Origin of the sequence: Aeromonas sp. Y318-1 (assembly GCF_027706125.1) — a bacterium.
GTDB classification, from domain to species: domain Bacteria; phylum Pseudomonadota; class Gammaproteobacteria; order Enterobacterales; family Aeromonadaceae; genus Aeromonas; species Aeromonas hydrophila.
The window spans coordinates 111,970-166,852 of sequence record NZ_JAPDCM010000009.1; the positions used below are offsets into that span (position 1 = coordinate 111,970).

Consider the following 54,883-nt stretch of genomic DNA (forward strand, 5'->3'; position numbering starts at 1 on the left):
GGTGGTCGTTACTGGGATCGAACCAGTGACCCCCTCCTTGTAAGGGAGGTGCTCTCCCAGCTGAGCTAAACGACCTGAGAATTCTTGTGGCCAGATTGGTGGGTCGTGTAGGGATCGAACCTACGACCAATTGATTAAGAGTCAACTGCTCTACCGACTGAGCTAACGACCCACACCGACTTGCCTGGCACACTGCTTGCCTTGGCAAACAGTTTAAAACTGGTGGTCGCTACTGGGATCGAACCAGTGACCCCCTCCTTGTAAGGGAGGTGCTCTCCCAGCTGAGCTAAGCGACCTGGGAATGCTGTCTCCACCTGGTGGAGAAATGGTGGGTCGTGCTGGATTCGAACCAGCGACCAATTGATTAAAAGTCAACTGCTCTACCGACTGAGCTAACGACCCTCACCACGACCAGAACCGACTGCAATACCGCACCGGCTCTGACGGCGGCCTATATTACGGATTTATCATCCTGGCGCAATAGAAAAATCTTAAATTCAATCTGTTTGTTCATTGCGCATACAAAGCGGGGCTGTATTTACAAGACTGTTACGAAAACAGTGACATGCAGCAATGTTACAGTTTGCTCAAACTCTGCTTGGCCAGTTGGGCCGGCGAGGTGTTCGGGTAGCCCTTGATCACCTGCTCATAGAAGTTCTTCGCTTCCGCCTTCTTGCCGTCAAGCTGTGCCAGCATGCCCAGCTTCAACAGCGCATCGGCTCGCTTGGGCGACTTGCTGAACTTGGTTGCCACCGTGGTGAACTGGGCAGCAGCGCCGGTCCGGTCACCCTTGTTGAACAACAGCTGACCCAGCCAGTAATGGGCATTGGGGACATAGCTCGAGCTTGGATACTGTTTGATGAACCCTTCGAAGGCGGGGATGGCCTTGTCGTAGTTCTTCTCCTTGAGCACCATGTTCACGGCCGCATCGTAGGCCTGGTTCTCATTCAGATTGGTCGAGTAGTTGGCCGCAGCAGCCGGTGTCGCGCTCGCAGCGGCGGCGGCCGGGGCTGCTGGCGTAGCAGCAGGCTGGCTGTTGGCCACCTTGTCGAGCTCCTGATAGAGCTGACGCTGACGCTCTTGCGACTGTTCCATCTGGTAGGTCTGCTGTTCCAGCTGACCGCGCAGCTCGGAGACTTCCCCCTGCAGGGAGTCGACCTGCTGCTGCAATTCGGCTTGCAGCCGCAGACGGGCATTGAGGGTGCGCTCCAGCAGGGCAACCCTGTCTTCCAGGCTGCCGGTGGGCACGATTGCGCCGTTGTTGCCGCTAAGGACAACGCCGCCACCCGAGTCACCGCTCAGATCGCTGACGGGAGCCGCCGCCTGCGCATTCAGAGCAACCAATACGGCCAGCGCAACAACAGCTTGCTTGTACACAGATTTCATTCGGATCAAACCTTAGCGTTTAGGGCAAATAAAACGGCCAGCGCCATCGTCGCTCGCTTATGCAGATTTCATTCGGATCAAACCTTGGCGTTTAGTGCAAATAAAACGGCCATCGAAATGGCCGCTTGCATATAAACGAACTTCGTTCGGTTTAAACCTTAGTAAACCAGAACCGCACGGCGGTTTTTGGCAAAGGCATCCTCGGTGTGGGACATGTCCAGCGGCTTCTCTTCGCCATAGCTGACGATGGAGAGCTGCTCGGCCTGCACACCCAGGGTTTGCAGATACTTGGCAACGGCCTTGGCACGACGCTCGCCCAGGGCGATGTTGTACTCCGGAGTACCGCGCTCGTCGGCGTGACCTTCGATCAGGACTTTAACGCTCGGGCGCTCGCGCAGGTAGCTGGCGTGGGCATCCAGCAGATCAGCATACTGACCCTGGATATCGTAACCGTCGAACGGGAAGTAGATCACGTTGTCACGTTGCAGCGCTTCGAACTTCTGACGCATCTGCTCTTCCGGGGACAACATGCCGTTGGCGCCGCCGGTTTGTACACCGCCCATGCCGTCGGTCATACCTGACTCAGCGCCAGCGGCGTCAGAATCAGAAGAAGAGCTACAAGCGGCCAGGGTGAACAGTGGCAGTGCGATGGCCAAACCCTTGAGCAGTTTATTGAGTTGCATGCTATTTCCTTAAACCTTTATAACAAAACAAAAAACAATTGGATTTTTATCAATTCAAGAAGGGCGACCAAGCTGGTGCACGAATTTCACCGCTACTGGTCGGAAGCACAGCCTTGAAGCGACCATCAGTCGACACCAACGCGAGACTCTTACGACCCTGATAGATGGTGGCATAAATGATCATGCTGCCATTGGGAGCCACACTTGGCGACTCATCCAGCGCACTCTGGGTAAGGACCAGCAGGGCATTGTTTTCCATGTCCTGGCGGGCAATACGGTACTGCCCCTGAACACGAGTCACCATCACCATGATTTTGCCATCAGGAGTGATGGATGCGCCCTGGTTGGATTCACCTTCCCAAGTCATCCGGCGAGTCATACCAGTCGCCAAATTTACGCTATAAATCTGGGGTTTGCCACCACGTTCAGAGGTGAACAACAAATTTTGCCCGTCCGGCATCCAGGAGGGCTCGGTGTCGATCACCCGGCTGGTTGTGACGCGGGTCAGCTGCTTGCTAGCGACATCAACCACATAGAGGTTCGGTGAACCATCCTTGGAGAGAACGATAGCCAGACGACGACCATCCGGAGACCACTCAGGCGCGCCGTTGATCCCGCGGAAACTGGTGATCAGGCTGCGCTGCTGGGTGTAGATATCCTGCACGTAGATCTCGGACTTCTGGTTCTCGAAACTCACGTAGGCCAGCTTGCTGCCATCCGGCGACCAGGCCGGGGACATCAGCGGCTCGCGGGAGCGCAGCAGGGTCTTCTCGTTGTAACCATCGTAGTCGGCGATGCGCAGCTGATACGGGAACTGGGTGCCCTGCTGGACGGAGACATAGGCCAGACGAGTCAGGAAGGCCCCACGCTCGCCGGTCAGGCGCTCATAGACGATGTCGGAGATGCGGTGAGCGAACTGACGCATCTGGGCACCCGGGATGGTCGCCATGCGGCTGTCCAGGATGTAGCCGTTGCTCTCGCCACCTTGCGCCTTGGCCAGCTGGCCCTTCAGCACGTCGACCAGCTCGAAGTTGATCTTGTAGGTACCGTCGCCGACCGCGGCAATGGAACCGACCACCACAGCCTCGACCCCTTGCGAAGCCCAGGGTGCGAAGTTGATTTCGCCGCTGGTGCTCGGCGTCTGCGGCATCTGGCCACGAGCCAGCGGCTTGAACTTGCCGCTACGCATCAGGTCGTTGGAGACCACTTCCGCGATGTCCTGCGGCAGCTGGCCATTGCCTTCCCACTTGAAGGGGGCGACCGCAATGGGTCGGGCACTGTCGATACCGCCGGTGATGACGATGTCCAAGGCCGCCTGGGCGCTCTGGCCCAGCAACAAACAGCCAACCAAAGCAAAAAACACTTTTCTTATCATGGCTTAAATACTCGGTTCCAAAAAAATGAGAGATTAACTTCCTTTCTCGGCAAGATGCTGCCAACCACGCTACACGATTTACCTTACCCAGGCCTTAGATGCTCGGTTCCAACTTGAGGTTGAACTCCTTCAACATCTCAAACGCCGCAGGATCCTTCGGCACCGGCAGTTGGTTGGCCTTCAATACGGCCGCCTTGCCGGAACGACATACCGCCGGGTCACCCTGGCCGTTATCTACCGAAATGACAAAGCCAGTGCTCGCAAGACGTACGCCGATAGTACATGTTTTGCCCCGCATGGTGGGATCCAAAATCATATATCGCTCAACAGTCGCCTTGATGAGTGCCGCGTATTTGTCGACCTCGCCCTGCGCTGCAGCCGATGCCGCCTGACTGCGGGCATTGGCCTCAGCCGCCAGCTGCTGCTGCATCATGTCTTCCATCTCTTTTTGCAGCTTGGCCTCCTCGGCCGCCTTGCGCTTGCGCTCTGCCGCGATCTTGGCCTGCTTGTCGGCCTCCGCCTTGGCTTTCTTCTCTGCGTCAGCTTTTGCCTTCTTGGCGGCCTCTTCCTTGGCCTCCTTGGCTTTCTTGTCGGCTTCGGCCTTGGCCTTTTTCTCGGCCTCCGCCTTGGCTTTCTTGTCCGCTTCGGCCTTGGCTTTCTTCTCAGCCTCCTGCTTGGCCTTCTTCTCGGCTTCCGCCTTCTTGGCTGCGTCCGCCTTGGCCTGCTTCTCTTCGGCCTCTTTCTTCTCTTGTTCCTTTTTCTTCTTCAGCGCCAGCGCCTTGCTCTCTTCTTCCGCAGCCTTGCGCTCGGCTTCCACCTTCTTGGCTTTCTGCTCTTCCAGCTTGCGGGCTTCCTCGGCCTTCTGGGCCTTCTCTTCCGCCTGCTTCTGCTCGGCTACCTTCTTCTGCTTTTCAGCCTCGGCCTTGCGAGTGGCCTCTTCGGCCTCCTTGCGCTTGGTCTCGGCGATACGCAGCCGCTCCTGCTGCTGGGCCAGCTCGCGCTTGGCGATGTCCGTGTCTTCCTTATCCTTCTCTTTCTCTACCTTCTGCGGCTTGGGCTGAGACTTCTGCTGCTGGATCTGCTTGGCCTGCTCGTTGAGGAAATTCTCGTCGAGCATGACGGCATTGACGATCTGCCCCTTCGACTCGGGTCGCTTCGGCTTGCTGAAGTCGAGCCCGACAAACAGGATGATGCCGATGATCAGGTGCAGCAGAAGCGACGCGATGAGATAACCGGAAATACCACGCTTCACATCCATCTCCGTCAGTTCACCGGATCCGTCATCAGGCCGACCTGAGGCACACCCGCTTTCTTGAGGGCCACCATCAGCAGGATCACCTCTTCGTAGCGCACCGACTTGTCGCCGGCGACCACCACGGGGGCGTTCTGATTGATGGCCAGATAGCCCATGGCCTTCTCGGTGATGTATTGCTGCATCGCCTCGGGAGTACCGGCTGGCACCGGCTCGTCATCGGCCTCGCCGGCCTTGATGACGTACTCGCCTTCGGTGTTGACGCTGACGATGAAGGGCGGCTTGGCATCTTCCGGCAACTGCTCGGATTCCGCCTGCGGCAAGTCAACCTTGACCCCTTGCGTGATCACGGGCGTCACCGCCATGAAGATGATAAGCAGCACCAGCATGACGTCGATATAGGGAACCACGTTGATCTCGGCCACCTTCTTGCGCCGGATCCGCTGATAGGTTTGCATTACTGATCACCCTGCTGCTGAGCAATTTGACGGTTCAGAATGGTGGTGAACTCGTCCATGAAGTTCGCGTAGGCGTTTTCCAGCCGCTCGACCTTGTTGGAGAAGCGGTTGTAGAAGATAACGGCCGGGATGGCGGCAAACAGACCCATGGCGGTGGCGATCAGCGCTTCCGCGATACCGGGTGCCACCATCTGCAGGGTGGCCTGCTGCACCTGACCCAGGGCGATAAAGGCGTTCATGATCCCCCAGACGGTACCAAACAGACCGATGTAGGGGCTGATGGAGCCGATGGTCGCCAGCACCGGCAGGTTGGATTCCAATTCGTCCACGGCGCGGGAAAGGGAGACCCGCATGGCGCGGTAAGTACCGTCCATCACCGCATCCTGACCACGGGCACCGGCCTTGAGCAGACGGGCGTACTCCTTGAAGCCGGAGTAGAAGATGTCTTCCATGCCTTCGATGTCGTCGCGACGGGAGGAGGACTCCTGGTAGAGACGGTTCAGATCGACCCCGGACCAGAATCTGTCTTCAAATTGCTCCGATGCGAGATTGGCTGCCTTGATGGCCTTGGAACGCTGGATGATCAGCGCCCAGGAGACTACCGACATACCCATCAGGGTCATCATGACCAGTTTTACCAGCAGGCTGGCTTGCCAAAACAGGCCAATAAACGAAATTTCAGCGTGCACTTAACAGCACTCCCTTCACATTTTCAGGTATTGCAACAGGTTTCATATGCGGATGACTGACACAGGCTATCTGTACCATGGCCTGGGTGATCAGTCGTCCATCAGCCGCCAGTATCCGTTGTGAAAAACGCATGGAGGCGCGTTTCACTTCAGTCACTTGCGTTAATACAGTCAAAAGCTCATTAAATCGGGCCGCCGAGCGGAAATCGATCTCTGTTCGACTCACCACAAACGCGAACCCGTCGCGCAGCATGACATCCTGTTCGATGCCGCCGCAGCGCAGGAACTCGGTGCGAGCACGTTCCATAAACTTGAGATAATTGGCGTTGTAGACGATGCCCCCGGCATCGGTGTCTTCGTAGTAGACCCGTACCGGAAACTCAGAGACTTCCCCCATAACAATCTGTGATCCATTCGACAGTCAGATGGGGGGCTATCATAGCGCAGGGCTGAATAGGAAAGAAGCAGGGGGAAGCAGGGAAATCCTGCCTCCCCCCGTTTTTTATGAAAGGAAATAGCCTTGGGTCAACCAGAGCCCATATAACAAACTGGGCCAGGCGAGCCAGGGGCAAAACAGCACACGACCGATGAGGCTGCGGGGATGAAATCCCAGCCCGTGCATGACGCCACAACAGACCGCCCACATCAGCCAGGGCGCGAGCCAGAGCCCGTGCTCGCTGGTATTGGCGGCCACCAGGTTGGGAGCCTGTAAAATGGCGACGGCCAACAGGGCCGCCGCCAACAGCATCAACCCCTGCCAGGGTTGGCGCTCCAAGGGAGCGGCCAACCGGGCGAGTCGATCACTTGTTCTCATCGATCTGGCGATCCATGTTCTCGGTGTGCTCCAGCCAGAGCGCATTGATGATGCCGAATGCGCAAGCCAGCAACAGACCCAGGATCCAGGTGAAATACCACATATCAGGGCACCTTCTTAGTAGAGCGATTGTTGGTTGTCTTCGATGTGCTTGCTGGTCACCCGGCCGAACATCTTGATGTAGGTCCACAGGGTATAACCCAGCACAATCGGTACGAAGATGGCAGCCGCCACCGTCATCACCTTGAGGGTGTTGAAGGAGGCAGTGGCATCCCACATGGTCAGGCTCAGTGACGGCTCAAGACTGGAAGGCATCACGAACGGGAACATGGAGAAGCCTGCGGTCAGGATCACGCCGGCAACCGCCAGGGAGGAGGTAGTGAACGCCAGCCAGCCCTTGTTCAGTTTGGCGAACAGTGCGGTCAGCAGGCTCATGGCCAGACCCAGCACAGGTGCTGCAACCATCCAGGGATAGAGGCTGTAGTTGTTCATCCAGGCTCCGGCCTGACGCACCACTTCCTTGTTCATCGGATTGGAAACGGCATCGGTCGCGGCCGCCTTGACCACCACATAGCCTTCCATGCCGCTGACCCAGAAACCGGCCAGACCGAACAGCACCAGCGTCAGCAGCGAGCAGATCATGGCGGCAGTGCGGGAGCGGGCCAGCACTTCACCGTCGGTCTTCATCATCAGCCAGGTCGCCCCCTGAGTGACCAGCATGAACAGGCTCACCAGGCCGGCCAGCAGGCCGAACGGATTGAGCAGACCGAAGAAGTTGCCGTGATAGGTCAGCATCATGAACTGGTTGAAGTCGAACGGTACGCCCTGCAGCAGGTTGCCGAATGCCACGCCGAACACGATGGGCGGTACCGCACTGCCGATGAACAGCGCCCAGTCCCAGTTGCTGCGCCACTTGGCGTCTTCACGCAGGGAGCGGTACTTGAAGCCGACCGGGCGGAAGAACAGGGCCATCAGCGTCAGGATCATGGCGATGTAGAAGCCGGAGAAGGCTGCGGCATAGACCATGGGCCAGGCGGCAAACAGGGCACCACCGGCAGTCACCAGCCATACCTGGTTGCCTTCCCAGTGCGGGCCCATGGTGTTGAGCATCACCCGACGCTCGACATCCTTCTTGCCGACGAAGGGGAGCAGTGCGCCCACCCCCATATCGAAGCCGTCGGTGATGGCGAAACCGATCAGCAAGACACCGACCAGCACCCACCAGACCAGACGCAACATTTCGTAATCAAACATGGGTTACTCTCCTTATGCCTTGCTCTGTTCGAAGTGGTACTTGCCCGTCTTCAGGCTGCTTGGGCCCAGACGCGCGTACTTGAACATCAAGTACATCTCGATGATCAGCAGTACGGTATAGAACAGGCAGATCCCGATCAGGGAGAACCAGATCTCGGACGCCGGCACATTGGATGCAGAGACGGAGGTCGGCAGCACTTCGGCGATGGTCCAGGGCTGACGGCCATACTCAGCGACGAACCAGCCGCACTCGATGGCGATCCAGGGCAAGGGGATACCGTACAGCAGCGCCTTGAGCAGCCATTTGCGCTCGCCGATCTTGTGGCGGGTGCTGTCATAGAAGGCCAAACCGATCAGCAGCAGCATCAACATGCCGCAGGCAACCATGATGCGGAAGGCAAAGAACAGCGGCGCAACCTGCGGGATGGAGTCATCCACGGCAGCCTTGATCTGTTCGTCGGTGGCATCGGTGACGTTGTTGGTGTAGCGCTTGAGCAGCAAACCGTAGCCCAGATCCTGCTTCACTTCATCGAAGCGGGCACGGGTATCGTCGGACTTGTCGCCGGATTGCAGCTTGGTCAACAGGTCGTAGGCGGTCATGCCGTTGCGCACGCGCAGCTCATGCTCGCTCTTCAGATCCTTGAGGCCGGTGACCTGACCATCCAGGGAACGGGTAGCGATGATGCCGAGCGCATAGGGGATCTTGATGGCGTAGTCGGTGCGCATCTCTTCCTGATTCGGAATGCCGAACAGGGTAAAGGAGGCAGGTGCCGGCTCGGTGTTCCACTCGGCCTCGATGGCCGCCAGTTTCACCTTCTGCACTTCACCGGTCTCGTAACCGGATTCGTCACCGAGGATCAGCACGGAGAGGATGGAAGCCATGCCGAAAGCGGCTGCGATGGCGAAGGAGCGACGGGCAAAGGCCACATCACGATTCTTCAGCAGGTAGTAGGAAGAGATACCCAGCACGAACATGGCGCCCGTGGTGTAGCCGGCCGCGACGGTATGCACGAACTTGACCTGGGCAACCGGGTTGAACACCAGCTCGGCGAAGCTCACCATCTCCATCCGCATGGATTCGAAGTTGAACTCGGCACCGACCGGGTTCTGCATCCAGCCGTTGGCCACCAGGATCCAGAGGGCGGAGAGGTTGGTCCCCAGTGCCATCAGCCAGGTCGCAGCCAGGTGCTGACGCTTGGAGAGGCGATCCCAACCGAAGAAGAACATACCGACGAAGGTGGATTCCAGGAAGAAGGCCATCAAGCCTTCGATGGCCAGCGGGGCCCCGAAGATATCGCCGACGTAGTGGGAGTAGTAAGCCCAGTTGGTACCGAACTGAAACTCCATGGTCAGCCCTGTGGTGACCCCAAGGGCAAAGTTGATACCAAACAACTTGCCCCAGAACTTGGTCATGTCCCGGTAGACAGGGTTGTTGGTCATCACATAGACAGACTCCATGATCGCCAGAATGAAGGCCATTCCGAGCGTCAGGGGCACAAACAGGAAGTGATAAAGGGCCGTCGCAGCGAATTGGAACCGCGATAGGTCTACCACATGCTCAGCAATCATGATGTTTCCTCACCGATTATTGGCACGGCTATTTTAAGTTTTAAGGACAAAGCTTCCGTAGGAAGTCCCCGAATTATCGGTCATGTTCCAGTTTTGCACTGACGACCGGATTCGACTGCCACCACATTAACAACAAGGCAACAATAGGGAACAAAAAAAGCTAATGTTTAACAATTGCAAAACAATCCAGCTTGCTTTATTCCCGCCCATAATGACCTGCGTTTTATATCACCTTTATTTGATTGAAATCAATGTAAAACCATCATGAATACATGCCTTTTAAAGGCATTTTCACGACCGATGAGATTTATTTTAGAGAGCTGCGTCACAAAAAAACAAAGATCGCAAATCATTGATTTAAATCAAATTTATATTTATCACCAATTAGTAATGGTTCTGTTAAAAAACAACTGACAAGGTCGTTTTCATAATGTTTCCTGTGGCTGTGCCGGGCCCGAATAAAACTAATTAAAAAGCACTAAAAACGCATGTTCATGCTAATTCCACAAGCCAGCAAAATGATTAGTTAATCTAATCTGAGATAGGTAATTTTTCTTGTTTGTCCGAGTCCGATAGAGCTCCTACAATGCGCCTCGCAGTGAGGGCATACCCTTGGATACAGGCCGGTCAATCTGGGTTCCCGGTACGTATTCGATGAACATTTCGAACCTGTTTATTGGAATCAAAGATGAAAAAGTTTGTTGCTAAAACCATCCGTTACTACAAGCTTTCGTTCGTGCAGCTCTATCAAATGAACCGACTCTGAGGCCTCGCGACGGCTCCTCTGTTTTTTACCGGTCTGTCTCCAGACGCACTCACTGTCTGTGAACATCCATCCTGAATTGTCTTTGCCCACCGCATCCGCAGTGGGCTTTTTTTTTGCCCGGATAACAAAAAACCGCCTCTGGCGGCGGTTTTTTGTTCAATCAGCTATTTTCACCCTTCATCTGGCCGTTGCAGGCCAAAATGCGCATAAGCTCTTGGTGTCGCGATCCGCCCTCTGGGCGTACGTTGCAGATAGCCCTGCTGGATCAGATAAGGCTCGAGTACATCCTCGATAGTGTCCTTCTCTTCCCCGATGGCAGCCGCCAAGTTGTCGAGCCCCACTGGCCCGCCCAGAAACTTGTCTATCACAGCCAACAATAGCTTGCGGTCCATGAAGTCGAAGCCTTCATTATCCACGTCCAGCATGTCCATGGCTCGGGCCGCTATGGGTCCATCAATGCGGCCGTCAGATTTCACCTGGGCAAAATCGCGCACCCGGCGCAACAAACGGTTAGCAATTCGCGGCGTACCACGCGAACGACGCGCCACCTCCAGTGCACCGTCTTCCGTCATGTCGAGCCCGAGGCAGCGGGCGCTGCGCGCGACGATGTCGGTCAGATCCTTGACGTTGTAGAACTCGAGCCGTTGCACTATGCCAAAACGATCCCGCAGCGGACTGGTGAGGGAGCCAGCCCGGGTAGTAGCACCGATCAGGGTGAAGGGGGGCAGATCGAGCTTGATGGAACGGGCGGCAGGCCCCTCCCCGATCATGATGTCGAGCTGGTAATCCTCCATCGCCGGATAGAGCACCTCCTCCACCACCGGACTGAGGCGGTGGATCTCGTCGATGAACAGCACGTCGTTCGGTTCGAGGTTGGTGAGCAGTGCCGCCAGATCGCCGGCCTTCTCCAGCACCGGGCCGGAGGTGGTCTTGATGTTGACCCCCATCTCGTTGGCCACGATGTTGGCCAGCGTGGTCTTGCCAAGCCCCGGCGGGCCGAAGATCAACAGATGATCTAGCGCCTCGCCGCGCTGGCGCGCCGCCGCGATGAAAATCTCCATCTGCTCGCAGACGGGAGCCTGACCGGTGTAATCGGCCAGCAGCTTGGGCCGGATGGCCCGATCGATGACTTCCTCTTCTCGCCCGCCGGAGGCGGAGATGAGACGATCCGCTTCAATCATTGTCTACCTCACACCAGGCTGCGCAGTGCTTCACGGATGATATCTTCCACCGACATGCCGTCGACAGCGACCTTGCTGACGATCTGACTGGCCTGCTGCGGCTTGTAGCCGAGCGCTACCAGCGCGCTGGCTGCCTCTTCGCTCGAATCCGGCGCCCGCAGGGCACTCTCTCTGGCAGGCAGGGTGATCTCGGCCGGCGAGAAGAGATCGTGGCTGACCCAACCCTTGAGCCGGTCCTTCATCTCCACCACCAGCCGCTCGGCGGTCTTCTTGCCCACTCCCGGCAACTTGACCAGGGAGCTTATCTCTTCGCGCTCGACGCTCAGCACGAACTGGGTGGCAGTCATGCCGGAGAGGATGGCCAGCGCCAGCTTGGGACCGACCCCGTTGGTCTTGATCAGCTCGCGAAACAGCGCCCGCTCCTGCTTGTGGTTGAAGCCATAGAGCAGCTGGGCATCTTCCCGCACCACGAAGTGGGTGTGGATGGTCGCCTCCTTGCCGATCTCGGGCAGATCATAGAAGCAGCTCATGGGCATCTGTACCTCATAGCCCACACCCCCGACCTCCAGCAGTACCTCGGGGGGTTGTTTCTCAATGACTACGCCTCTCAAGCGACCAATCACGGCTCTCTCCTCGCCAAACCAGCTATCTGTAAATTGGCTCATAGCATAAAGAATAACTGGATAAGTATCCAGCATAGGGCGGTGAGGAGCGGGGCGGATTCTCGGCACGTTCGCCCGTTGCCAGCCATGCTTGGATCCGGGCATGGCAACAACTTTATTTTTCATCGGGAATGGCGGATTCCCGCCATTGATAAAACACTGAATTGGGTTTGTTCGGAGCCAAGGAAGGTCCTGCATCATGAAAATTGTCACCACATCGAATCTCGGGCTGACCATTCTGCTCAGCTGCACGCTGGGGATGGGCATCGTCGGCTGGTATGGCAGCCAGCGACTGGCGGATCTGCTCTCCTATGTATTGGGCGCCGCCTGGCAGACTGCCGACGGCGCCATGGAAGGGTCCATCGAGCTAGGCAACCAGTCGCTCTACATCCAGAAGATGCTCAGAGGCATGCCGCTCGACGAGCCGGAACTGCAACGCGCCAGAGCGGCCACCGCCGATGCCATGCGCCGGGTGGGGGAAGGCCGGCTGATCGACGCCACCGCCATCGGCACGATGGAGCAGCAGCATCTGGCCTATCAGCAGCAACAGGAGCAGTTGCTGGCACTCTACCGGGCCTTTACCAGCGTCGATCAGGCGCTGCGCGCCAGCTCGGAGCGCATGTCCCGCCTCTCGACTCAACTTGAGGTGGTGGGGGACGGCGCGGTCGAGAGCCTGACCCAGTCGCCGGATCAGGCCATCAGCTGGAATGGTGGTCTGGCTACCCGCTGGCATGCTGCCGATGGTGGCATGGAGGCCAACATCGGCTTCCTGCGCCAGCTCTATGCACTGGAGAAGATGCAGAGCGAGGGGCCGACTCCCGCCATCCAGGCCGAGATGAAGGAGGCAACCCGCTTCTACCAGGAAGCGGTCGACGCCATGCTGGGCAGCGGCATGTTTGATGTGCCCGGCGAAGGGGAATTTGCCGGCCAGTCGCTGGCAACCCAGTACCGCACCTTGCAAACCGAGGTGCAGCGGCTGATGGTGCAGTGGATGGCGGCACTGAGCGAGTATCAGGGTCAACTGGTCAACTATGAACGCAGTGCCGACCAGCTCAAGCAGCAACTGGTCGAGGTCGAAGCCAAGGGGGACGCCACGGTCGAGGATCAGGTGAACCAGCTCAACAGCATCATCAGCCACACCAAGAACCTGCTGCTGGGGGGTCTGCTGTTGAGCCTGCTGCTCGTGACCCTGTGCGGCTTCTGGCTGGTGCGCACCATCGTCAAACCCCTGCTGCAGGTCAATCAGCGCATGCAGGACATAGCCGCCGGTGAGGGCGATCTCAACGCGCGGATCAATCTCAAGCGCGACGACGAGATTGGCTCGCTGGCCGGCAGCGTGGATCGCTTCATCGAGAAACTGCAGAAGATGATCAGCTCCACCATGGACAACAACCAGCACATCAGCGAGCACGTCCACACCTCGGTCAACCGGGTCGAAGCCATCAGTCAGAGCAGCCGCCAGACCGCCGAACACGCCCAGGCACTGCACCACGACAGCGAGCAGATGGTCCAGGTCGCCACCTCCATCTCGGACAACTGCAGCCTGGCGGCCCAAAACGCCAACGAGGTGCGCCAGCTCACCGCCGAGAGCAGCCAATACGTGACCTCCGCCAGCAACGGCATGCAGCGGGTAGTGGTGGAAGTAGGCGAGTGCGCCAACGCCATCAACGCCCTCAAAGAGCAGGCCAGCCAGATTGGCCAGATCATCTCCACCATCAGCAGCATTTCGGAGCAGACCAACCTGCTGGCGCTCAACGCCGCCATCGAGGCGGCCCGGGCCGGCGAAATGGGTCGCGGCTTTGCCGTGGTGGCCGACGAGGTGCGCACCCTGGCCAATCGCACCGCCTCCTCCAGTGCCGAAATAACCGAGGTGATCAACAACATCCAGCAACAGACCGAGAAAGCCTATCTGATGATGCAGCGCAATCTGAAGACGGTGGAATCCGGCATGGAGGACTCTGACAACACCAGGCAGATCCTGTTCAAGGTGGAAGAGGCCATCGACCATCTGGCGGACATGGTGCAACAGGTGGCCGATGCCACCGGTCAGCTCTCCCATACCCTGAGCCACACCTCGGACAAGGTCTCCGGCATCAGCCTGCAAGCCCAGACCGGCGAGCAGGAGGCGCAGGAGTGCCTGCAGCTCGCCTCCTCCCTGCATCAGGCCAGCCTGCTGCAACAGCGCCTGCTGTCGCAATTTCGGGTCTGACCAACGCGGGGGCGATGCCCCCGCTTTCTCCCATCGTACGAATTTAGCCCTTGGGCCGCAGGGTCCGGCCTGTTAAAATTCCGCTCTTGAAATTATCCAGGGCCCAGCCGCCCGTCTTAGCTAAGGTCTACCGCGATGCGTACCAGCCAATATCTGCTTTCCACTCTCAAGGAAACCCCGTCCGATGCCGAGATCGTCAGCCACCAGCTGATGCTGCGCGCCGGCATGATCCGCAAACTGGCCTCCGGCATGTATGCCTGGCTGCCGTCCGGTCTGCGGGTTCTGAAAAAAATCGAGAACATTGTTCGCGAAGAGATGAACAATGCTGGTGCCATCGAAGTCTCCATGCCGGTGGTGCAACCCGCCGAGCTGTGGCAGGAATCCGGCCGCTGGGATGACTACGGTCCCGAGTTGTGCCGTCTGACCGACCGTCACAACCGCCCCTTCGTACTGGGTCCGACCCACGAAGAGGTGATCACCTCGCTGGTGCGTTACGAAGTGAACAGCTACAAGCAGCTGCCGCTCAACCTCTACCAGATCCAGACCAAGTTCCGCGATGAAGTGCGTCCCCGCTTCGGCGTGATGCGCGGTCGCGAATTCCTGATGAAGGACGCCTACTCCTTCCACATCGACAAGGCTTCGCTGATCGAGACCTACGAGCGGATGCACGCCGCCTACTGCGCCGCCTTCACCCGCATGGGGCTGAACTTCCGTCCGGTGCAGGCCGATACCGGCTCCATCGGTGGTACCGGCTCCCACGAATTCCAGGTGCTGGCCGAGAGCGGTGAAGATCTGATCGCCTTCTCCGATACATCAGATTACGCCGCCAACATCGAGATGGCCGAAGCGCTGGCACCGACTGGCGAGCGCCCTGCCGCCACCGCGGCCCTGACCAAGGTTGCTACCCCGGCCGTCCACACCATCGACGAAGTGGCCGCCTTCCTGAACGTGGCGCCGAGCTCCATCGCCAAGACCCTGCTGGTGCTGGGCGAAGCGGACGAGCACGGCAACCAGGCCGTCATCGCGCTGGTTCTGCGTGGCGATCACGAGCTGAACGAAATCAAGGCCGAGAAACTGCCGGGTGTTGCCAACCCGCTGACCTTCGCCAACGACGAGCAGATCAAGGCTGCTGCCGGTTGCGACGCAGGCTCCATCGGCCCGGTCGGCTTTGCCGGTCGCATCATCGCCGATCGCAGCGCCGCCCATCTGGCGGACTTCGTCTGTGGCGCCAACGAGACCGGCTTCCACCTGACCGGAGCCAACTGGGATCGCGATATCGCTACCTATGAAGTTGCCGACCTGCGCAACGTGGTGGAAGGCGACCCGAGCCCGTGCGGCCAGGGCAAGCTGCTGCTCAAGCGCGGCATCGAAGTGGGCCACATCTTCCAGCTGGGTACCAAGTACTCCGAAGCCATGAAGGCGAGCGTGCTGAACGAGGGCGGCAAGTCCGTCACCATGGAGATGGGTTGCTACGGTATCGGGGTTTCCCGCCTGGTGGCTGCCGCCATCGAGCAGAACAACGACCAGTACGGCATCATCTGGCCGGAAGCCATCGCCCCGTTCGAAGTGGCCATCGTGCCGATGAACATGCACAAGTCCGAGCGCGTGGCCGAGCAGGCACAGCAGTTCTACACCGAGCTGAAAGCCGCCGGTGTGGATGTGCTGTTCGATGACCGTAAAGAGCGCCCGGGCGTGATGTTCGCCGACATGGAGCTGCTGGGTGTGCCGCACGCCATCGTCATCGGCGATCGCGGTCTGGACAACGGCGTGGTGGAGTACAAGTGCCGCCGCACCGGCGAGAAGCAGGAAGTGGCGATCAGCGAGATCGTTGCCCTGCTCAAGGCCAAGCTGGGCCGTTAATTCCGCCCCTTGCCCCCATAAAAAAGCGCGCCATTAGGCGCGCTTTTTGTTTTCTGCCGCAGGGTAGAGGCGAGACTGGCCGCAGCTAGTTGCGACCGATGAAGAGATCGGTCACATGGCAGCTGCTTCTGGCTTCCAGCGCATCCAGCATGTAGGCGGCGGCGTCTTCCGGGGTCATGAAGCCGCTGCTGTCCACGTGATCCGAGTTGTCCCAGAATTCACTGCGGATCCCGCTCGGATAGAGGTTCACCAGCCGCAGCGGCGAGCCTTTCAGCTCGGCCCGCAACGACTCCAGAAAACCACGCATGCCCCACTTGGAGGCGCAGTAGAGGCTCTCGTTGGCCTTGCCCACCTGGGCGGCGGAGGAGAGCACGTTGGCCAGCACACCGCCCTTGTCGCCGATGAGGCGCACCGTCTGCTGGGCCACCAGAATGGTGGAGATGAGATTGCTCTCCACCACCCGGCGGATCTGCTCGGCGGTATAGACGCCGACCGGGCCGAACTCGCCCACACCGGCGCAGTGCAGCACCAGCTCGGGCAGGCCGCCCCACTCCACCGCAGCGGCGAACGCCACGTCCACTTCCTCGTGGTGTGCCAGATCGGCGGCGATGCCGATCACCGCCTTGCCGAGCAACTCCTCCTGCTCCTGCAGCCTCTGATAACGACGCCCCATCATGGAGACCTGATGACCGCGTTCAACCAGGCCTATGGTGAGCGCCCGGCCCAGACCGGACCCCGCCCCCGTCACTATGATATGACCCATGCTCTTTCCTCGTCGGATGCCGCCATCGGGATGATGGGGACATCGTCATCAGCCGTTGCCGGAATTAGAAGGTGAATTCGCCGCCGATGAACCAGCCGTCGACCCGCTGGTCAACGCGATCGAAGTCCATGCTCGCATCACGCCAGCCGGCACGCACCTTGAGCGGTACGGTCGCGAACTTGTAGGAGCCACCCAGACGGTAGTCGTAGTTGTCGGCATCCTGCACGCGGGCATCGCCGAAGGCGGCAAAGCCGGTACCCGGGATGCGCACTTCGGCGCCGGTGTAGGCCATCAGCACGTCCTTGTCATAGGAGTAGTGCTGGGTGTTGAAATCACCATCGTAGCGACGACCGGTCAGACCCAGATCGATCTGGAACAGGTCGTTGTTGAACAGGCGATAGTAGAGGCTCAGGTCATACGCCATCAGATCGTTGTTGAGGGCGCCGCCGCTGGTACCGAAATCGGAGATCTCGAACTTGGCGTTGGGCAGCAGGATGATGCCGTGCTCCAGTTGCAGGTAGCCGCTCCAGTTGTAGTTCTCGTCGTAGCTGCCATTGGCCCCGACACCGTTGATCTGGCCGCTGCCCTGAGCATTCCATACATCGGTACCGGCAGCGAAACGCCAGTCATCGGCAGCCATAGCAGCCTGGCTGAACAGGGCCAGTACGCAACCGGCAATCAAGGTCTTCTTCATCACGTCACTCTCTATCTATGGACTGGAAAGGCCATCATTTTACCCAGTGCGACGGGAATACACAGTGTAAAAAACTGAACAAGCGTCCATTAATGTCAGTGCTGCATGCCTGCCATGGGTTCAATCGGCTTCACCGGCAGGTTCAACTCCAGCTTCTGGCCATCATCCATGGTCAATGTCAGCGGGAAAGGGGTGCCTTGGGAGAGCTCGCGCACCTCGAACAGCATGATGTGAAAACTGCCGGGTTTGAGCGCCACTTCCCCCTTGGCCGGCACCTCTATGCTCTCGACCTGGCGCATCTTCATCACGCCGTTCTCGTGCAGATGGGTGTGCAGCTCGGCGCGGCCCACCTCGGGCGAGGCGGCAGCCACCAGCTTGACCGGCTGATCGGCATCATTCTTCAGCACCAGAAAGGCGGCGGTGTTGGGCGAGCCCGGCGGCAACAGGCGCACATAGCCGTCGACAGCCTCGACCTTGGCCAGGGCGGGAGCAGCCAGCCCCAGGGCCAGCAGGGAATAGAACGCACGTTTAAACATGGTTGAAATCCTTTTATGATGTTGTTAAACGCAGCAAAGATTACCGCAGCGGTAAGCTTTTGACAGCCAGCAATAACAAGGATTTAGACATGGACCCCATTATCATTGTCGAGCAGCAGGATGGCTTGCTCACCCTGACCCTCAATCGTCCCGACAAGCGCAATGCCCTCAATACCGCCATGTATCGTGCGCTCACCGACGCCTTGCGACAAGCGACGGAAGATGACGCCATCCACGCCCTGCTCATCCAGGGGCAGAGCGACTGCTTTACTGCCGGCAATGATCTGGCCGACTTCGTGGGGAAAGAGACCCTGGAGGCTGACGATCCCATCTTGCAGTTCCTCCACACCCTGGCCGACTTCCCGAAGCCGGTGATCGCCGCGGTCGGCGGCGCGGCGGTGGGGATTGGCACCACCCTGCTGCTGCACTGCGATCTGGTCTATCTGGCCGACAATGCCCGCCTGCAACTGCCCTTCGTCGAGCTGGGGCTGGTGCCGGAGTTTGCCTCCAGCCTGCTGCTGCCGCGCAGTGTGGGCCACTTGAAGGCAGCGGAGCTGTTGCTGCTGGCCGAAGCCATCGATGCCGACGAGGCACTGCGGCTGGGGCTCGCCAACCGGGTGCTGGCGGCCGAAGCGCTGCTCCTCTTTGCCCGGGAACAGGGTTTGAAGCTGTCGGCCAAGGCGCCGAAGGCGCTGCAAAAGAGCAAGGCGCTGCTCAAGCAGGAGCTCAGGCAGGCGGTGCACTTCGTCATCGATCTGGAGGCGCGCGCCTTCTCCCTCGCCCTGCAGGGGGAAGAAGCACAAACGCGGATCTCCCAGCGCCTCAAAGGCCGTAAATGATCCTCAGTTGAGGCGAAAACGGCCGATCAGCTCGCAGCCCTGCACCTGATCCTGCAGCTGGATCAAGCGGGCGATGTCGGGATTGGGGTGGCGCTTGAGGAAAGAGAGCAGCGCCGCCCGACAGCAACCCAGTTCGCTGATGAGGGATTCGCACTCCTGGTTCGGACACTGGGGCACCAACGCCGTCACCAGCTCGGAGGCCAGCTTGAGGTAGCGCAGCTCATAGGCCGGCTCCTCCATGGCGCGCCAGAAATCGGCCAGCCGGTGGCAGGTCGCCACCCGCATGCTAGCCAACTCGTCCAGCTCGCCGTCACTCAGTTCGTATACCTCGGCGAGGGCCTGCTGATAGAGGCAGATAGCGGTGCCGAGCGCGCCCGCGCCCAGTGCGTTTTCAGCCTCCAGCATGTAACGCTGCCAGATTTGATGGGCCATGCCGATCTCCCAAGTTGATGGGTGGGACTTTTATCATGCCCAGTTGAGAATGAATATCAACCCGATATTTCGTGCAGGTTTTGACCAGATAACGATGCTTGGCTTGGCCCCCATCCCCATATGACTTACCATGGCGATCCACCCTTCAGGACCCGCACACTCCATGCTGCGACCCCGTTTACCCCAGGATCTGGGCTGCTCGACCCTGTGCGTGCCCCGCCTGCTGGTCTGGATCTATTAGCTGCGCTCCTCGCGTCATCCACCCTATCCATTTGAACGAGGAGACAACCATGAAACCCTGCCAACACTGGTCGCAGGTCGAGTACCTGCACCTGACGGTGAGCAACCCCAACATCCACCTGAAGGGGTGCCACAGCTACTATTCCGGCGCCTGGGACGGCCCGTTTGAAGAGGCCGCCGTGCGCTATCTGCACGGTGACAGTTTCAGCCGCAGCCCGGAGACCGGCTGGGAGCCGCTCTGGCACATCGATCAGCTGCATATCGGCGACTATGTGCAGATAGCCGCCGGGGTGAAGATCCTGATGGGCGGCAACCACACCCACAATGCCGACTTCATCAGCACCTATCCGTTTGCCGCTCTCGATGCCCTCCAGCGCAGCTATCGCCCTGCCGGCGACACCCGCATCGGCAACGACGTCTGGATCGGCATGGACGCCATGATCATGCCGGGAGTCACCCTCGGCGACGGGGCCATCATAGCGGCGCGCGCCCTGGTCAATCAGGATGTGCCGCCCTATGCCATGGTGGCCGGCACGCCGGCCAAGGTTATCAGGATGCGCTTTGCTGAGGAGGAGATCGCCCGCTTGCAGGCGCTGGCCTGGTGGGAGTGGCCGGATGCCCAGGTGCAGGCCTTGCTGCCGCTGATCCAGCAAGGCGAAGTGGCCCTGCTGGAACAGGCCGCCGCGCACTGGCAGCAGGCCCGGCAGCCATCATGACGAAGCGGGGGGCATAGGCCCCCCGCAGTTGTTTTGGCAGCGACTATCCGCTCAGTTGCCGCTGCGCGACTGATTGACTCGGCACTGCTTGCCCGGATAACCGGGCAGATCCGCCGCCTTGCTGCTGCATGCCAGCCGTTTGGCCTGATAGAGGCGATCCGCCAGGTTGGCACTGTCGACCGGCAACCAGTCCATCTGCTGGCCGAGCCAGCTGGCCCAGGCAAACTCGACGAAGTAGACCTGCTCCCGCTTGTCGAAATAGCCCGCATCCTGCAGCAGGCCGGCCACCGTCCGATAGGGGTAATCCGGCAGTTCGCCGATGTGGGCTGGCAGTTGCTGCGGCGTCAGTGCACCGCCCTTTTCATCCTTGAGCCAGGCCCAGTGGTTGCACTGCATCTGGCTCCAGAAGTTCTCCTTGTCCTGCAACCTGGCGATCACCTTGACCCGCACCTGCTTCACACCAGACTGCCACAGCGCCTTGGTCAGATGGTGCCTGTCCACCAGCCAGTAACCGCCATCGGGCGCAATGACGATGGGGATCTCTTTCTTTTTCATCAACTTGTCGAGCTGCTTTGCGCTCTTGCCCGCCAGCTCGGCCTGGGTGTTGTCGACCTGGATCTGGCCCACGCCGCCCTGGGTCGGATGCAGCTGATCTATGTTCGCCTCGCACCAGCTGCCAACCTGGCTCTCGCGCTCACACGGCGCCAGCGCCCAGGCCCCCTGACTGATGGCCAGGGCCAACAGGATCCATGTTCTCATTGCTTACTCCTCTGCCCGAATGGCGGGTCAAATAAGATGCCGGGGAGTCCCCTCATCCAAGGGACTCATACTGGCGGTCTGACCAGCAAACGGGATATCATGATTTCCCGTCTGTCGGCGATCACTTCTCGCCGAGTTTTCACCCCGCTTCACACTATTTGAAGGATCAACCATGAAAGGATGGAGTCCCCTGCTGGCCCTGCTGGGCTGTGCCTGTGTCCAGGCTGCCGATGTTCCACCCGGCACCCAGCTCGCCGCCGAACAGGCCGTCGTGCGTCATCTGAAAGACGAGCCAGCGAGCCTGAGCCCGCTCAAGCTGGTCGGCCTGCCCGAGTTGCAGGTACTGCGGGATCTCTACGAGGGGCTGCTGACCCAGGGACCGGATGGCAAGGTGCAGCCCGGGGTAGCCGCCAGCTGGGACAACCAAAGCAATCAGCGCTTCACCTTCCATCTTCGACCGGACGCCCGCTGGTCCAACGGCGATCCCGTGCAGGCCGCCGACTTCGTCTACGGCTGGCGCAAACTGGTGGATCCCAAAGAGGCTGCCACCTTTGCCTGGTTCGCCCAGCTGGCCCGCTTCGACAAGGTGGATGAGATAGTGGCCGGCAAGCTGCCCCCCGCAGAGCTCGGAGTGAAGGCCCTCGACCAGCATACCCTGCAGGTGACCCTCTCCCAGCCGGTGCCCTACTTCCTGAGCCTGCTGACCCACCCCAGCCTGTCGCCGCTGCATCGCGCCAGCATGGAGCAATACGGCAACCAGTGGACCCAGCCCGGCAAGCTGGTCGGCAACGGCGCCTTCGTGCTGAGTCACCGGGTGGTGAACGAGAAGCTGGAGCTGACCCCCAACCCCTACTACTGGGATCGCGCCCATACCGTGCTGACCAAGGTCACCTTCGTGCCCATCAACCAGGAGAGCGCGGCCACCAACCGCTACCTGGCCGGCGACCTGCACATCACCGAATCCTTCCCCAAGGAGCAGTATCACAAACTGATGCAGCAGATCCCGGGCGAGGTCTATACCCCGGATCAGCTCGGCACCTACTACTACGCCTTCAATACCCAGCGCGCCCCCCTCAACGACGTGCGGGTGCGCAAGGCGCTCTCCTACACCATTGACCGGGGCCTCATCGCCAGCAAGATCCTGGGCACCGGAGAAAAACCGGCCTATCACTTCACCCCGGACGTGGTTGCCGGCTTCGAGCCCAAGGCCAACCTGCTCTCCAGCAGCAGTCAGCAGGAGCTGGACGACAAGGCCAGAGCCCTGCTCAAGGCGGCGGGCTACGGCCCGGCCAACCCGCTCAAGCTGACCCTGCTCTACAACACGGCCGAGGTACACAAGAAGATGGCGCTGGCCATCGCCAACCTGTGGAAACAGAAGCTGGGAGCCCGGGTCGAGCTCACCAATCAGGAGTGGAAAACCTATCTCGACAGCCGCCAGAGCGGCCAGTTCGAGGTGATCCGCTCCTCCTGGGTGGCCGACTACAATGACCCGTCCGCCTTCCTCGGCCTGTGGGGCTCCCACCACAGCGGCAACATGGCCCGCTTCGCCAACGCCGGCTACGATGCCCTGCTGGCCAAGGCTGCCAACAGCCAGGATCCCCGTGAACGGGCCCGCCTGTTCGATGAGGCCGAAACCATACTGCAGGACGAGGCGCCCATCGCCCCCATCTATCAGTACACCAACGCCCGGCTGATCAAGCCCTGGCTCAAGGGCTATCCCATCAACAATCCGGAAGACGTGGCCTACAGCCGCCAGCTCTACCTCGTCAAGCACTGACCCTGTGGGGGCCGACCATGCCGGCTCCCTCTCTTCCCCTGTTCATGCTCAAGTTTTCGGCATAGAATGCCGCCCTTTCAGACAACCCTCCCTCAGTCACCGATGTTGTTATGCGCTATTTATTGATCATCGCCCTGCTGGCGGCCCTGCCCGCCCAGGCGGCCAGCGAGGCACAGTGCCGCCAGGCCTTCACCGAGTGGATGCTGGCCCAGCACAAGCAGTTCAGCGACCGCAAGGCCAGCAAGATGGAGCGGCGCAGCGCGGAGCGGGCCATCGATCAGGTGCGCAGCGAGTTCTCGAAGCGGGAGAGCTTCTGTCAGGCCATGGAGTGGGTGGAACACAACCGGGATCAGGATCCCCGCTTCACCCCGCGGATCGGGGAGATCCACGACTTCACCCCGCCCACCGACTCGCCGTCATGAAAAAAGCCCCGAACCTGCGTTCGGGGCTTTTTCTGGGCATGACAAGCATCAGTCGACGTAGAAGGTCTGCTGGAAGGTCAGCGTCTGTTGCTGCCCCTCCCCCATGATCTTCAGGGTGAACTGGTAGGTATCCTCGTTGCGATAGGGCAGCACCGCCAAGTAGTAGATGGCATCCCCCTCCTTGACCTCCTGGAAGCTCAGGTTGCGGATGGTGCCGGTGAGATTCTTGGCCTCGCCGCTGATCCCCACCGCCTGGGCGACCCCCTGCTTGTTCTGCACCGCGATGTTGACGATGCCGTTGTAGCGGCTGCGCTCCAGGCCGTAGGCCTTGGCCACCTCGGGGGTGAGGAAGCTGGAGTTGAAGGCGCTGTAGTGCACCTGCCAGGAGCCCAGTTCCTTCATCTGTTCGGCCCGCAGGGGCAAGGTCAGCAACAGTGCCAGCAGGCAGCTTATCCAGGCTGTTTTCATGGTGTCATCCTTCTCGTGTTAACCCTGATTGTCCAGCAGGGCACTGACCTCGGCGGGGATCTGCCTGGGCGCCTCGATGGCGACCGTCTTGTGCCGTCCCAACTCCCCCCGCACGATGCGAACCTGCCCCTTGGCCACCTTGAACTGCTTGGCCAGATACTTGATCAAGTGGCTGTTGGCCTGGCCATCCACCGGCGGCGCCGTGATGGCCACTTTCAACTCTTCTCCATGCAATCCGACGATCTGATCCCGACTCGCCTTGGGCTGGATCATCAGATGCATTATCAGCTCATCCCCTTCCCGCAGGACGGCTGCCATCAAATCATCCACCACAGCTGGCCGAACAGATCACCCAACAGATAGTTTATGGCCTGCAGCCCGATAAAGGCGACCAGCACGGAGAGATCCAGCCCGCCCAGTGCCGGCAGAATGCGACGGATGGGGGCCAGGAAGGGCTCGGTCAGCTGGTGCATCACGTACTCGATGGGGTTGCGACCCTGGCTGACCCAGCTCAGGATGGCGCGGATCAGCAGCACCCAGAAGATCATGGAGCCGGCCTTCTTCAGCACAGTCAGCCCGGCAAACAGGCTGAGGGTGAGCCAGTCGGCCAGCAGCACGTTCATGCTCTTGAGCAGCGCCAGCTTGGCGAAGGCGATGATGATGGCCAGCAGCACAGAGGCCATGTCCAGCCCGCCAAACCCGGGAATGACCCGGCGCAGCGGCACCACCAGCGGATTGGTCAGCTTGACCACCATCTGGCTCATGGGGTTGTAGAAATCTGCGCGGGCCCACTGCAGCCAGACGCGTAACAGCACCACCATGAGATAGAGGTCAAAAATCGTGTTAATCAGAAAGTAAGCAGTGTTCATCTGGGCTCCAGGTTGAGACAGAGAGTAAGAGAAATCGGGTTCAGAACAGGGTTTCCATTTCGCCGGCCCGGGCAACAGCTGCCTGCATGGCGTGTGCCGTCAGCGGCATCAGTCCCTGCTGCTGGAAAGTCTTGATCGCCTCGGCGGTAGTGCCGCCCTTGCTGGTCACCTGCTCGCGCAGGGCCTGCAGCGACAGCTCGGGATTCTGCTCGACCATGGCCGCCGCACCAAGGGCGGTCTGCTGCACCAGCAGGCGAGCCTGCTCGGGGGAGAAGCCCATGGCCTCGGCCTCCTCGGCGATGGCCTGCATGAACAGGAAGAAGTAGGCAGGTGCGCTGCCGGCCGCGGCGATGACACCGTTGATGGCGGACTCCTGCTCCACCCACAGGGTTTTGCCCACCGCCTGCATCATCTGCTCGGCCAGCGCGCGGTCAGCCTGCTCGATGCCGGGAGGGGCGTACAGCCCGGTCATGCCCAGCCCCAGCAGAGAGGGGGTGTTCGGCATGGTACGGATGATCCGGCTGTGGCCACCCGCCATCTCGGCCAGCCGCGCCACCTTGATGCCGGCGGCGATGGAGATGAGCAGCTTGCCCTCCAGCGTGCCCAGCTGTGCCACCAGCGCGCTCAGCATGGCCGCCATCAGCTGCGGCTTGACCGCCAGCACGATCACCTCCGCCGCCCGGGCCGCCTCGGCGTTGTCCTGGGTGATGCGGATGCCGTAGTCGTTGGCCAGCGCATCCAGCTTGGGCCGACTGGGGTTGGCGGCGATGATCCGGTCGGCCGGATAGCCCGCCTGAACCAGACCGGCAATGATACTGCGGCTCATGTTGCCCGCCCCGATAAAGGCGAGGATTCTATGCTGCATCAAACGCTCCTGTTATCTGAAAAAAGCACTGCCCGATGCATCGCATCCCGGCCCTTGCTCATGAATAGTCGCGGGCACCGAAGATGGCGGTACCGACCCTCACCATGGTGCTGCCGTGGCCGATCGCCAGTTCGAGATCCTCGGTCATCCCCATCGAGAGGGTGTCGACGCCCGGGTATTGTTGCGCAAGCTCGGTGAACAGAGTCTGCATGCGCACCATCTGAGCGGCCAGCACCGCCTCGTCGCTGGTGTGCTCCGGAATCGCCATCAGGCCGCGCAGCCGCAGCCGTTCACAGCGGGAGACCAGTTCAGCCAGGCGGAAAATCTCTTGCTCCGACGTTCCGGATTTGCTGCTCTCTCCGCTAATATTGATTTGCAGACAGACATTTAGCGGCGCGAGCCCGCTCGGGCGCTGGTTGTTCAGGCGTTCGATCAGCTTCTCTCTGTCCACGCTCTGCACCCAGTCGAAGCGCTCGGCCACCAGCTTGGATTTGTTCGATTGCAGCGGGCCGATAAAGTGCCACTCTATGTCTGCACAGGCCCCTTGCTCACGCAGGGTATCTATCTTGGTCGCCGCTTCCTGGGCGTAGGATTCGCCAAAGCGGCGCTGACCGGCGGCATAGGCCTCGCAAACGGCCTCCAGCGGTTTGGTCTTGCTGACCGCCAGCAGCTGGATGTGATCGCGGCTTCGGCCCGCGCGACTGGCGGCTTGTACAATACGTTCCTTGACCTGAAGCAGGTGCTCGGCAATCTGGTTCATGTTTCGTTAGTGATCTTGTGATGGGAGAATGACAAATCTATGGATATCACAGAGTTATTGGCTTTCAGTGTAAAACATAAAGCCTCGGATCTACACCTCTCGGCCGGGGTTCCCCCGATGATCAGGGTTGATGGCGAGGTTCGCAAGATCAATTTGCCCGCCCTGGAACACCGGGAAGTGCACGCCCTCATCTACGACATCATGAACGACCACCAGCGCAAGGAACTGGAAGAGAACTTCGAGGTGGACTTTTCGTTCGAGGTGCCGAACCTCGCCCGCTTCCGGGTCAACGCCTTCCAGCAGGCGCGCGGCTCCGGTGCGGTATTTCGGACCATCCCCAGCACGGTGCTGAGCCTCGAAGATCTGGACGCGCCGGAGATCTTTCGCAAGATTGCCGAATACCCGCGCGGCCTGGTGCTGGTGACCGGTCCGACCGGCTCGGGTAAATCCACCACCCTGGCGGCCATGGTCAACTACATCAACGAGAACTTTCATCACCACATCCTCACCATCGAGGACCCCATCGAATTCGTGCACGAAAACAAGCGCTGTCTGGTGAACCAGCGGGAAGTGCACCGCGATACCAAGAGCTTCAGCAACGCCCTGCGTTCGGCGCTGCGGGAAGACCCGGACATCATCCTGGTGGGCGAGATGCGTGACCTGGAAACCATTCGCCTCGCCATGACCGCTGCCGAGACCGGCCATCTGGTGTTCGGCACCCTGCACACCTCGTCCGCGGCCAAGACCATCGACCGGATCATCGACGTCTTCCCCGGTGCGGAAAAAGACATGGTGCGCTCCATGCTCTCCGAGTCGCTGCGGGCGGTCATCTCCCAGACCCTGCTCAAGCGCATCGGCGGCGGCCGGGTGGCGGCCCACGAGATCATGATGGGGATTCCCGCCGTGCGTAACCTCATCCGGGAAGACAAGATCGCCCAGCTCTACTCGGTGATCCAGACCGGGATGACCCACGGCATGCAGACCATGGATCAGAGCCTCAAGCAGCTGGTGAGCCGCGGCGTAGTGGCGGCGCTGGATGCCAAGGCCAAGGCGGTTGATCCCAACACCATCTAACCACGACGAATCTAGGGAAGGAGTCGTTATGAATCTGGATGCCCTGCTGACCGAGCTGGTCGCCCGCAAAGGCTCGGATCTGTTCATCACGGTCGGCACGCCGCCGACCCTCAAGGTCAACGGCCATCTGCAGTCACTGGTAGAAGCCCCCCTCGACAAGGCAAGGGCGCTGGCGCTGGTCAAGGAGACCCTGAGCCAGGAGCACTTCGAGCGCTACCTGCGCACCAAGGAGGCCAACTACGCCATCCACCGCGAGGAGCTTGGCCGCTTTCGGGTCAGCGCCTTCTGGCAGCAGGAGCTGCCGGGCATGGTGCTGCGCCGCATCGAGACCCGCATCCCCACCTTCGACGAGCTGGCGCTGCCCCCCATCCTGCAGGAGATCGCCCTGGCCAAGCGCGGGCTGGTGCTGTTCGTCGGTGCCACCGGCGCCGGCAAATCCACCACCCAGGCGGCCATGATCGGCTATCGCAACCAGCATGTGGACGGCCACATCCTGACGGTGGAAGATCCGGTGGAGTTCGTGCATCAGCACGGCCGCAGCCTGATCACCCAGCGCGAGGTAGGCATAGACACAGCGTCGTTCGACGTGGCGCTGAAGAGTTCGTTGCGCCAGGCCCCTGACGTGATCCTGATCGGCGAAATTCGCAGCCAAGAAACCATGGAGTTTGCCCTGCAGTTTGCCGAGACCGGCCACCTCTGCCTCGCCACCCTGCACGCCAACAATGCCAACCAGGCGCTGGACCGCATCCTGCATCTGGTCCCTCAGGAGAAACACCGCCAGTTCCTGTTCGATCTCTCCTTCAACCTGCGTGCCATCGTAGCTCAGCAACTGCTGCCCAGCCTGGACGGACGTCGTCGCTGTGCGGCCTTCGAGGTACTGCTCAACACCCCGCTCATCACCGACATCATCCGCAAGGGTGAGATGCACCGGCTCAAGGAGGTGATGACCAAGTCCACCGAGCTCGGCATGCAGACCTTCGATCAGGCGCTGTTCGCCCTGTTCTGTGCCGGCCAAATTGGCTACAGTGAGGCCCTTGCCCATGCCGACTCGGCCAACGACCTGCGACTGCTGATCAAGCTGTCGGGGCGCGAGCAGCTGGGTGCAGGCACTCTTGACAACGTCACCCTGGATGAATGAGGGGCGTGCGTCACCGCTATAAAGGATCGTTATGCTGATTGTGGTTTCCCCGGCCAAGACGCTGGACTACGAGTCGCCGCTAGTGACTTCCCGTTTCACCCAACCCGAGCTGCTGGGCCACTCCGCCGAGCTGATCGGCCGGGCCCGCCAGCTGAGCCCGGACCAGATCGCCAGCCTGATGAAGATCAGCGACAAGCTGGCCGGCCTCAATGCCGCCCGCTTTGCCGACTGGCAACCCGACTTCAGCCCGGCCAACGCCCGCCAGGCGCTGCTGGCCTTCAAGGGGGATGTCTATACGGGGCTGGCGGTGGAGGATTTCAGCGAGGCAGATCTCGACTTCGCCCAGGCACACCTGCGCATGCTCTCCGGTCTCTACGGGGTGCTGCGTCCGCTCGATCTGATGATGCCTTACCGGCTGGAGATGGGGATCCGCCTCGACAACGGGCGTGGCAAGGACCTCTACCAGTTCTGGGGCGACATCATCACCGCCCACCTGAACAAGGCGCTGGCCGCTCAGGGAGACGAGGTGCTGATCAATCTCGCATCCGACGAGTACTTCAAGTCGGTACGTCCCAAGGCCCTGCAGGGGCGCATCATCACGCCGGTGTTCAAGGACGAGAAGAACGGCCAGTTCAAGATCATCAGCTTCTACGCCAAGAAGGCGCGCGGCATGATGGCCCGTCACATCATCAAGCACAGACTCACCAAGGTGGAGCAGCTGACCGGGTTCAACGCCGATGGCTACTACTTCGTAGCGGAAGAGTCCGACGCCAATACCCTGATGTTCAAACGCGCTGAAAATTAATTACAACCCGAGGGAACCAAATTCAGGATCCCCAAGTCTGAATAGGTGAATCCTCTGTTGTAAGCACTTTTTATTGGCCGACGTTTATACGTCGGCTTTTTTCTTTTCTGGCCCCCGTCGAGTGGGCAGCAGATAGCACAACGGCCATCCGGAGATGGCCGTTGTGGCGGGCAGGCTTACTTCTTTTTCTTCTTGGCCGACTTCTTCTTGTCGTCCTTCGGCTTTTTCTTCTTCACCGGCACCCGCGCTTCCTTGTGTTTGGGGCGCAGTTCGTCGATCACCCGACGCTTGAGGCGCTCTTCGGTGTAACGCTCGATCTTGGCGACCATCGCCATGTCGTGGGCTTCCACCAGGCTGATGGCGCAACCACGGTTGCCGGCACGGCCGGTGCGGCCGATCCGGTGGACGTAGACATCGGCGCCGTAGGGCATGTCATAGTTGATGACATGGCTGACGTTGGGCAGGTCGATGCCGCGGGCGGCCACGTCGGTGGCGATGAGGAAGGGCACTTCCCCTTCATGGAACTTGCGGATCGACTCGATGCGCTTGCTCTGCTCCATCTCGCCGCGGATCCAGGCGCAGGAGACGCCAGCCGCCTGCAGCTGACCGGACAGCTCCGCCAGCCGCTCACGGGTCTTGACGAAGATGATGGCTTTCTGGGTCTCGGGATCTTTCAGGATATGCACCAGCAGGGCCAGCTTGTGAGCGGCATCGTCGGCCAGGTGCACCCACTGGGTGATGGGGCGACGTTCGCTGCGGGGCGGCTCGGCGTGCAGCTCCACCGGCTCCTTCAGGATATCGTTGGCGAACTTCTCGAGACCGGCCCCTTCCAGGGTGGCGGAGAACAGCATGGTGTGCTTGCGATAACGCGCCTCTTCCACGATGCGGTTCACATCCTTGATGAAGCCCATGTCCAGCATGCGGTCCGCTTCGTCCAGCACCAGCACCTCGATGTCGTGGCTCTCGAACTCCTCTTTCTCGATGTACTCGAGCAACCGGCCCGGGGTGGCCACCACAATGTCGGTAGTCTTGGTCAGGGCCGGCAGTTGCTCTTCATGGCTGACGCCGCCGATGATGGTCTCGATGCTGAGGTTGGTGTGAGCCGCCAGCGCCTTGGCGTGGGCGGTGACCTGTAGCGCCAGCTCGCGGGTCGGGGTCAACACCAGCATGCGGCACGGGCCCGGCTTGCGGCGCGGGAAGTCCAGCAGGTGCTGCAGGGCTGGCAACAGGAAGGCAGCGGTCTTGCCGGTACCGGTCGGGGCGGATGCCAGAATATCGCGGCCGTCCAGGGCTGGCTCCAGCACCATCTGCTGAATGGTGGTGGGGCGGGTGAAACCCATCTCGGCCAAGGCCCGGTTGAGGGCTGGATTCAGGTCGAAATCATCAAAGGACTGGCTCATGGCAATACTCGGTCATTAAGGAAACGGCAGATTATAGGCGATTATGTCGTCGGCTCCTATGGCGACTGTGGCTTAGTCGCTATAATCGCCGACCATTTTCTGCGGCGCTGGCACAGGACGGGAGTCGGATGGGACGAAACAGCGGTTTTACCTTCAAGCAATTTCACGTCGCGCACGATCGCTGCGCCATGAAAGTCGGCACCGATGGCATCCTGCTCGGCGCCTGGGCACCTGTCACCAACGCCCGCCGGGTTCTCGACATTGGCAGCGGCAGCGGCCTCATCGCCCTGATGCTGGCCCAGCGCAGCCCTGCCGACTGCCGCATCGATGCGGTAGAGCTGGATAGCAATGCAGCCCGGCAGGCTCGCGAGAATGCGGCAGCCTCCCCCTGGCATGAGCGGGTCACCGTCATCGAGAGTGCCATTCAAACCTATCAGGCCGCCCCTTACGATCTCATCGTCTCCAACCCACCCTACTTCGTGGCGGGCCAGTCATTTCGCGATCCGGCCAGGGCATTGGCACGTCATACCGGCGGCCTCGACAGCCAGGATCTGCTGGCCGCCTGTGACCGACTCTTGGCCCCCAACGGCGAGGTTGCGCTGGTCGTGCCAACGGCCATGGCCGATGAAATTTTATGCATCTCGGCGGATTATGATCTGCACGCCGTTTGTTATACAGCTGTTATCACCAGGGCGGGAAAAGAGGCAAATCGTGTTTTATTGCGACTTGGCAGAGGATTAAACAAGTGTGAGCAGGGTGAAATTGTGATCCATTCTGCTGATGGAACCTATTCCGACAGATACATCCAACTAACCCGCCCCTTCTATTTGAAGATGTAAATTTCGTCTTGAACTATTTTTTCACACCATTATGCTGACTCCTAAACGAGCGCCCGCTCAAGACCAGCTCAAACCACTGGTTGCGATGAAAAAACAAGCGGGGCTCCTTTTTTTTACCCCTGAACAATATCGGTCACTGACCAATAAAAAACTATAACAAGCAATAGTTTACAAGACAGACGAGGTTGAACTTGACGAAATCACTCACATTGTCCGACGTGCTCGGATTGGGCTTCATGACCTTCGCCTTCTATCTGGGCGCCGGCAACATCATCTTCCCGCCGCTGGCCGGTTACATGGCAGGTGAGCACCTCTCTCTCGCCATGCTGGGTTTCCTGGTCACTGCCGTCGGTCTGCCCCTCATCACCATCATCGCCGTCGCCAAGGCAGGCAACGGCTGGGCCGGCATGACCAAGCTGCTGCCAGCCGGCGTCGCCACCGCACTGGCCGTCGCCATCTACATCATCATCGGTCCGGCCTTCGCCGCCCCCCGTACCGGGCTGGTGGCCTACGAAATGGGCCTCAAGCCTTTCATCGGTGACATGGGTCAGGCCGGTCTGGCTGCCTACACTGTGCTGTTCTTCGGCGTGGCCATCCTGGTCTCCATGAATCAGGGCAAGCTGATGGATGCCATCGGCAAATACCTGACCCCGGTGCTGATGCTGTTGCTGCTGACCCTGGCCATCGGCGTGTTCGTCGCCCCGCAAGGTGACATGCCGGCCTCTTCCGGTGACTATCAGAACGGCCCCTTCGTGAAAGGGATCCTGGAAGGCTACAACACCATGGACACCCTGGCGTCCCTGATGTTTGGCGCCCTGATCGTCGACCTGCTGCGCCAGAAAGGCATTCATGACTACCAGAGCCAGTTCAAGTACCTGGCCATTGCCGGCATCATCTCCGCCATCGGTCTGTCCGTGGTCTACGTCTCCCTGTTCCAGCTGGGCAACACCGCAGCCGGCGTCGCCACCGACATCAGCAACGGCGGCGCCATCGTCAACGCCTACGTGTTGAGCCTGTTCGGACAGCCGGGTCAGTTCATCCTGGCCGCCATCATCACCCTGGCCTGTTTCACCACCGCCGTGGGCCTGATCTCCGCCTGCTCCGACTTCTTCCACAACCTCACCGGCATGAGCTACAAGAAGCTGGTGGTGTTGCTGGGGGTCATCTGCGGCGTGGTCGCCAACGTGGGCCTGAGCCAGCTCATCAGCCTCTCCATTCCGGTGCTGGTCGCCATCTACCCGGTTGCCGTGGCACTGGTGCTGGTCACCTTCCTGAAGGGTTACTTCGGTCGTCCGCGCCTGGTGTTCCGCGCCGTGCTGATGGTTGCCTTCCTGTTCGGCTGCCTGGACGGTCTGGGCGCCGCCGGCATGAAGATGGATGCGTTTGCCTTCCTGCCGCTGTTCGACAAGGGCCTGGCCTGGCTGCTGCCGACCCTGTTGGCCTGTGGCCTCGGCATGGTGGTTCGCTCCGGCGAGAAACTGGCTGCCGAAGCCGCCTGATTTCACTCTCGTCCATCTCAAAGAGCCTGCCTTGCGCAGGCTCTTTTGTTTGTCTGCCAACAGCCTTTTACCACCAGTTACCCCTTTCCTGCGGCCAGCCCCCTGCCGCCATGCCGACCTCTTTCACTGCTGCCAACTGCTGGCTAATCGGTGATTTATTCTGGCCAATTAAATTGTTTCAAGATATTAATGTGTGATTGAGATCAAATTTCTCTTCTTTATGCTCAGAAGAGAACTCCTTCGCCGATGCGCTCATCGCGGAGGAGAGGGAAGCATTGTTATCCGGTTATCTGCCAGGCAGTGGGTGCAATCAACAAGAACAAGCTGATAAGGCAGATGAGGTCAGGTTTGACGAAATCACTGAAGTTGTCCGACGTATTCGGACTGGGTTTTATGACGTTTGCTTTCTATCTCGGGGCAGGCAACATCATTTTTCCACCGCTCGCCGGCTTTATGGCCGGTGAGCATTTGATGCCAGCCATGGTCGGCTTTCTGCTGACGGCGGTGGGTCTCCCTCTGCTGACGCTGGTCGCCGTTGCCAGAGGCAGCGCCGGACAAGGCAGCAGCGGCTGGACGGCAATGACCCGCTATCTGCCGACCTGGGTGGCCACGGCACTGGCCATCGCCATCTACATCATCATGGGGCCGGCCTTTGCCACCCCACGCACCGGGCTGGTGGCCTACGAGATGGGACTCAAGCCCTGGCTCGGCGAAGCCGGCCAGCACGGGTTGCTGCTCTACAGCCTGTGCTTCTTTGCGCTGGTGATCCTGGTGTCGCTGGATCGGGGCAGGCTGCTCGATGCGGTGGGCAAATACATGACACCTGTCTTGATGGTGATGTTGCTGATCCTGGCGCTCGGCGTCGTCATCGCCCCGCAGGGCGGTATGCCGGAGGCCAGCGGCGACTACACGGATACGCCGCTCATCAAGGGGATGCTGGAGGGGTACAACACCATGGATACCCTCGGCTCGCTGATGTTCGGTGCTCTCATCATCGGTCTGCTGCAACGCAGGGGCATCGAGGACTACCCGAGCCAGTTCAAGTACCTGACCATCGCGGGCCTCATCTCGGCAGTTGGCCTCTCGGCGGTCTACATCTCCCTGTTCTACCTGGGCAACAGCGCGGCGGGCGTGGTGACCAACGTCGACAATGGCGGCGCCATCGTCAACGCCTATGTACTGAGCCTGTTCGGCCACTACGGCCAGTTGATCCTGGCCGCCATCATTACCCTGGCCTGCTTCACCAGCGCCGTCGGCCTGCTCTGCGCCAGTGCCGACTACTTCCACGGTCTGGCCGGCTGGACATACCGCAAGTGGGTACTGCTGATGGGATGCGTCTCCATCCTGGTGGCCAACGTCGGACTGAGCCAGCTCATCAGCCTCTCTATCCCGGTGCTGGTCGCCATCTACCCGGTCGCCATCGCACTGGTGCTGGTGACCTTTGTGCAGGGTTATTTTGGCCGGCCACGGCTGGCGTTTCGCGCCGTGCTGCTGGTGGCGTTTCTGTTCGGCTGTCTGGACGGGCTGGGCGCGGCCGGCATGCAGATGGAGGCGTTCGCCTTCCTGCCGCTGTTTGACAAGGGGCTGGCCTGGCTGCTGCCCACCCTGCTGACCTGCAGCCTCGGCATGCTGCTGCGCCCCCGCGAAGCTCTGGCCGCCGAAGCGGCCTGATCAACCGGGTGACCAACGACAAGAGGCCAGCATCAGCTGGCCTCTTGCATTGCATCTGTCATCATGGCTGCTACAGCAGCGGGTCTACCTGCTTGGGTCTGCCTGCCAGACCATACCAATGGGTCTCCACCCGCCCGGCATGCCACTCAAAAGTGCCCCAGGGCTGATCTGCCTGCCAGCGCGGAAAGTTCACCACCACCCGGTTGTCTTCGTACTTGTAGAGCGAGGTGGTGATCTGGAGATCAGACAGGATGAGCAGCAGGGCCCAACCGATGAAGAACCATTTCAGCGCTTTCCACATAGGATTACTCGAAACAGATCTCGATGGTGGCACGACCGTAATCTGATTCGAACGGCATCATGATCTTGGTGCCGTCGGCACGATGAGTGATGGTGTGGTTGGGGCCGGAGACGATGATGGGGGTCGCCATGTCGAACTCATACCCCTTCTCCCCCAGCATGCGCTTGGCGCCGCCGGTCACCATGTTGGTGATTTCGCCCACCATGTCGGTCACTTCTTCATTGATAGTGGCCGGAGCCTCGCCCAGCATCCGGCGCATGATCTCCAGCGCCAACCCCTTCTCGAAGCTGATAGAGAGCGAGCCGCGGGTCTGCGGGCCGACCATGCCGATGAGACCAGAGACATCGCCGCGCGCCAGCTCGTCCATCTTGCGTTTCGGTTTGCCCGGCTTGAGCTCGAGCTGTGCCATGGTGGAGAGCACATTGAGCAGGGAGAGCAGGAACGGGTTTACAAAATCAGCCTTCATGTTGACTTCCTACGGTGGGCGTACAGCGAGCACATTGGCCATGTGCCTCTATTGTCTTATTGGTAATAGTAAAGCCATGCAAGTGGGCTTGCTCGGAAAACGCGCCATCGATCGCCGAGTCATGCAACTCGACCACCTCACCACACCGATCGCAGATGAGCAGTTGCATCGGGTGGGCATGATCGAAGTGACAGCAGAAAATGAAGGCGTTGAGCGACTCCACCTTGTGGGCAAAGCCCTGTTCGAGCAGAAAATCGAGCGCCCGATAAACGGTTGGCGGCTTGGCATGGGCCTCGGTCTGCTGCAACTGGGCCAACAGATCATAGGCGCTGATGGCATTGCCGTGGGCAGCCAGCAGCCTGAACACCTGACGCCGGGTAGGGGTGAAGCGGATCCCGCGTTGTTCGCAGAGTCGTTCGGCTCGTTGTAAAAGTTGGTCTTGATTCATGATCACGCAATTACCCTTTTTATTAGCCGGATACTATCACAGGGCCCCCTTTGACGCGGTGACAAAATTCATTTTCTGGGGCTGCCTCACGTTGTGGTAAAATCCGCCCCCTTTGTTTAGCCAACCCGGATGATTTTTATGCAGGCGCAGCGTTTTTCCATCGCCCCCATGCTGGACTGGACCGATCGGCATTGCCGTTATTTCCATCGTCTGATGACTCGCCAGACCTTGCTTTATACCGAGATGGTGACCACCGGCGCCATCATCCATGGCAAGGGAGATTATCTGGGTTACAGCGAGCAGGAGCACCCCATCTCCCTGCAGCTGGGTGGCAGTAACCCGGCCGATCTGGCGCGCTGCGCCAAGCTGGCCGAGGAGCGCGGCTATGACGAGGTGAACATCAACGTCGGCTGTCCCTCTGATCGGGTGCAAAACGGCCGCTTTGGTGCCTGCCTGATGGGCGAACCCACCCTAGTGGCTAACTGCGTCAAGGCGATGCGCGATGTGGTCGATATTCCGGTGACGGTAAAGACCCGCATCGGCATCGACGATCAGGACTCCTACGAATTTCTGCAGGCCTTCATCGAACAGGTGCGTGACGCCGGTTGCGACACCTTCATCGTCCATGCCCGCAAGGCGTGGCTGAGCGGCCTGAGCCCCAAGGAAAACCGCGAGATCCCGCCGCTCGATTATCCCCGTGTCTATCGGGTCAAACAGGATTACCCGGATCTCACCATCGCCATCAACGGCGGCGTTACCTCCATGGAGCAGACCCTCGAACATCTGCAACACGTCGATGGCGTCATGATGGGGCGCGAAGCCTATCAGAATCCCTACATTCTGGCGCAGGTGGACAATCTGGTATTCGGCCAGAACAATGCCGTGCCGAGCCGCCATGAGGTGGTGCGGATGATGCTGCCCTATATCGAGCAGGAGCTGGCCAAGGGAAACTATCTCTCCCACATGACCCGCCACATGCTGGGGCTGTTCCAGAACATGCAGGGGGCTCGTGCCTGGCGCCGCCATCTGAGTGAAAACGCCTGCAAGCCGGGAGCGGATATCCAGGTAGTGCTGGATGCCATGGCCAAGGTGCCGGAATTCGCCACCACGGAGGCGGCGGAGTAACCATGTACCGTTTCACCGGCTCCTGGCTGCACAAGGCCATCGTCCGGCTCTGCGCCGGCCTGCTCGCCATTCTGGGCATCAAACTCAGCGCCTTCTACTTCCTCGGCTTGCTCATCGTGCTGGGGCTGCATCGGGATCAATTGCTCGGCTGAGCTAGCCCCGCGTCGACCAATAAAAAAACCGGCAACACTCAGTGTTGCCGGTTTTTTTATTGTCTCTTCAGCCTCGCTAATCGCCTTTGTCCACGAACTGCAGCTCGGGCGCTCTGGACGTCAGCACATCGGCGCAATAATCCCAGGTCGAGATGCGGTAGTGCTGCAGATCCTCGTCCAGGTGCAGACCATCCGACTCCTGATGGAACCAGCTGGCAAATCGGGACGGGGTGATGAGCTGGATCTGCTCCTCGATGGCATGGCTATCCTTGCCCTCCGCCAGATCGCAATCCTCCATTACCCGCACCGCAAAGATGTGTCGGAAATAGACCCGACAGAGGATCTGCGGCGGTAGATCGATGCTGCGAGCCCTGCCCAGCATGATGGTGAGGGAGTCGCTCCAGATATCCTGATGAAGTTCGGCCACAACCAGGCCCGGGGGGAGTTGGCGGGACGGAGCCCAAGGTACGGCAACCTGCCGAATGGCATTTTTCTGTTCCATCATCCACCTCACTACGGCGCACGCCATATCTTGAGTGTATCTGAAACAATTTCCGCTGACGATGGCAATAAAAAACCCGGCTGGCGCCGGGTTTTTGGGGATTACTTGACGGCGTCTTTGAGCGCCTTGCCTGCCACAAAGGACGGCACATTCGCGGCTGCAATCTGGATCTCTTTACCAGTTTGCGGATTGCGACCGGTACGGCCAGCACGATGGTTCACCTTGAAGGTGCCAAAACCCACCAACTGCACAGCATCACCTTCTTTCAGGCTCTGGGTAATACCATTGATGATCTCTTCCAGAGCGACTTTGGCCTGAGCTTTGCTCAGATCTGCTTTGGCTGCAATTGCATCGACAAGTTGAGCTTTGTTCATAACATTTCCTTTATGATCGGGCATTTAGCACCGGGCCACTCTATTCAAAAAAAAACACTCAGGCAAAGGCTTTATCAGCCGGATTGGCTTGAATGCTGGGGTTTTCATCAAGATCTGCGGAAATAGTCACATATCTCGCCCCTTCGTGATCGTAATTGACGGGAAGAGGAGAGCAAATGATGGTGCCTTGTAACCAAAACGCCACCCGGTGTAACAATATCCCCATGCCCCTATTGACGGTCAACTGGATTTTCCCTAGTTATAGGAGGGTGTCGTCAGTCAATAAAAAGGCCGGAGGCCCGTCACGATAGCACTCCATGCCTATGCCCCACGGAGGGACTATGTTAACTGAACTGGAACAAACCAAACGCGCATTGGCAGGAAAGCACAGAGCTATCGACGACTGGCTGGATGCCAGGCAGGCATTGCTGGTCGAATACATGCGGCTTGCCGGACTGACCCCCGCCCGCACCAAACAGCGTTCGCTGCCCGGCCATGTGGAACTGCAAGGCTTTTGTGAACGCCTGGTCGACTACGTCAGCGCCGGACACTTCGAAATCTACAACCATGTGGTGACTGCCTTCGAACAGGCCAGCGGCGACAAGCTGGAACTGGCGAAGCGTATCTACCCCCATATCCGGGCCTGCACCGAGTTTGCACTGGAGTTCAACGACAAGTACAGCAATGCCGACGAGGCTCAGCTGCTGTTGCTGGATGAGGATCTGAACCAGCTGGGCCCCGTGCTGGAAGATCGTTTCAAACAGGAAGATCGGCTGATCAAGGCATTGCAGGTCGTGGAGTCACTCAGCGCCCAGCAGGTTTGATATCCAATTTCGGAGCCAGTTCAAGATCCTGATGTGCAAGGTGCATTACACTCTATGTCATGACCTTTAGCTCCAATTCCTATTGCTGACAGGAGATGAGAATGTCCGAGCGTCGCCGTTTTTCACGGATCCTCTACTTGACCATGGCCGACCTCGTCCAGGGAGATAAGAAATGGCGGACCCAGCTGGTGGATATCTCCCTGCAGGGCGCCCTGTTGATCCGGCCTGATGACTGGGAAAGTCACGACAACAAAGAGTATTCACTCAGCTTCGTGCTGAGCGGCAGCGACATCGAGATCAAGATGCAGGTCATGCTGACCCATGAAGCCAGCAAGAAGCTGGGGTTCTACTGCCATCACATCGACATCGACAGCGCCACCCACCTCAAGCGGATGATCGAGCTCAACGTCGGCGATGAAGACTTGCTGCACCGGGAGCTGGAGCAGCTGCTGAGCGAACATCTCGAACACCCTCACCCCTGAGCGGTACATTCAATGTAAAAAGGAGCGCCGTTGCGCTCCTTTTTATTGCCTGCTAACGGCCACCATGCCGGTTACAACGCCTCCAGGGCATCGGCCAGCTTCTTGACCGGTACCACTTCCATGCCTTCGATGGGATGCTTGGGCGCGTTGGCGTGCGGCACTATGGCCCGGCGGAAGCCATGCTTGGCGGCCTCCTGCAACCGCTCCTGGCCGGAGGGCACGGGCCGGATCTCGCCGGACAGCCCCACTTCCCCGAACACCACCAGATCCTTGGGCAGGGATTGATCCCGGAAACTGGAGACCATGGACAGCAACAGGGCCAGATCCGCGCTGGTCTCTTCGACCTTGACCCCGCCAACCACGTTGATGAAGACATCCTGATCCGCCATCTGCAAGCCGCCGTGGCGATGCAGCACCGCCAGCAACATGGCGAGACGGTTGTGATCCATCCCCACCGCCACCCGGCGCGGGTTGGAGAGCTGGGAGTAATCCACCAGCGCCTGCAGTTCCACCAGCAGGGGCCGTGTCCCCTCCCAGATCACCATCACCACCGACCCCGGCGCCTGCTCTTCACCGCGGCTGAGGAAGATGGCGGAAGGGTTGCTCACCTCCCGCATCCCCTGCCCGGTCATGGCGAAGACACCGAGCTCGTTGACCGCCCCGAAGCGGTTCTTGTGGGAGCGCAGGGTCCGGAAGCGGGAGTCGTGGCCGCCATCGAGCAGCACGGAGCAGTCGATGCAGTGCTCCAGTACCTTGGGGCCGGCCAGGGTGCCATCCTTGGTCACGTGGCCCACCATGAAGATGGCGACGTGATTCTGTTTGGCATAGCGGGTCAGCAAGGCGGCGGCTTCCCGCACCTGAGACACGGAACCCGGCGCCGACTGCACATCCGCCACATGCATCACCTGGATGGAGTCGATGACCATGATCTGCGGCTGCTCCTGCTGGGCAATCAGGCAGATCTGCTCGACCGAGGTCTCCGACAGCATGCGCAGCTTGTCGGTCGGCAGACCGAGGCGCGAGGCGCGCATCGCCACCTGCTGCAGCGACTCCTCGCCGGTGACATAGAGGGTCTTCATCCGCTCCGCCAGACCGCACATGGTCTGCAGCAGCAGGGTCGACTTGCCCGCCCCAGGGTTGCCACCGATCAGGATCGCCGAGCCCGGCACCACCCCGCCCCCCAGGACCCGGTCCAGCTCCTTGAAACCGGAAGAGAAACGGGGGATCTCGGTGGTGGCGATCTCCGCCAGCGTCTGCACCTGGCTGCCAACGGCGCCGGCATAACCGGTATAGCGGGCACTCTTGCCCGGGGTCACCGAGCCGAGACGCACCTCGCTGATGGTGTTCCACTCCTTGCACTCACTGCACTGGCCCTGCCAGCGTGTGAAGTCGGCGCCACATTCGGTACAAACATAGGCAGTTTTGTTTTTGGCCATGGATAACTCGGGGACAGGATGAATTCCTGCTTGATATACTTGTTTGCGACCGACAGATCAAACCCAGAATCGGAAAAGTGACTTTCCGTGGCAGGAACACATGGATTCAGAACAACAACAGCACCTTATTGAACAGCTCATCCCCCTGCTCAGAGAAAAGGATTTCGATGACATCTTCAATCGCCTGACCCAGGACGAAAACAGCAACAGCCGTTTTCTGATCAAGATGGAGATCAAGCGCAGATGCACCCCCTGCCGTCGCGTGATCGACATGCGGGACGAACTGGGTGACGAGTGTCTGGTCCATGAATCCGACGGGATCACCCACTTCATGCCGGCCGAGGCCATCGGTCTGTTCCAGTCCCAGTGCTATCTCTACAAAGACGATTACACCCTGGGAGTCTACGAGGCACTGCAATACTGGCAGAAACACCACCATGGCAAGAGCGATGGCCCGCTGCAGCCACCTGCCAGCCCGTTTCGCCAGTACGACGTCAATCCCATCGCCTTTGCCAGCTACTATGGCCGACGCCAGGAGCGGATGCACTTCAGCTCCCCCGTGCTCATCAAGTTCGCCGATGGCGACAAGCTGTTTGCCAAAAGCTCCGACCTCTCCCTCGGCGGGATCCGGGTCTCGGTGCCCTATCTGCCCAACTACCAGACCGGCGCCCAGGTCGAGGTGTTCTTCACCGGGCTGGAGCGGGATCATGCCAACCCGGTCCTGCACCATTCGGTCAGCTACCAGATCCTCGGGGAAGAGAGCAAGGAGGGCAAGTTCTGGCTCAGGCTGGTCAAAACCGGCGAACACCCCGGCTTCGACCAGTTCCTGAGCGAGTTCATCGAGAGCAACAAGAGCCGCTATCGGGTCAGCGTCGACTATCTGCTCTCCGCCGCCATCATCAAGGGGTATGAGCAGTTCTATCTGCCGCGCATGACCGGGATGCCGCTGTTTTTCGGCTCCGGCGACAGCCCCAGCCTCGAGATCGCCCTGCGCACCGAGAACAACCAGCACATCCTCGAATACTGGCGCGATGCCAAGAACCGCGACATGCTCGCCAGCCTGTTCTCCGCCACCCGCATGCAGGCCCTGCTGCCGGCAGCGGGGGAATTGAAAGAGACCCTGATCTACTGCTTCACCCACTCGGTACGCAGCCACCTCTACTTCTTCTCCGCCACCCGGGAAGAGCTGTTGCAGAGCGGGCTGATGTCGCTCTTCTTCCAGGTCGGCGCCCGGCGCCCCAGCTGGCGGGTCTACAAATTCAGCCTGGAGCGCTGTGACCTGCACGAGGCCGACTTGGCCAGCCAGCAGAGCAAGGAGAGCCCCCAGCTGCAAGACATGCTGCTGCAGGAGCGGCTCAAGCAGATAAGCTATGTCGGCCTGCTTCAGGATGTCGGCCTCGACAGCCAGCGGGAGGAGTTTCAGTACGATGCCAGCGCCCAGCACAATGCCAACGAACTGCAACGTTTCGGCCACGACAGCAGTGCGGCCCCCTTCGAGATCGAGACGCTGCACTATGTCCAGCTGCGCAAGGAGGCCCGCTACATCCACAAGACGGCTGTGGCCATCAAGCACAATGGCCGCGCCTGGCTCGGCTGGACCCGCGACATCTCGGCCCACGGCATGCAGATCGAGCTGGAAGAGCCGTTCGAGGGGGTGAAGGACGACATCGTCACCATCGCCCTGCCACGCCTGCAGGAGCTATCCAAGAGCATGGATCTGCAGCGTCTGCCCTACCGGCTGGTCAGCATCAACCTGACCCGCACTGTGCTGCACCTGTGCATCGAGGGCGATCCGGAGCGCCACACCGGCTGCCAGTTCTTCAAGCTTTTGATCGAGAGCAACCAGAACAAGCTCAAAGCAGCCCAGGAGCAGCGCCGCTATCGCGGCATGGCGCGGGCGCTGCGCAACATCTACACCCACCACGTCTTCAGCACCCCGGTCTATATCAACAAGCTCAAGGGCGCCCCCAGGCCGGCCTCCATCGGTCATGCCCCGCAGGCGCGCAGCCTGTCGCGGTTGCTGAAAGCCTGTGTCGAGCAGGGTGACCAGGACAACCTCTATCCACTGTTCCAGGGCGAATTGCTCAAACAGCTCATCATGAACCCGCTGCGAGCCATCGAGCGGGAGGATCAGCCCCAGGAGGAGGAGGTCTACATCGCCAGTCTGCAGACGGCAGCCGGCCTGCCCATCTTCACCAGCCGGCTCGCCAGCAGCTTCAAGAATGTGGCGGAGAAGCGCAGTTTCATCGAACAGGCGCTGCGCCAGGGGGAGTTCTACTCGGTGCTGGTGGGCATCTCCCGCACCGGCCGCCCCGACACCAACTTCATCGCCAACGAGCTGGACTACATCGCCAAGTTCGCCATTCACAAGGCCAAGAAGCTGGAAGAGGAACTATGGAGCGTAGTCGGGGTGGGTGAGCTGACCGATACCAGCCAGGCGACCCTGTTCCGGCTCGGCATCACGGCGCCCGTCAATTGAGCAGGCCCCTGCCAACCACGGCCCTCAACCAGGTTGGCAGGCAATAAAACCATGGCGGGCCTCTGGCCCGCCATGGTTTGTTCATCCATCAGTACACCGGATAGCAACCCGCTCCGCCAACCGGTCTTTGTCAGGCTGCCTGCGGGTTGAGCAGCCATGCCAGGATCTGCGGGAAGTGATCTTCCTGCGCCTGCGGGGCGGTCAACATGTTGATGTGGTCGTAATCGAGCCGGTTGCCGTTGTCCCGGCCGAGGCGGGTATGGCGCGCGGCCGACCCCATCTCGGCGCTGAAGCGGCGCACGTCGGTCGGGTGACCCAGCACCTTGTCCGCCTTGGCCGAGATCATCCAGAGCGGTGGCCAGTTGACCCTGGCGGCTGCCTCGTCATAGGCGAACCCGTCGCTGGGATCCTGCCAGGGGCCACATTTGACCCAGGGGATGGTCTCCTGCAAATAACGCAGCGGCTCGTCATCCGCCCCGATCTTCAGGCTGCGCGCAGCCAGAAAGCCATTGCGCCTGGCCAGCCAGGGGGCCAGCCGGTTCCAGATCAGATCAACCTTCAGCCAGCGCTCCGGATTTTGTACCGACACGCCGCGCTTGGTGCCAAAGAACACCAGGCTGGCCACCTGCTCCGCCAACTCGGGGAAGCGCACCAGGGTCGACGCCATGATGACGCCGCCCCAGGAGTGGGCCATCCAGTGCAGCTTGAAGCCGGCATGGCGGGCGGCAATCCAGCGGTGCAGGGCCGGCAGATCCTCGGTGATGAGCTCATGCTGGCCATGTTCGGCCTGCTCGGCGATGGCTGGCGTGCTCAGCCCCCGTCCCCGCAGGTCGGCCACATAGACCTGATAGCCGTGGCGGGCCAGAAAGCAGGCCAGCCCCTTGCCCGATTCGGTGTAGAAGATGCGGCCGTTCTCGATGGCGCCGTGCACCATCAGGATCGGCTCGCCATGTACCGCGACCCGCGGCTGAATATGGCGCACGTGCAGCCGATGTGCGCCGCAGGGAATAAACAGGGATTGCTGTAACAGTTCCATTATGAGACTACGTCCTCCGTGACGTGGACCAAGGGCCTTGCCGAGGCACCGGGACTAGCGGCGATCCCAGCGCTGCTGGCGGCAGGCCAGCGCACCAAGCAGGCAGATCACCCCTTCCAGATCGTGGTGATTGAGGGGGGCCGCCGCCTGCGCCCGCACCAGCGGCTTGGCGTGGATGGCGATGCCGAGCCCGGCTACCCCCATCATCTTGAGATCGTTGGCGCCATCGCCGACGGCCACGGTCTGGCCAGCCGCGATGCCGTACTCCTGCGCCAGCTGCTGCAGTACTTCGGCCTTGACGGCGGCATCGACGATGCGCCCGCTCACCTTGCCGGTCAGCTGTTGCCCTTCCACCGCCAGCTCGTTGGCGAAGATGGCGTCCAGCCCCAGCTCCCGCTGCAACTGGCCGGCAAAACGGGTGAAGCCACCGGAGGCGATCGCCACCTTCCAACCGGCCTGCTTGAGGGTATCAACCATCAACTGCAGGCCCGGCATCCAGGGCATGTCGGCCGCCACCTGGTCAAGAAGGGTGACCGGCGCCCCCTCCAGCAGGGCGACCCTGGCCCGCAGGCTGTCGGCAAACTCCAGCTGGCCCTGCATGGCGGCCGCCGTGACCGCCGCCACCTGCTCGCCGACCCCGGCCAACCGGGCAATCTCGTCGATGCACTCGATGCGGATGGCGGTGGAGTCCATGTCCATCACCAGCAAACCGGGCTCCGCAAGGCTGGGCAGGGCCGACAGATGACACAGATCGATGTCCCACTCCTCCCCCTTGAGCGCCTGTACCAGAGCGGGTGAGAAGCGATCCGTGCCCAGCAGCAGCAGAGGCACCCCGGCCGGCATGGCGGGCGGATAGAGCCTGGCCTGCAACTCGTGCTGCGCCAGCAGCCCGGCCAGCCGCCCGAGATGATGGCCGGCCAGTGCACGCCCGAACAGCACCAGCCAGCCGCCATCCAGCGCACTGGCGGCAGGCAGCAGCGCCTGCGGCGTCGGCTCCCACCAGGGGGCGCCAGACAGGCACTCGGGCCACTCTGAAATCTCTGCGGGCAATTGGGACAACAACATAGGGATAACGCCTTCCTTGGTGATCATGGGGTTAACAGTGCTGGCCCAGAGTAGCGTATTGCTTTTTGTACAGGCAAGCGCCAAGATCCCGCCACCCCTTGTCAGCAAAAGGCTCAACGCTTGCGTCATCTCCCCATCAAACGTGTGCTCAGTCTCGGTGCCGGCGTCCTGCTCGGGCTCTGGGTGCTCGCGGTACTCATTCATATGCAGGGTGAGAGCCAGGCTTCGCTGCACAGCGAGGCTCGCAACCGGGCCCAGGCGCTGGTGGCCTACGCCGCCCGCGACATGAAGCGCTGGCTCAAGGAGGACAAGAACAGCGAGCTGGAGCGGCTGGCCCAGGATCTGGCCGCCGAGCCCGAGATCCTCGACGTCACCCTCTACGATGCCCGCGGCATCCCCCTCGCCCAGTCGGACAATGCGGTGCCGCTGGACAGCCTGCTGCCCATCGGCGACAGCAACAAATCGATACCGGAACAGGGCAAGGGACGCATCCAGTTCGTGCAGGAGATCCTGGATGGGGAGCAGACCCTGGGGTATCTGCGCATTACGCTGGAAGAGCAGCAGATGCTGGCGGACAAGGATACCCGGCTCAAGGTGGTACAGGAGAAGCAGCGGTTGATGCTGCTGGTCGCCCTGCTGGCCGGGTTGCTGATCTCCTACGGGATCCGTCGCAACTACATGCGGGTGCGCAAGCACAAGAAGAAAAGCAAACCGGTCGAGCCGCAATAAGGCGGCGCGATCCCCCGACCCGAAACTGGCAATGCCACCAGCAGGAGCGCTGTATGATTGCCCCCTCACTGCCGCTGGATGAAGAGAGTCGACTGGAACGACTCCGCATCCTCGGCCTGCTTGACCGCGAGCCCATCGATCAGCTGGATCGCCTGACCCGGCTCATTACCCGCCATTTCTCGCTGCCCATCGCCATGGTCTCGCTGACCGACGTGAACCGGCAGTGGTTTCTTGCCCGCACCGGCGTCGCCCTGTGCGAGATCAGCCGGGAGCACTCCTTTTGCGGCCACGCCATCCTGCGTCCCGACATCATGCAGGTGCCGGATGCCCGGCTCGACCCGCGGTTTGCCGACAACCCGCTGGTGACCGAGGAGCCGCACGTAGTCTTCTATGCCGGGCGGCCGCTGCGGGCGCTGGATGGCGTGGTGCTCGGCACCCTCTGTCTGGTTGATCATGCCCCGCGCCACCTCGACCAAGAGGCCTGCCGCGATCTCGACGACTTCGGCCGCCTGGTGGAGAACACCCTGCACGATCTGGAGCGGCGCCATCAGGTGCGCAGCCTCAATCAGGTGCTGGAGGACAAGGATCACCTGTTCACCCTCACCTTCAACCAGTCGTCGGTGGGCATGGCCCTCTCCTCCCTCGAAGGCAAGTGGCTGCGGGCCAACCCGGGGCTGGAGCGGCTGCTGGGCTACAGCGAGCAGGCGATGCTGAGCCGCACCTGGCACGCCATGACCCATCCCGAGGATCTGCCGCGCGAGCTGCCCCTGTTCAACGCCCTGCTCGCGGGGCAACGGCAGGACTACCGGCTGGAGAAGCGGATGATCCGGGCCGACGGCAGCCAGTGCTGGGTCCAGCTCAGCGTGACCCTGTGCCATAGCCGCACCATGGCGCCGCACCTGATCGCCGTGTTCGCCGACCTCACCGAGCGCAAGCAGGCCGAAGCCGAGCTGCTGCAACTGCAGCAGGGGCTCGAGCGGCAGGTCCGTGAGCGCACCCGCGAGCTGTCGAGCACGGTGGAGCAACTGCATCGCGAGATGCAGGAGCGCGGCGCCATGCAGCAGCGCCTGTGGCAAGAGCAGCGCCGCCTGCAGCACATGCTGGAACACACCAGCAACGCCTTCCTCGAACTCGACGAGGCGCTGGTCATCACCGGCTGGAACCCGGCCTCCACCACCCTGCTTGGCTGGCACCCCGAAGAGATGCTGGGGCGTACCCTGCCCGCCCTGCTCGGCAGCGCTCACCCCCTGCTGGCCCAGCTGACCCATCCCCAGAGTGCTGCACACCGGCTGGAGTGCGAGATCGGCACCCACGACGGCCAGCGCATCCCGGTGGAGGTGATTGCCGAGCGCTACCAGTTCGACGGCAAGGTGCGCATCGCCCTGTTTTTGCACGACATCACGGCCCGCCGCCAGGTGCTGGCCGAGATTGAGCGCGGACGGGCCAGGTTGCGGGCCATCACCGACGGCCTGCCGGTCACCATCAGCATGGTCTCGCCCGAGGGGCGCTACCTGTTCGCCAACCAGGCCTACTGCCGCTACTTCGGGCTCGATGCCGAGCTGATGCGGGAGATGAGCGTGCGGGAGGTGATCGGCGACGCGGCTTACGGCCGGGCCATCGCCCATCTGGAGCGGGCCCTCGCCGGTGAGCAGGTGAGCTTCGAGAACCGCTTCGAGCTGCCCATCGGCCCGCGCGATCTCAGGATCACCATGATCCCGAGCCGGGGGGATGAGCCGGGGGTCTACATCCTCGGCAGCGACATCACCGAGTTCAAGGCGCTGCAGAACCAGCTGGAGCACGAGGCGGCCCACGACCCCCTCACCGGCCTGCCCAATCGGCGCGCCTTCACCCTACGCCTCTCCCGAGAGCTGGAACGGGTACGCCAGAACGCCGAGACCCTGGGCCTGCTGTTTCTCGATCTCGACGGCTTCAAGCGCATCAACGATCAGCTCGGACATCACGTCGGCGACGCTCTGTTGCAGCGCTTCGCCAGCGTGCTGAGTGCCGAGGTCCGCCCCGGCGACATGGTGGCGCGCCTCGCTGGCGACGAGTTCACCATCATACTGCCAGCCCTGCGCCAGCCGGAGCTGGAGCTGCCCGCCCTGTGCGAGCGGCTGCTGGCGGCCATGGCGGTGCCAGCCGACGTGGCCGGCCACCTGTTGCCCCTCGCCGGCAGCATCGGTGGTGCGCTCTGCCACTCGGGCCAGTATTGCCACATCGACGATCTGCTGCACCGGGCCGACAGCGCCATGTACCAAGCCAAGCAGGCCGGCAAGGGGCGCTTCGCCCTCGACCTCTGAGCTGCCATCCTTGAAATGCAAAACGGCGGCCCGAGGGCCGCCGTTGTCATTATTCATGCGCGAGGGGGATTAGTTGTCGCCCAGCAGGACGGAATCCAGCGCGATTTCGATCATGTCGTTGAAGGTCAGCTGACGCTCTTCGGAGGTGGTCTGCTCACCGGTACGGATATGGTCGGAGACGGTGCAGATGGTCAGTGCCTTGGCACCGTACTCTGCAGCCACGCCGTAGATGCCGGCGGCTTCCATCTCGACACCCAGGATGCCGTACTTTTCCATGACGTCGAACATGGAGGGGTCCGGGGTGTAGAACAGGTCAGCGGAGAAGATATTGCCCACGCGCACGGCAACGCCTTTGTTCTTGGCGGCCTGTACGGCATTGGCAACCAGATCGAAGTCGGCGATGGCGGCGAAGTCGTGATCCTTGAAGCGCAGACGGTTCACCTTGGAGTCGGTGCAGGCACCCATGCCGATCACCACGTCACGCAGTTTCACGTCTTCACGCACGGCACCGCAGGAGCCAACACGGATCAGGGTCTTCACGCCGTAATCGGTGATCAGCTCTTTTGCATAGATGGAGCAGGACGGGATGCCCATGCCGTGACCCATGATGGAGATGCGACGGCCCTTGTAGGTGCCGGTGAAACCGAACATGTTGCGCACGTCGCACACCTGCTCGACGTTCTCCAGGAAAGTCTCGGCGATGTACTTGGCGCGCAGGGGGTCGCCCGGCATCAGCACGGTATCAGCAAAGGCGCCATCTTTCGCATTGATATGAGGAGTTGCCATTCTCTTGATTCCTTCACACTAGGTTGAGTTTTATTGTCTTTATTGGTTGCCCGCCGCCGAGGCGGCGGGCGGGTAAATTACAGGAAGCTGGTACCGTATGCCAGTTTGGGCAGACCGTGGTACGCCGCTATGCTCTGGCCGATGTCGGCGAACGTCTCGCGACGACCGACGGAGCCGGCCTTGACCGGCTTGCCGTAGAACAGCACCGGAATGTACTCGCGGGTGTGATCGGTACCACCCCAGGTCGGATCGCAGCCGTGGTCGGCGGTCAGCACCACCACGTCGCCATCTTCCAGCAACTCGAACAGCTCCGGCAGGCGGGAGTCAAAATACTCCAGCGCATCGGCATAGCCCTTCACGTCGCGACGGTGACCGTAGGAGGAGTCGAAGTCGACGAAGTTGGTGAAGACGATGGTCTGATCACCAGCCGTTTTCACCTCTTCCAGAGTACGATCCCACAGCTCGGTCAGACCGGTCCCCTTCACCTGCTTGGTGATGCCCTGCTGGGCATAGATGTCGGCGATCTTGCCGATGGAGACCACCTGGCCGCCCGCTTCCTTCATGTAGTCCAGCACGGTCGGTGCCGGCGGCAGCACGGAGTAGTCGTGGCGGTTGCCGGTGCGCTTGAAGTTGCCCTTGCCGCTGCCCACGAACGGACGCGCGATGACGCGGCCGATGTTGTAGGGCTCCAGCAGCTCGCGCACGATGTGGCACAGCTCATAGAGCTTCTCGAGGCCGTAGGTCTCTTCGTGGCAGGCGATCTGGAACACGGAGTCGGCGGAGGTGTAGAGGATCGGCTTGCCGGTGCGCATGTGCTCTTCGCCCAGATCATCCAGCACCTGGGTACCGGAGGCGTGGCAGTTACCCAGATAACCTGGCAGACCGGCCTTCTCGACGATGGCGTCCAGCAGCTCCTGCGGGAAGCTGTTGTGGTGGTCATGGAAGTAACCCCACTCGAACAGCACGGGCACGCCGGCGATCTCCCAGTGACCGGACGGGGTGTCCTTGCCGGAGGAGAGCTCCTGGGCAAAGCCGTAGGCGCCGACCACATCGATGTCCTTGTTCAGACCCGCCGGGAAGGTGCCGCTGGCGAGTTCGCCCGCGTGACCCAGACCCAGCTTGCTGAGGTTCGGCAGACTGAGGGCGCCACGGCCTTCGATCTCACCGGCGGCGCAGGCCTTGGCGATATGGCCAAGGGTATTGGCGCCCACATCTCCGAACTTGTCGGCGTCGGCGGCAGCGCCAATACCGAAAGAGTCCATCATCAGAATAAAGGTACGTTTCATGGGACTTCCCCTTGTTACAAATCAGCCAGACCGATGCGACGGTAGACCTCGGGCAGCGCCTCTGGTCGGGTGTCACCGATCTTGACGGCGGCCTGCACCATGCTGGCAGCCTGAGCGAATTGCTCTTCAGTTTGAGCGTGGATCAGGGCGAGCGGCTTGTCTGCCTCGACGCTTTGACCCAGGCGGATAAAGTCGGTCAGACCGACCGCATAATCAAGTTTGTCACCGGCAGCGCGACGGCCACCGCCCATGGCGACCACGGCCAGACCCAGTTCACGGGTGTCCATGGCAGTCACGAAACCGCTGTTGGCGGCATAGACGGGGCGCACGATGGCGGCCTTCGGCAGGTGATGATCGTAGCGCTCCATGAAGTCGCCCGGGCCGCCGAGGCCAGTCACCATGCGACCGAAGATCTCGGCCGCCTTGCCGTTGTCCAGCACCGCCTGCAGTTTGCGGCGGGCCTCGCCGTCATCGCTGGCCAGGCCAGCGGAGATCAGCATCTCGGCACACAGCGCCATGGTGACGGCGTGAATGCGCGGGTTGCGGTATTCACCGGTCAGGTAGCGCACCGCTTCGCGTACTTCCACCGCGTTGCCGGCGCTGGAGGCCAGCACCTGGTTCATGTCGGTCAAGAGCGCTGAAGTGCGGCAACCGGCACCGTTGGCCACGGCCACAATGCTCTTGGCCAGCTCTTCGGAAGCTTCAAACGTCGGCATAAAGGCGCCGGAGCCCACTTTCACATCCATCACCAGCGCTTCCAGCCCGGAGGCAAGCTTCTTGGAGAGGATGGAGCCGGTGATCATGGCGATGGATTCGACGGTGGCAGTGATGTCGCGTACCGCATAGATACGCTTGTCGGCCGGGGCGAGATCGCCGGTCTGACCGATGATGGCGACACCCGCCTCTTTCACCACTTTCAGGAAACGATCGTTGTCAACCGAGGTCTGGTAGCCCGGAATGGCATCCAGCTTGTCGAGGGTACCGCCGGTGTGGCCCAGGCCACGGCCGGAGATCATCGGCACGAAACCGCCGCAGGCGGCGACCATCGGGCCGAGCATCAGGGAGACGACGTCACCCACACCGCCGGTGGAGTGCTTGTCGACGATCGGGCCACCCAGATTGAGGTGATCCCAGGTCAGTACCATGCCGGAATCGCGCATGGCGCAGGTCAGGGCAACCCGCTCATCCATGGTCATGTCTTTGAAGTAGACCGCCATCGCCAGCGCCGCAATCTGGCCCTCGCCGATGGTGTTGTTGGTAATGCCCTGAACGAAGAATTGAATCTCTTGGGTACTGAGCGCTTCACCGTTGCGCTTCTTGCGAATAATTTCTTGAGGCAAAAACATCTTTCATTCCCTCCGCCATTGCTGGCGTTACACAAGCCTGAATCCTTGCCCGCACACCGCATGGTGGGGGCGAAACAGGGCGGACCAGGTCCGCCCTCTCATCAACCTATTAGTAACCGCTGGTGTTGGCCGGCTTGTCGCCATGCCCCAGTGTGGCCAGCAGGCTGGCCAGCAGGCTGGATGCACCAAAGCGGAAGGTGCGGGCTGATACCCAGTCCTTGCCCAGGATCTCTTCGGCCATGGCCAGGTACTGACCCGCCACGGCGGCGTCTTTCACGCCACCGGCCGGCTTGAAGCCGACTTTCGGGTTCTTGCCCTTGATCACTTCCATCATGATGCGCGCAGCTTCCGGAGTCGCATTGACCGGCACCTTGCCGGTGGAGGTCTTGATGAAGTCGGCACCGGCGTCGATGGAGATTTCAGACGCGCGGCGGATCAGCGCCTCTTCTTTCAGCTCGCCGGTTTCGATGATCACTTTCAGCAGGGCTTGGCTACCACAGGCTTCCTTACAAGCTTTGACCAGATCGAAGCCGACCTGTTCATTGCCGGCCATGAAGGCGCGGTACGGGAACACCACGTCCACTTCGTCGGCACCGTAGGCTACGGCGGCGCGGGTTTCGGCCACGGCGATCTCGATGTCGTCGTTGCCGTGCGGGAAGTTGGTCACGGTCGCAATGCGCACGTCGGCGGCGCCAATTTCACGCAGGGTCTTGCGAGCGATGGGGATGAAACGGGGATAGATGCAGACGGCGGCGGTCAGGCCAGCCGGTGACTTGGCCTTGCGGCACAGGTCGATCACCTTCTGATCGGTGTCGTCATCGTTCAGAGTGGTCAGGTCCATCAGGTTCAGGGCGCGCTGGGCGGCCAGTTTCAGATCAGTCATTCTGTTCTCCAAAGTCTCGATTTAGTCCGGATTCCAGGGCATGGGTCCGCCTGTCGCAACGCAACCGGCAAGACACGACTCCCAAAGAAACGGGAATGGAATTGCAGCGCAATTGCACGGGCAATGAGGCTGCAAATAAGGCAAGAGCCCTGTCACTTTCTTACAAAAGTGCGGACTTGGTTCCATGAAGACTTGAGAAAGGCAGACAAGGTCTGACCCGACTTCCCAATCAATTCCATTTGACCGCCAACACCCGATTTCATCGGGCATTAGTCAATGCCAGCACCCTGCTGGCAATGCCTATTTCAGCCGAGATACCCCTTGTTTGCAAGCCGGATTTGCCATTTTCAGAGGTACCTCACATCTGGCAAATCCGGTACTGAAAAGTGCGTTAAGAGAAGAAGCGAGTGAGTATCCAGGAGTATGCCAGCCCCCCCAGATAGACTCCGACGATCCCCATTACCCCGGACAATACGGGCGGGGCCGGGATCGGCAATTTGAGGAAAGAAAACAACAAGCCAACGATAAAGCCGGCCGCCATCGCCAGTAGCACTTCATTCATATAACCTCCGATTTGACTCATTTTATTATTAGTTTAGAAAGGAAAACGGTTGTCACCGCCCCAAACGCGAACGCCACAGCTTCTCGCTGTGGCGTTCGTCTTTACCCTGACAGTCAGGCGATATTACATGCCGGACAGCGCCAGGAAGAAGCCTGCGATGGTCGCAGACATCAGGTTGGACAGAGAGCCAGCCAGTACGGCTTTCAGACCAAATTTGGCAATGGTGCCGCGACGGTTCGGTGCCATGGAGCCCAGACCACCCAGCAGAATGGCGACGGAGGACAGGTTGGCAAAGCCGCACAGGGCGAAGGAGATGATGGCCTTGGTGTGGTCGGACATGGCCACGCCATTGATCAGCACTTCATCTTTCAGATACGGGGCAAAGTTCAGGTAGGCCACGAACTCGTTGACCACCAGTTTCTGACCGATGAAGGAACCGGCCACGATGGCTTCGCTCCAGGGTACCCCGATCAGGAAGGCCAGCGGGGAGAAGATCCAGCCCAGCAGCAGTTCCAGAGAGAGCTGCGGATAGCCGAACCAGCCACCCACACCGGAGAAGATGCCGTTGATCATGGCGATCAGGCCGATGAAGGCCAGCAGCATGGCACCGACGTTCAGGGCCAGTTGCAGACCGGCGGAAGCACCGGCGGCAGCGGCATCGATCACGTTGGCAGGCTTGTCTTCCAGCTCGCCATCGGCATTGTTCTCGTCGTAGCTCGGGGTCTCGGTTTCCGGCACCAGCAGCTTGGCGAACAGCAGACCACCCGGAGCGGCCATGAAGGAGGCGGCGATCAGGTATTCCATCTTGACGCCCATGGAGGCGTAGCCAGCCAGTACGGAACCGGCAACGGAGGCCAGACCACCACACATGACGGCAAACAGCTCGGAGTCAGTCATCTTGGAGATGAAGGGACGCACCACCAGCGGGGCTTCAGTCTGACCCACGAAGATGTTGGCAGTGGCAGAGAGGGATTCGGTACGGGAAGTGCCCAGTACTTTTTGCAGGCCACCACCCAGCAGTTTGATGACCCACTGCATGATGCCCAGGTAATAAAGAACGGCGATCAGCGAGGAGAAGAAGATGATGACCGGCAGTACGCGGAAGGCGAAGATAAAGCCGCCGCCACCGAATACTTCGAACATCTTGTTGCTGACCAGACCACCGAACAGGAATTCGATACCGTTTTGGCCATAACCGATGACGCTGGAAACGGCATCGGATACACCCACCAGAATATCTCGGCCAACCGGGACGTACAGCACGAATGCACCCAGTCCAGCTTGAATTGCAAAGGCACCGACAACGGTGCGAATTTTTATTGCTTTGCGATTACTGGAGAACAGCACCGCGATAAGGACGAGCGTTGCCATCCCTACCAGACCCATTATCAAATTCATTATTAACACTTCCTCTTTAGTAGCACCTTCCAGCTTGTTAACAACTTGTATCTCAAAGCCATCAATCAAGGGTGCGCATTATACTAATTACGGTGCGACAAAGTAGAATGCTGGTCACATTTTATAAGCATGAAATGCGCTAGGGGTCGTCAAATTAGACCGCAAACGATTTTTACTCA

58 protein-coding genes and 4 tRNA genes are annotated in these 54,883 nt (G+C 60.5%); 19 read left to right on the forward strand and 43 right to left on the reverse strand.

What is annotated here, in order from left to right:
• Positions 1-2: 2 nt before the first annotated feature.
• From OKB87_RS14645 to ruvA, 17 genes are all read right to left on the reverse strand, one after another.
• A tRNA-Val gene (locus tag OKB87_RS14645) sits at positions 3-75 on the reverse strand.
• 21 nt (positions 76-96) lie between these two features.
• Positions 97-172: transfer RNA gene (locus OKB87_RS14650), tRNA-Lys, on the reverse strand.
• Between the two features lie 48 nt (positions 173-220).
• Positions 221-296: transfer RNA gene (locus OKB87_RS14655), tRNA-Val, on the reverse strand.
• A 30-nt stretch (positions 297-326) separates the two neighbouring features.
• A tRNA-Lys gene (locus OKB87_RS14660) sits at positions 327-402 on the reverse strand.
• A gap of 174 nt (positions 403-576) precedes the next feature.
• Positions 577-1,386, reverse strand: a complete 810-nt coding sequence (gene ybgF, locus OKB87_RS14665) for a tol-pal system protein YbgF (RefSeq protein ID WP_024945827.1) — start codon at positions 1,384-1,386, stop codon at positions 577-579.
• A gap of 158 nt (positions 1,387-1,544) precedes the next feature.
• Complete coding sequence (gene pal / locus OKB87_RS14670; RefSeq protein ID WP_005304908.1) at positions 1,545-2,069, reverse strand: peptidoglycan-associated lipoprotein Pal; 525 nt, start codon at positions 2,067-2,069, stop codon at positions 1,545-1,547.
• A 49-nt stretch (positions 2,070-2,118) separates the two neighbouring features.
• On the reverse strand, positions 2,119-3,444 hold the full coding sequence (tolB, locus tag OKB87_RS14675; RefSeq protein WP_011707363.1) for a Tol-Pal system beta propeller repeat protein TolB: 1,326 nt from the start codon (positions 3,442-3,444) through the stop codon (positions 2,119-2,121).
• 94 nt (positions 3,445-3,538) lie between these two features.
• Positions 3,539-4,702: a cell envelope integrity protein TolA gene (tolA, locus tag OKB87_RS14680; protein ID WP_011707364.1), complete on the reverse strand. Its 1,164-nt coding sequence runs from the start codon at positions 4,700-4,702 to the stop codon at positions 3,539-3,541.
• Positions 4,703-4,707: 5 nt separating this feature from the next.
• A complete protein-coding gene (gene tolR / locus OKB87_RS14685; RefSeq protein WP_011707365.1) occupies positions 4,708-5,154 on the reverse strand; it encodes a protein TolR in 447 nt (148 codons plus the stop codon).
• Positions 5,154-5,843, reverse strand: coding sequence for a protein TolQ (gene tolQ / locus OKB87_RS14690; RefSeq protein ID WP_011707366.1), 690 nt, complete (start codon positions 5,841-5,843; stop codon positions 5,154-5,156). Before tolQ ends, tolR begins: the two co-directional genes overlap by 1 nt.
• Positions 5,833-6,240: a tol-pal system-associated acyl-CoA thioesterase gene (gene ybgC, locus OKB87_RS14695; RefSeq protein WP_011707367.1), complete on the reverse strand. Its 408-nt coding sequence runs from the start codon at positions 6,238-6,240 to the stop codon at positions 5,833-5,835. Before ybgC ends, tolQ begins: the two co-directional genes overlap by 11 nt.
• Before the next feature lie 105 nt (positions 6,241-6,345).
• Positions 6,346-6,657: a cyd operon YbgE family protein gene (locus OKB87_RS14700; protein ID WP_039213707.1), complete on the reverse strand. Its 312-nt coding sequence runs from the start codon at positions 6,655-6,657 to the stop codon at positions 6,346-6,348.
• Positions 6,644-6,760, reverse strand: a complete 117-nt coding sequence (gene cydX / locus OKB87_RS14705) for a cytochrome bd-I oxidase subunit CydX (protein ID WP_005304933.1) — start codon at positions 6,758-6,760, stop codon at positions 6,644-6,646. The genes OKB87_RS14700 and cydX overlap by 14 nt, the downstream gene beginning before the upstream one ends.
• Before the next feature lie 14 nt (positions 6,761-6,774).
• The gene (cydB, locus tag OKB87_RS14710) at positions 6,775-7,911 is read right to left on the reverse strand and encodes a cytochrome d ubiquinol oxidase subunit II (RefSeq protein ID WP_270827835.1); all 1,137 of its coding nucleotides are present in this window, start codon (positions 7,909-7,911) and stop codon (positions 6,775-6,777) included.
• A gap of 12 nt (positions 7,912-7,923) precedes the next feature.
• Positions 7,924-9,480, reverse strand: a complete 1,557-nt coding sequence (cydA, locus tag OKB87_RS14715) for a cytochrome ubiquinol oxidase subunit I (protein WP_011707370.1) — start codon at positions 9,478-9,480, stop codon at positions 7,924-7,926.
• Positions 9,481-10,416: 936 nt separating this feature from the next.
• Positions 10,417-11,427 (reverse strand): Holliday junction branch migration DNA helicase RuvB, encoded by a 1,011-nt coding sequence (gene ruvB / locus OKB87_RS14720; protein WP_045525452.1) that lies wholly within the window; start codon positions 11,425-11,427, stop codon positions 10,417-10,419.
• 8 nt (positions 11,428-11,435) lie between these two features.
• Positions 11,436-12,050 (reverse strand): Holliday junction branch migration protein RuvA, encoded by a 615-nt coding sequence (gene ruvA, locus OKB87_RS14725; protein ID WP_016351960.1) that lies wholly within the window; start codon positions 12,048-12,050, stop codon positions 11,436-11,438.
• 238 nt (positions 12,051-12,288) lie between these two features.
• Here ruvA and OKB87_RS14730 point away from each other — a divergent pair, with 238 nt between their 5' ends.
• Both OKB87_RS14730 and OKB87_RS14735 read left to right on the forward strand, forming a co-directional pair.
• A complete protein-coding gene (locus OKB87_RS14730) occupies positions 12,289-14,298 on the forward strand; it encodes a methyl-accepting chemotaxis protein (RefSeq protein ID WP_270827836.1) in 2,010 nt (669 codons plus the stop codon).
• A gap of 135 nt (positions 14,299-14,433) precedes the next feature.
• Positions 14,434-16,158, forward strand: a complete 1,725-nt coding sequence (locus OKB87_RS14735; RefSeq protein WP_270827837.1) for a proline--tRNA ligase — start codon at positions 14,434-14,436, stop codon at positions 16,156-16,158.
• Between the two features lie 85 nt (positions 16,159-16,243).
• Here the strand turns inward: OKB87_RS14735 and OKB87_RS14740 are convergent, their stop codons facing one another.
• The 3 genes from OKB87_RS14740 to OKB87_RS14750 all read right to left on the reverse strand — a co-directional run bounded on the left by OKB87_RS14740 (position 16,244) and on the right by OKB87_RS14750 (position 18,151).
• A complete protein-coding gene (locus tag OKB87_RS14740; protein ID WP_011707375.1) occupies positions 16,244-16,921 on the reverse strand; it encodes an SDR family oxidoreductase in 678 nt (225 codons plus the stop codon).
• Positions 16,922-16,985: 64 nt separating this feature from the next.
• A complete protein-coding gene (locus OKB87_RS14745; protein WP_011707376.1) occupies positions 16,986-17,615 on the reverse strand; it encodes a TIGR04219 family outer membrane beta-barrel protein in 630 nt (209 codons plus the stop codon).
• Positions 17,616-17,710: 95 nt separating this feature from the next.
• The gene (locus OKB87_RS14750; protein WP_016351963.1) at positions 17,711-18,151 is read right to left on the reverse strand and encodes a copper chaperone PCu(A)C; all 441 of its coding nucleotides are present in this window, start codon (positions 18,149-18,151) and stop codon (positions 17,711-17,713) included.
• 89 nt (positions 18,152-18,240) lie between these two features.
• Between OKB87_RS14750 and OKB87_RS14755 the strand changes: the two genes are divergently transcribed.
• Entirely contained in the window at positions 18,241-18,990 is a 750-nt protein-coding gene (locus OKB87_RS14755; protein ID WP_270827838.1) for an enoyl-CoA hydratase-related protein, read from the forward strand.
• 3 nt (positions 18,991-18,993) lie between these two features.
• On the opposite strand, the gene OKB87_RS14760 is transcribed toward OKB87_RS14755, so the two are convergent.
• Positions 18,994-19,422 (reverse strand): DUF2753 family protein, encoded by a 429-nt coding sequence (locus OKB87_RS14760; protein WP_270827839.1) that lies wholly within the window; start codon positions 19,420-19,422, stop codon positions 18,994-18,996.
• 290 nt (positions 19,423-19,712) lie between these two features.
• Between OKB87_RS14760 and OKB87_RS14765 the strand changes: the two genes are divergently transcribed.
• Positions 19,713-20,378, forward strand: a complete 666-nt coding sequence (locus OKB87_RS14765; protein ID WP_077095137.1) for a CatB-related O-acetyltransferase — start codon at positions 19,713-19,715, stop codon at positions 20,376-20,378.
• Between the two features lie 51 nt (positions 20,379-20,429).
• Here the strand turns inward: OKB87_RS14765 and OKB87_RS14770 are convergent, their stop codons facing one another.
• Complete coding sequence (locus OKB87_RS14770; protein WP_270827840.1) at positions 20,430-21,137, reverse strand: ParB-like protein; 708 nt, start codon at positions 21,135-21,137, stop codon at positions 20,430-20,432.
• 172 nt (positions 21,138-21,309) lie between these two features.
• Between OKB87_RS14770 and OKB87_RS14775 the strand changes: the two genes are divergently transcribed.
• Together OKB87_RS14775 and OKB87_RS14780 are read left to right on the forward strand one after the other, a co-directional pair.
• A complete protein-coding gene (locus OKB87_RS14775) occupies positions 21,310-22,914 on the forward strand; it encodes a peptide ABC transporter substrate-binding protein (protein WP_270827841.1) in 1,605 nt (534 codons plus the stop codon).
• A gap of 110 nt (positions 22,915-23,024) precedes the next feature.
• A complete protein-coding gene (locus tag OKB87_RS14780) occupies positions 23,025-23,336 on the forward strand; it encodes a hypothetical protein (RefSeq protein ID WP_270827842.1) in 312 nt (103 codons plus the stop codon).
• Between the two features lie 48 nt (positions 23,337-23,384).
• On the opposite strand, the gene OKB87_RS14785 is transcribed toward OKB87_RS14780, so the two are convergent.
• The 5 genes from OKB87_RS14785 to OKB87_RS14805 are packed head-to-tail and all read right to left on the reverse strand — an operon-like array spanning position 23,385 to position 26,298.
• The gene (locus tag OKB87_RS14785; RefSeq protein WP_168755742.1) at positions 23,385-23,804 is read right to left on the reverse strand and encodes a DUF4426 domain-containing protein; all 420 of its coding nucleotides are present in this window, start codon (positions 23,802-23,804) and stop codon (positions 23,385-23,387) included.
• 18 nt (positions 23,805-23,822) lie between these two features.
• On the reverse strand, positions 23,823-24,122 hold the full coding sequence (gene yggU, locus OKB87_RS14790) for a DUF167 family protein YggU (protein ID WP_011707385.1): 300 nt from the start codon (positions 24,120-24,122) through the stop codon (positions 23,823-23,825).
• Positions 24,122-24,673 carry a YggT family protein gene (locus OKB87_RS14795; protein WP_016351969.1) on the reverse strand — a complete coding sequence of 184 codons (552 nt, stop codon included), beginning with the start codon at positions 24,671-24,673 and terminating at the stop codon, positions 24,122-24,124. The genes yggU and OKB87_RS14795 overlap by 1 nt, the downstream gene beginning before the upstream one ends.
• 40 nt (positions 24,674-24,713) lie before the next feature.
• Complete coding sequence (gene proC / locus OKB87_RS14800) at positions 24,714-25,538, reverse strand: pyrroline-5-carboxylate reductase (protein ID WP_270827844.1); 825 nt, start codon at positions 25,536-25,538, stop codon at positions 24,714-24,716.
• A 58-nt stretch (positions 25,539-25,596) separates the two neighbouring features.
• On the reverse strand, positions 25,597-26,298 hold the full coding sequence (locus OKB87_RS14805; protein ID WP_029304817.1) for a YggS family pyridoxal phosphate-dependent enzyme: 702 nt from the start codon (positions 26,296-26,298) through the stop codon (positions 25,597-25,599).
• Between the two features lie 39 nt (positions 26,299-26,337).
• Between OKB87_RS14805 and tapT the strand changes: the two genes are divergently transcribed.
• The 3 genes from tapT to yaaA are packed head-to-tail and all read left to right on the forward strand — an operon-like array spanning position 26,338 to position 29,315.
• Positions 26,338-27,372 carry a type IVa pilus ATPase TapT gene (tapT, locus tag OKB87_RS14810; protein WP_011707389.1) on the forward strand — a complete coding sequence of 345 codons (1,035 nt, stop codon included), beginning with the start codon at positions 26,338-26,340 and terminating at the stop codon, positions 27,370-27,372.
• A 28-nt stretch (positions 27,373-27,400) separates the two neighbouring features.
• Complete coding sequence (tapU, locus tag OKB87_RS14815) at positions 27,401-28,510, forward strand: type IVa pilus ATPase TapU (protein ID WP_270827846.1); 1,110 nt, start codon at positions 27,401-27,403, stop codon at positions 28,508-28,510.
• A gap of 31 nt (positions 28,511-28,541) precedes the next feature.
• On the forward strand, positions 28,542-29,315 hold the full coding sequence (gene yaaA / locus OKB87_RS14820) for a peroxide stress protein YaaA (protein WP_270827848.1): 774 nt from the start codon (positions 28,542-28,544) through the stop codon (positions 29,313-29,315).
• 176 nt (positions 29,316-29,491) lie between these two features.
• On the opposite strand, the gene srmB is transcribed toward yaaA, so the two are convergent.
• Positions 29,492-30,715: an ATP-dependent RNA helicase SrmB gene (gene srmB / locus OKB87_RS14825; RefSeq protein WP_016351974.1), complete on the reverse strand. Its 1,224-nt coding sequence runs from the start codon at positions 30,713-30,715 to the stop codon at positions 29,492-29,494.
• A gap of 128 nt (positions 30,716-30,843) precedes the next feature.
• On the opposite strand from srmB, the gene OKB87_RS14830 reads away from it, so the two are divergent.
• The 3 genes from OKB87_RS14830 (at position 30,844) to brnQ (OKB87_RS14840) (ending at position 34,724) form a co-directional block, all read left to right on the forward strand.
• Entirely contained in the window at positions 30,844-31,554 is a 711-nt protein-coding gene (locus OKB87_RS14830; protein WP_270827849.1) for a tRNA1(Val) (adenine(37)-N6)-methyltransferase, read from the forward strand.
• A 191-nt stretch (positions 31,555-31,745) separates the two neighbouring features.
• Positions 31,746-33,053, forward strand: a complete 1,308-nt coding sequence (gene brnQ / locus OKB87_RS14835) for a branched-chain amino acid transport system II carrier protein (RefSeq protein ID WP_041216559.1) — start codon at positions 31,746-31,748, stop codon at positions 33,051-33,053.
• Between the two features lie 393 nt (positions 33,054-33,446).
• Complete coding sequence (brnQ, locus tag OKB87_RS14840; RefSeq protein WP_270827918.1) at positions 33,447-34,724, forward strand: branched-chain amino acid transport system II carrier protein; 1,278 nt, start codon at positions 33,447-33,449, stop codon at positions 34,722-34,724.
• A gap of 70 nt (positions 34,725-34,794) precedes the next feature.
• Here the strand turns inward: brnQ (OKB87_RS14840) and OKB87_RS14845 are convergent, their stop codons facing one another.
• The 3 genes from OKB87_RS14845 to zur are packed head-to-tail and all read right to left on the reverse strand — an operon-like array spanning position 34,795 to position 35,939.
• Complete coding sequence (locus tag OKB87_RS14845; RefSeq protein WP_016351978.1) at positions 34,795-35,025, reverse strand: hypothetical protein; 231 nt, start codon at positions 35,023-35,025, stop codon at positions 34,795-34,797.
• 4 nt (positions 35,026-35,029) lie between these two features.
• The gene (locus tag OKB87_RS14850) at positions 35,030-35,491 is read right to left on the reverse strand and encodes a chemotaxis protein CheX (RefSeq protein ID WP_016351979.1); all 462 of its coding nucleotides are present in this window, start codon (positions 35,489-35,491) and stop codon (positions 35,030-35,032) included.
• Positions 35,481-35,939, reverse strand: coding sequence for a zinc uptake transcriptional repressor Zur (gene zur / locus OKB87_RS14855; protein ID WP_011707398.1), 459 nt, complete (start codon positions 35,937-35,939; stop codon positions 35,481-35,483). Before zur ends, OKB87_RS14850 begins: the two co-directional genes overlap by 11 nt.
• Positions 35,940-36,077: 138 nt before the next feature.
• Between zur and dusA the strand changes: the two genes are divergently transcribed.
• Together dusA and OKB87_RS14865 are read left to right on the forward strand one after the other, a co-directional pair.
• A complete protein-coding gene (dusA, locus tag OKB87_RS14860; protein ID WP_270827851.1) occupies positions 36,078-37,064 on the forward strand; it encodes a tRNA dihydrouridine(20/20a) synthase DusA in 987 nt (328 codons plus the stop codon).
• A gap of 2 nt (positions 37,065-37,066) precedes the next feature.
• Complete coding sequence (locus tag OKB87_RS14865) at positions 37,067-37,216, forward strand: hypothetical protein (protein WP_011707400.1); 150 nt, start codon at positions 37,067-37,069, stop codon at positions 37,214-37,216.
• Between the two features lie 76 nt (positions 37,217-37,292).
• On the opposite strand, the gene OKB87_RS14870 is transcribed toward OKB87_RS14865, so the two are convergent.
• From OKB87_RS14870 to OKB87_RS14880, 3 genes are all read right to left on the reverse strand, one after another.
• The gene (locus OKB87_RS14870; RefSeq protein WP_010636148.1) at positions 37,293-37,718 is read right to left on the reverse strand and encodes a hypothetical protein; all 426 of its coding nucleotides are present in this window, start codon (positions 37,716-37,718) and stop codon (positions 37,293-37,295) included.
• Between the two features lie 101 nt (positions 37,719-37,819).
• Complete coding sequence (gene hupA, locus OKB87_RS14875) at positions 37,820-38,092, reverse strand: nucleoid-associated protein HU-alpha (RefSeq protein ID WP_005305063.1); 273 nt, start codon at positions 38,090-38,092, stop codon at positions 37,820-37,822.
• A gap of 58 nt (positions 38,093-38,150) precedes the next feature.
• On the reverse strand, positions 38,151-38,336 hold the full coding sequence (locus OKB87_RS14880) for a hypothetical protein (RefSeq protein WP_130631666.1): 186 nt from the start codon (positions 38,334-38,336) through the stop codon (positions 38,151-38,153).
• A gap of 97 nt (positions 38,337-38,433) precedes the next feature.
• Between OKB87_RS14880 and OKB87_RS14885 the strand changes: the two genes are divergently transcribed.
• Both OKB87_RS14885 and OKB87_RS14890 read left to right on the forward strand, forming a co-directional pair.
• Positions 38,434-38,916: an Rsd/AlgQ family anti-sigma factor gene (locus OKB87_RS14885; protein ID WP_011707403.1), complete on the forward strand. Its 483-nt coding sequence runs from the start codon at positions 38,434-38,436 to the stop codon at positions 38,914-38,916.
• 101 nt (positions 38,917-39,017) lie between these two features.
• Positions 39,018-39,398, forward strand: a complete 381-nt coding sequence (locus OKB87_RS14890) for a PilZ domain-containing protein (protein WP_011707404.1) — start codon at positions 39,018-39,020, stop codon at positions 39,396-39,398.
• Between the two features lie 71 nt (positions 39,399-39,469).
• Here the strand turns inward: OKB87_RS14890 and radA are convergent, their stop codons facing one another.
• Positions 39,470-40,834 (reverse strand): DNA repair protein RadA, encoded by a 1,365-nt coding sequence (gene radA, locus OKB87_RS14895; RefSeq protein ID WP_029302178.1) that lies wholly within the window; start codon positions 40,832-40,834, stop codon positions 39,470-39,472.
• 100 nt (positions 40,835-40,934) lie between these two features.
• Between radA and OKB87_RS14900 the strand changes: the two genes are divergently transcribed.
• Positions 40,935-43,313 (forward strand): PilZ domain-containing protein, encoded by a 2,379-nt coding sequence (locus tag OKB87_RS14900; RefSeq protein WP_270827853.1) that lies wholly within the window; start codon positions 40,935-40,937, stop codon positions 43,311-43,313.
• 130 nt (positions 43,314-43,443) lie between these two features.
• Here the strand turns inward: OKB87_RS14900 and OKB87_RS14905 are convergent, their stop codons facing one another.
• Both OKB87_RS14905 and serB read right to left on the reverse strand, forming a co-directional pair.
• The gene (locus tag OKB87_RS14905; protein WP_270827854.1) at positions 43,444-44,349 is read right to left on the reverse strand and encodes an alpha/beta fold hydrolase; all 906 of its coding nucleotides are present in this window, start codon (positions 44,347-44,349) and stop codon (positions 43,444-43,446) included.
• Positions 44,350-44,403: 54 nt separating this feature from the next.
• Complete coding sequence (gene serB / locus OKB87_RS14910; RefSeq protein WP_270827855.1) at positions 44,404-45,414, reverse strand: phosphoserine phosphatase SerB; 1,011 nt, start codon at positions 45,412-45,414, stop codon at positions 44,404-44,406.
• A gap of 120 nt (positions 45,415-45,534) precedes the next feature.
• On the opposite strand from serB, the gene OKB87_RS14915 reads away from it, so the two are divergent.
• Both OKB87_RS14915 and OKB87_RS14920 read left to right on the forward strand, forming a co-directional pair.
• On the forward strand, positions 45,535-46,143 hold the full coding sequence (locus OKB87_RS14915) for an AhpA/YtjB family protein (RefSeq protein ID WP_017411238.1): 609 nt from the start codon (positions 45,535-45,537) through the stop codon (positions 46,141-46,143).
• A gap of 53 nt (positions 46,144-46,196) precedes the next feature.
• Positions 46,197-48,443 carry a sensor domain-containing diguanylate cyclase gene (locus OKB87_RS14920; RefSeq protein ID WP_270827856.1) on the forward strand — a complete coding sequence of 749 codons (2,247 nt, stop codon included), beginning with the start codon at positions 46,197-46,199 and terminating at the stop codon, positions 48,441-48,443.
• Positions 48,444-48,512: 69 nt separating this feature from the next.
• On the opposite strand, the gene deoD is transcribed toward OKB87_RS14920, so the two are convergent.
• The 6 genes from deoD to OKB87_RS14950 form a co-directional block, all read right to left on the reverse strand.
• A complete protein-coding gene (gene deoD, locus OKB87_RS14925) occupies positions 48,513-49,229 on the reverse strand; it encodes a purine-nucleoside phosphorylase (RefSeq protein ID WP_011707410.1) in 717 nt (238 codons plus the stop codon).
• Between the two features lie 77 nt (positions 49,230-49,306).
• A complete protein-coding gene (locus OKB87_RS14930) occupies positions 49,307-50,515 on the reverse strand; it encodes a phosphopentomutase (protein ID WP_270827857.1) in 1,209 nt (402 codons plus the stop codon).
• Between the two features lie 14 nt (positions 50,516-50,529).
• Positions 50,530-51,861, reverse strand: coding sequence for a thymidine phosphorylase (gene deoA, locus OKB87_RS14935; protein WP_016351989.1), 1,332 nt, complete (start codon positions 51,859-51,861; stop codon positions 50,530-50,532).
• Positions 51,862-51,970: 109 nt separating this feature from the next.
• Positions 51,971-52,744 (reverse strand): deoxyribose-phosphate aldolase, encoded by a 774-nt coding sequence (deoC, locus tag OKB87_RS14940; protein WP_270827858.1) that lies wholly within the window; start codon positions 52,742-52,744, stop codon positions 51,971-51,973.
• Positions 52,745-53,135: 391 nt separating this feature from the next.
• Entirely contained in the window at positions 53,136-53,306 is a 171-nt protein-coding gene (locus OKB87_RS14945; RefSeq protein ID WP_005305103.1) for a XapX domain-containing protein, read from the reverse strand.
• A gap of 123 nt (positions 53,307-53,429) precedes the next feature.
• The gene (locus OKB87_RS14950) at positions 53,430-54,704 is read right to left on the reverse strand and encodes a NupC/NupG family nucleoside CNT transporter (protein ID WP_011707414.1); all 1,275 of its coding nucleotides are present in this window, start codon (positions 54,702-54,704) and stop codon (positions 53,430-53,432) included.
• Positions 54,705-54,883 lie beyond the last annotated feature (179 nt).

What these genes read in the sequence shown, in the direction of transcription:
- ybgC (WP_011707367.1), bottom strand. Translation starts at nt 6,240, where the DNA reads ATGGGGGAAGTCTCTGAGTTTCCGGTACGGGTCTACTACGAAGACACC.
- ruvB (WP_045525452.1), bottom strand. Translation starts at nt 11,427, where the DNA reads ATGATTGAAGCGGATCGTCTCATCTCCGCCTCCGGCGGGCGAGAAGAG.
- zur (WP_011707398.1), bottom strand. Translation starts at nt 35,939, where the DNA reads ATGAATCAAGACCAACTTTTACAACGAGCCGAACGACTCTGCGAACAA.
- yggU (WP_011707385.1), bottom strand. Translation starts at nt 24,122, where the DNA reads ATGGCAGCCGTCCTGCGGGAAGGGGATGAGCTGATAATGCATCTGATG.
- srmB (WP_016351974.1), bottom strand. Translation starts at nt 30,715, where the DNA reads ATGAGCCAGTCCTTTGATGATTTCGACCTGAATCCAGCCCTCAACCGG.
- brnQ (WP_270827918.1), top strand. Translation starts at nt 33,447, where the DNA reads ATGACGTTTGCTTTCTATCTCGGGGCAGGCAACATCATTTTTCCACCG.
- OKB87_RS14930 (WP_270827857.1), bottom strand. Translation starts at nt 50,515, where the DNA reads ATGAAACGTACCTTTATTCTGATGATGGACTCTTTCGGTATTGGCGCT.
- tolA (WP_011707364.1), bottom strand. Translation starts at nt 4,702, where the DNA reads ATGGATGTGAAGCGTGGTATTTCCGGTTATCTCATCGCGTCGCTTCTG.
- OKB87_RS14830 (WP_270827849.1), top strand. Translation starts at nt 30,844, where the DNA reads ATGGGACGAAACAGCGGTTTTACCTTCAAGCAATTTCACGTCGCGCAC.
- OKB87_RS14750 (WP_016351963.1), bottom strand. Translation starts at nt 18,151, where the DNA reads ATGTTTAAACGTGCGTTCTATTCCCTGCTGGCCCTGGGGCTGGCTGCT.
- OKB87_RS14700 (WP_039213707.1), bottom strand. Translation starts at nt 6,657, where the DNA reads ATGAGAACAAGTGATCGACTCGCCCGGTTGGCCGCTCCCTTGGAGCGC.
- proC (WP_270827844.1), bottom strand. Translation starts at nt 25,538, where the DNA reads ATGCAGCATAGAATCCTCGCCTTTATCGGGGCGGGCAACATGAGCCGC.
- OKB87_RS14870 (WP_010636148.1), bottom strand. Translation starts at nt 37,718, where the DNA reads ATGGAACAGAAAAATGCCATTCGGCAGGTTGCCGTACCTTGGGCTCCG.
- cydX (WP_005304933.1), bottom strand. Translation starts at nt 6,760, where the DNA reads ATGTGGTATTTCACCTGGATCCTGGGTCTGTTGCTGGCTTGCGCATTC.
- serB (WP_270827855.1), bottom strand. Translation starts at nt 45,414, where the DNA reads ATGTTGTTGTCCCAATTGCCCGCAGAGATTTCAGAGTGGCCCGAGTGC.
- pal (WP_005304908.1), bottom strand. Translation starts at nt 2,069, where the DNA reads ATGCAACTCAATAAACTGCTCAAGGGTTTGGCCATCGCACTGCCACTG.
- tolB (WP_011707363.1), bottom strand. Translation starts at nt 3,444, where the DNA reads ATGATAAGAAAAGTGTTTTTTGCTTTGGTTGGCTGTTTGTTGCTGGGC.
- OKB87_RS14950 (WP_011707414.1), bottom strand. Translation starts at nt 54,704, where the DNA reads ATGAATTTGATAATGGGTCTGGTAGGGATGGCAACGCTCGTCCTTATC.
- OKB87_RS14885 (WP_011707403.1), top strand. Translation starts at nt 38,434, where the DNA reads ATGTTAACTGAACTGGAACAAACCAAACGCGCATTGGCAGGAAAGCAC.
- deoA (WP_016351989.1), bottom strand. Translation starts at nt 51,861, where the DNA reads ATGTTTTTGCCTCAAGAAATTATTCGCAAGAAGCGCAACGGTGAAGCG.
- ybgF (WP_024945827.1), bottom strand. Translation starts at nt 1,386, where the DNA reads ATGAAATCTGTGTACAAGCAAGCTGTTGTTGCGCTGGCCGTATTGGTT.
- cydB (WP_270827835.1), bottom strand. Translation starts at nt 7,911, where the DNA reads ATGTTTGATTACGAAATGTTGCGTCTGGTCTGGTGGGTGCTGGTCGGT.
- tolR (WP_011707365.1), bottom strand. Translation starts at nt 5,154, where the DNA reads ATGCAAACCTATCAGCGGATCCGGCGCAAGAAGGTGGCCGAGATCAAC.
- OKB87_RS14735 (WP_270827837.1), top strand. Translation starts at nt 14,434, where the DNA reads ATGCGTACCAGCCAATATCTGCTTTCCACTCTCAAGGAAACCCCGTCC.
- OKB87_RS14905 (WP_270827854.1), bottom strand. Translation starts at nt 44,349, where the DNA reads ATGGAACTGTTACAGCAATCCCTGTTTATTCCCTGCGGCGCACATCGG.
- OKB87_RS14740 (WP_011707375.1), bottom strand. Translation starts at nt 16,921, where the DNA reads ATGGGTCATATCATAGTGACGGGGGCGGGGTCCGGTCTGGGCCGGGCG.
- tapT (WP_011707389.1), top strand. Translation starts at nt 26,338, where the DNA reads ATGGATATCACAGAGTTATTGGCTTTCAGTGTAAAACATAAAGCCTCG.
- OKB87_RS14795 (WP_016351969.1), bottom strand. Translation starts at nt 24,673, where the DNA reads ATGAACACTGCTTACTTTCTGATTAACACGATTTTTGACCTCTATCTC.
- yaaA (WP_270827848.1), top strand. Translation starts at nt 28,542, where the DNA reads ATGCTGATTGTGGTTTCCCCGGCCAAGACGCTGGACTACGAGTCGCCG.
- OKB87_RS14775 (WP_270827841.1), top strand. Translation starts at nt 21,310, where the DNA reads ATGAAAGGATGGAGTCCCCTGCTGGCCCTGCTGGGCTGTGCCTGTGTC.
- OKB87_RS14865 (WP_011707400.1), top strand. Translation starts at nt 37,067, where the DNA reads ATGTACCGTTTCACCGGCTCCTGGCTGCACAAGGCCATCGTCCGGCTC.
- OKB87_RS14900 (WP_270827853.1), top strand. Translation starts at nt 40,935, where the DNA reads ATGGATTCAGAACAACAACAGCACCTTATTGAACAGCTCATCCCCCTG.
- OKB87_RS14755 (WP_270827838.1), top strand. Translation starts at nt 18,241, where the DNA reads ATGGACCCCATTATCATTGTCGAGCAGCAGGATGGCTTGCTCACCCTG.
- OKB87_RS14920 (WP_270827856.1), top strand. Translation starts at nt 46,197, where the DNA reads ATGATTGCCCCCTCACTGCCGCTGGATGAAGAGAGTCGACTGGAACGA.
- radA (WP_029302178.1), bottom strand. Translation starts at nt 40,834, where the DNA reads ATGGCCAAAAACAAAACTGCCTATGTTTGTACCGAATGTGGCGCCGAC.
- tapU (WP_270827846.1), top strand. Translation starts at nt 27,401, where the DNA reads ATGAATCTGGATGCCCTGCTGACCGAGCTGGTCGCCCGCAAAGGCTCG.
- OKB87_RS14765 (WP_077095137.1), top strand. Translation starts at nt 19,713, where the DNA reads ATGAAACCCTGCCAACACTGGTCGCAGGTCGAGTACCTGCACCTGACG.
- cydA (WP_011707370.1), bottom strand. Translation starts at nt 9,480, where the DNA reads ATGATTGCTGAGCATGTGGTAGACCTATCGCGGTTCCAATTCGCTGCG.
- OKB87_RS14730 (WP_270827836.1), top strand. Translation starts at nt 12,289, where the DNA reads ATGAAAATTGTCACCACATCGAATCTCGGGCTGACCATTCTGCTCAGC.
- deoD (WP_011707410.1), bottom strand. Translation starts at nt 49,229, where the DNA reads ATGGCAACTCCTCATATCAATGCGAAAGATGGCGCCTTTGCTGATACC.
- OKB87_RS14945 (WP_005305103.1), bottom strand. Translation starts at nt 53,306, where the DNA reads ATGAATGAAGTGCTACTGGCGATGGCGGCCGGCTTTATCGTTGGCTTG.
- OKB87_RS14805 (WP_029304817.1), bottom strand. Translation starts at nt 26,298, where the DNA reads ATGAACCAGATTGCCGAGCACCTGCTTCAGGTCAAGGAACGTATTGTA.
- OKB87_RS14745 (WP_011707376.1), bottom strand. Translation starts at nt 17,615, where the DNA reads ATGAAGAAGACCTTGATTGCCGGTTGCGTACTGGCCCTGTTCAGCCAG.
- deoC (WP_270827858.1), bottom strand. Translation starts at nt 52,744, where the DNA reads ATGACTGATCTGAAACTGGCCGCCCAGCGCGCCCTGAACCTGATGGAC.
- OKB87_RS14760 (WP_270827839.1), bottom strand. Translation starts at nt 19,422, where the DNA reads ATGGCCCATCAAATCTGGCAGCGTTACATGCTGGAGGCTGAAAACGCA.
- OKB87_RS14850 (WP_016351979.1), bottom strand. Translation starts at nt 35,491, where the DNA reads ATGAAGGCTGATTTTGTAAACCCGTTCCTGCTCTCCCTGCTCAATGTG.
- OKB87_RS14780 (WP_270827842.1), top strand. Translation starts at nt 23,025, where the DNA reads ATGCGCTATTTATTGATCATCGCCCTGCTGGCGGCCCTGCCCGCCCAG.
- OKB87_RS14845 (WP_016351978.1), bottom strand. Translation starts at nt 35,025, where the DNA reads ATGTGGAAAGCGCTGAAATGGTTCTTCATCGGTTGGGCCCTGCTGCTC.
- OKB87_RS14890 (WP_011707404.1), top strand. Translation starts at nt 39,018, where the DNA reads ATGTCCGAGCGTCGCCGTTTTTCACGGATCCTCTACTTGACCATGGCC.
- dusA (WP_270827851.1), top strand. Translation starts at nt 36,078, where the DNA reads ATGCAGGCGCAGCGTTTTTCCATCGCCCCCATGCTGGACTGGACCGAT.
- OKB87_RS14785 (WP_168755742.1), bottom strand. Translation starts at nt 23,804, where the DNA reads ATGAAAACAGCCTGGATAAGCTGCCTGCTGGCACTGTTGCTGACCTTG.
- hupA (WP_005305063.1), bottom strand. Translation starts at nt 38,092, where the DNA reads ATGAACAAAGCTCAACTTGTCGATGCAATTGCAGCCAAAGCAGATCTG.
- OKB87_RS14770 (WP_270827840.1), bottom strand. Translation starts at nt 21,137, where the DNA reads ATGAGAACATGGATCCTGTTGGCCCTGGCCATCAGTCAGGGGGCCTGG.